The organism is Lactobacillus melliventris, from assembly GCF_013346935.1.
In the GTDB taxonomy this organism is placed as follows: Bacteria; Bacillota; Bacilli; order Lactobacillales; family Lactobacillaceae; genus Lactobacillus.
On the sequence record NZ_JAAEEB010000003.1, the window covers coordinates 230,686 to 288,356 of the forward strand.

Here is a 57,671-nt window from a genome sequence, read left to right on the forward strand (position 1 = left end):
TATATCGCTGCATTAGCTTCTGGCTATGTTGAAAATAGACAAAGCATCTTTTTAGACAGTAGCAGTACAGCCAACGTATTAGCCAAAAGTCTTGATGCTTTTAACGACTTAAACATTGCAACTACTAATTTAGAAACGGCAATCTATTTAAATTTGCATACGCAAAATAAGATTAATGTAATTGGGGGAAGTATGATTGATACATATTCTAGTAGTATGGTTACTGCCAGAAATTTACGTAATTATGTTTTTGACATTTCTTTTATGTCATGTAGAGGATTTAGTCTGGAGTACGGTGTTACTGATAAGGTTGAATCCGAGTCTAGCCTAAAGCATACTTTAATTGAATGCAGCAAAAAGTTAGTTTTATTGATTGATAGTAATAAAATGGGTCTGATTTTTCCTTATAAAGATTGTGAATTAAGTCAGATTTCTGCAGTTGTAACAGATAAAAAGCCCGCTAAAAAGTACAGTAAGTTATTTGAAAAGAATAATGTTGAAGTAGTTTACTAATCTAAAATATCAATTTGTAATACTTGATTCAGAAGATATTAGCAAAAAGGCCTGCTGGTGATTTTTAATCATTAGCAGGCTGTTTTATTTTTTCAATGGACTGTCAAATTTTTCTTAAATGGATAATAGGATACCCATTTCAATTTTTAATTGATTTACTGTTTATACTTTCCCAACATTTCAATATAAATTGTTGGTTGTTTATCTTTTCTACATCAATATAATTAAAACAACTTAAATTGAAAGAAGAGAAATTCATGAGTGGAAAAAAAGCTAATTTGATTTTTGGAACTCTTTTGACTGGAACAATTGTCACATCGTTTCTTCAAACTTCATTAACAACGGCCTTACCACAAATTATGCATGAGTTATCATTGACCGCACTAACTGCCCAGTGGTTAACCAGTGCTTTTAGTTTAGCTATGGCAGTTATGATTCCAATATCAGCATATTTGATTAAACGCTTTACTACTAGGCAAATATTTTTATCGTCAATGCTATTATTTACATTCGGCACATTGCTTTGTTGTGGGGGAAGCAATTTTCCAATTATACTAATAGGTCGTATATTTCAAGCCTTTGGTAGCGGCATTATTTTACCATTAACTCAAGTAGTAATTATGATTCTTTATCCGGTTAACAAACAGGGAATGGTCATGGGGATATTGGGATTGGCATCAGGAGCAGCACCTGTGATAGCACCAACTTTAACAGGCTTCCTTATTGAAATATGGGGTTGGCGTAGTGTTTTCTTTATTTCAGCAGCTATATCACTTTTTATTATAATTTTAGCAATCTTTAGCGTTGAAAATGTTTCACCAGTTGCAAAAAATCATCTAGATTACTTTTCTCTATTATTAAGTACTGGTGGCTTGAGCAGTATGTTGATAGGACTAAGCAATATTACTACTAGATTATTTACAAGCTTAATCTTGCTGGTTATTGGAACAGTATTAATAATTATTTTTTGTAAAAGACAGTTACAAGATGATGAACCATTACTAAATCTAAGAATTTTTAAGAATTCAAATTTTCGTTTGGCTGTATTAATCAGTATGCTTCTTTATGCAATAATGATGGGTAGTTCAACTATTTACCCTATTTTAATTCAAACTGTAATGAAAAAATCAGCCCTTATTTCGGCATTTATAATGTTGCCCGGATCGTTAGCTATGGCTATAATTAATCCTTTTACAGGGATGTTTTATGACAGATTTGGAATAACTAAATTGGCAATTTCAGGAAGCTTGTTATTAGTAATTAGTTGCTTGGGAGTAACATTTATCAATTCTCCAAAAGAAATAATTTTGTTAGGAGTTTTTTATTTTCTCCGTTTATTAGGGGTTGGCTGCTTGATGATGCCAATCGTAACTTGGGGAATGCAAAGTTTGCCTAAAAATGAAGCAGCAAATGGTACAGCTCTTCTAACTTGTTTAAGAACATTAAGCGGTGCTATAGGAACTTCTTTATTTATGGAAGCCATGACTAGCGCAACCCACTTTATTGATACCAAAGTGACGGCAAATTATATAGGAATTCAATTCACATTCGGTATGATGTCATTTTTGGCTTTAGTTCAATTATTTATTAGCATATATAAATTCAAAAAGCTTTAACAAAAAGATTTTTATATGTCATAATCATTTCTATGAATAAAAAAAGAAATCGCACTGTATCACGTAAAAAAATTCAAAATGCCGTCGTAGAACTTTTAAAGAATAGTAACTTAGAAAATTTAAAAGTCACTGAAATTTGTCAAAAGGCACATATTAACAGGTCAACTTTTTATGATAATTACACAGATATTTATGATATGGCAGACAAATTAAGAAAATATCTTGTTGATGAATACGCACTAACGCAAAATAATTCTAAAAAACCATGTTTTTCAAAATTATTACAACATGTTAAAGACAACCAAGATTTATATCGTTTATTTTTTAAACTAAGTTTACAAGATGGTGTTGCTGAAAAGTTTATAGATAGTCATGAAGAAAAAAATCATTATGATGAAGTATTTTTTCGCAATGGTATAGTGGCTATAATTACAGAGTGGCTAAAAAATAATTGTTCAGAACCAATAGATAACGTTGTTAAAGTAATTGATGCACATCAAAATTGTTTGCAGAATAATAGTAATAAATATTAAGATCTACCTAAGAAAAAAAAAAAAAACAATCTGAATTGCAGATTGTTTTTCTGTTTTTATGCCAACAAAATGGCATCATCTTCAAGACCTGTACCTACATGTTTTTGGAATAATTCCATTAACTTAGGCACAGTTAAATTTTGTTTATCTTCACCAGCCAGATCAATTGCTACACGACCTTGATGCAACATGATCAAACGATTGCCGTAGCGAATAGCATCTTCCATGTTATGAGTGACCATAAATGCTGTCAAATGCTGTTCAGATATCAACTTTTCAGTTAATTGCATGACTGTTATTGAAGTTTGTGGATCAAGAGCCGCAGTATGTTCATCCAGTAAAATCAAATCTGGCCGTTGCAGTGTTGCCATTAAAAGGGTAATGGCTTGTCTTTGACCACCAGAAAGTAAGCCAATTTCAGTTTCCAAGCGGTTTTCTAGATTCAAATTAAGTTGCGCAAGCTGCTTTTTGAAAAATTTTCTGTCTTGACTTTTAACACCAGGACGAAAGCCTCGGCGCTTTCCGCGCTTCATGGCTAAAGCCAAATTTTCTTCGACGGTTAGTCTGACTGCTGTTCCCATTTTAGGATCTTGAAAAACGCGACTAATATTTTTTGCTCTTTTAGTAACAGGCAGTTTTGTAATATCGGTACCTTTTAGAATAATTTGTCCTTCTTGAATAGGTAACGTTCCGGCAATACTATTGAGCAGGGTAGACTTACCAGCACCATTACTACCAATGATAGTCACGAAATCTCCGGCTTCTAAACTAAGGTCAATTCCGCGTAAAACACGGTTTTCATTAACAGTTCCTTGTTCAAAAGTTTGATGTAAATTTTTAATCTTTAGTACTTCTGGCATTTTGCTTTCCTCCTTTAAGATTGCGTGGTAAATGGAAATTCGGCAAAGTTAAGCACACAACTAAGACTAAAGCTGAAGCTAATTTTGCATCAGACGGTTCTACATTCATTTGGAATACCAAAGCTAAAATCAGTCTATAAATGATGGCACCTACGACTAAAGTAAGTAAACGACCACCAATTGACAGATTGCGAATAAGTACTTCTGCAATAATAATTGAAGCTAGTCCGATAACAAGAGTACCTACACCAGAGTTAAGGTCGGCAAAGCCGTTATTTTGTGCTAACAGTCCACCTGACAAAGCAATACAGCCATTAGAAATCATATAACCTAAAATTTTCATTCCTTGAGTTTTAATGCCGTTGGCAGCACTCATTTGCGGGTTATCACCAGTGGCTCTCATAGCCAAGCCTATTTCTGTTTTGAAGAAAACGACTAATAAGAAGATCACTAAAAGTGCAATTATCAGTCCCATTGCAATTACAGCATTGTTATGACTTAAGCCCCAATTTTGTGCAATTGTAAAAACCGTATCTTTGCCTAGCAATGAAACATTGGCAGCGTTTTGCATCACTCTGGAAGTAATGGAGTATAACCCAGTCATAGTGATGATTCCTGCTAATAATGAAGGAATACGCAATTTGGTATTCAAAATACCAGTAACTAGTCCGGCAATTAAACCGCCAATAAATGCGGCAATAGTTGCTAATATCGGATTAATTCCTTTAATAATGCACATCGTCGCAACAGCCCCACCTAAGGGGAAACTGCCTTCAGCCGTCATGTCGGCTAGATCTAATATCCGAAAAGTTAAATAAACACCGATTGCCATTAATGACCAAAGTAGTCCTTGAGAAGTAGACGAAAGTAATAACTCCCAAAATGTATTTAACATAACTATTGATTCACGCTGCCTTTCTTTAATTTACTTAGGTGCTTTAATTGAAGCAGGGTCAATTCCAAGTGCCTTTGCCATTTTCTTGTTAACCACCAATTTCAAATCGGTAGCTTTTTCAACAGGCATGTCTTTAGGTTTAGCTTTACCATCTAAAATCTTAGCAGCCATTTTACCGGTTTGTTTACCAAGTGCCTCATAATCTATTCCAATAGAAGCCAAGCCGCCAGTTTTAACTTGATCCGTTGAACCAGCTACTAGTGGGATTTTCTTTTCCTTAACGACCTTACCAATAATTGAAGAAGCAGAGGCAAAAGTATTGTCTGTTGGTACGTAAATTCCTTGTACTTTTCCTGCTAAAGTTTCAGTGACTTGTTGAACATCATTTGTTGTGTTGGCCGTCTTAATTAAAACTTTGACTCCGGCTTTTTTAAGTGCCTTGACAGCTAGATCAGCTTGAATTTTGGAATTGGCTTCGCCCGCATTGTACATAATGCCAATTGTTTTAGCCTTAGGCACAATTGATAAAAGTAATTTGATTTGTTTATCAATTGAAACCATATCAGTGGTTCCTGTGACATTTCTGCCAGGTTTAGCGTTTGAATTTACTAGTTTGGCAGCTTTTAGATCAGTCACAGCAGTCACTACAATCGGGATATCCTCGGTAGCATTTGCTACGCTTTGTGCTGCTGGGGTGGCAATACCTAAAATTAAATCTGATTTTTCGTTGACTAGTTTTTCACTCATGCTCTTCAAATTGTCTTGACTATTTTGCGCATTTTGGTAATCAATCTTTAAATTTTTGCCTTCAACGTAGCCTTTTTCTTTCAGTCCTTCTTTAAAGCCCTTGTTGGCTTCATCTAAAGAGGGATGTTGTACTACTTGCAGTATACCCACATGTTTGACAGTCGCTGTACTGCCTGATTTTTTGTTATTGCAACCACTTAGTAGTAACAAACCGGTTAAGGCCATTCCCATAACTAATTTCTTAATTCGCATTTTTCTTCCTCCGTAAATCTAATCTTCATAACGTAAAAACACCCACTTATTCTAAGTGGGTGTACAAGCATTATTTTCATTAATAATTATTTGTGATTAACCACTTAGAAAGCTATGTGGCTAACCGCAACTAAAGGACTCTAGCCATCATAGATAAATTCAAAACTTGAATCTGGTTTGAATTCATCTAGATGAACCCAAACCCTATCTAAAATAGCTAAAGTAGTAACGATTATTCAGTTGTGAGATGTGTTTAATATAATATTTCATTTAAGATCAACCTCCAACCTTAATGAGAAGATTATAAAAAATAAAGAAGAAAAAGTCAAGGAATAATAAAATTTGGTTGCAATTGATGTGCAACCTAAGGGAATTTTTCAAATTTATTTTGCCAAAATGTTTAAGCTAGTTTTTTTGTTTTACATAAAAAAACTGCCCTTGTGGCAGTCTGTTTCCCGTTTATTTTGGAGCTTTAATTGATTTAGGATCAATTCCAAGTGCTTTGGCCATACTTTTGTTCACCACTAATTTCATATCGTGTGCTTTTTCGACTGGCATGTTTGCAGGTTTAGCTTTGCCAGATAAAATTTTCGCAGCCATTTTCCCTGTTTGTTCTCCCAATAATTCGTAATCAATTCCGATTGAGGCTAAGCCGCCAGTTTTGACTTGATCAACTGAACTTGCTACCAGAGGAACCTTCTTTTCTTTGACAACTTTACCAACTACTGAAGCTGCTGAATCAAAGGTATTATCTGTAGGAACGAAAATACCGTCAACTTTCGAGGCCAGAGTTTCTGTTACTTGTTGGACATCGTTAGTCGTATTTGCAGTTTTGATCAAAACTTTAACTCCTGCTTTTTTTAGTGCAGCTGTTGCTAAGTCAGCCTGAATTTTGGAGTTTGATTCACCAGCGTTGTACATGATACCGATAGTTTTAGCCTTGGGCACAATTGACAACAGCAACTTGATCTGGCGTTTAATTGAAACCATATCTGTTGTGCCCGTGATATTTCTACCCGGTTTCTCATCTGAATTAACTAATTTAGCGGCTTTTAAATCAGTTACAGCAGTGACAACAGTTGGGATTTTCTGCGTTGCATTCGCCACGCTTTGCGCTGCCGGTGTAGCAATCCCTAAGATCAAATCTGACTTTTCGTTGACCAGTTTTTCACTCATACTTTTCAAATTATCTTGATTATTTTGAGCGTTCTGGTAATCAATCTTAAGATTTTTACCCTCTACAAAGCCACTTTCCTTTAAGCCCTTTTTAAAGCCCTTGTATGCTTTATCTAGAGAAGGGTGCTGCACTACTTGCAAAACGCCCACGTGTTTCACGTCTGGACTTTTACTAGCTTTCTTACTGCTGCAGCCTCCTAAAGCCATTAAACCAACAATTGTAATTCCTGTAATTAATTTTCTAAAACGCATTTTGTGCCTCCATAAAAAATACCCACTTACTTCTAAGCGGGTACACAGAAATTAAATTGCCAACAAATAATTGGATTGTGGTTAGCCACTTAGAAAGCTATGTGGCTAACCGTACTAAAAGAGTCCTAGCCATCATAGATAAATTCAAACTTAGTTTCGTTTGAATTCACCTAGATGAACTCAAACTCTTATCTATAGTAGCTAAGATAATAACGATTATTTAGTTGATTCTCTTTTTGACTAAACTGAATCATTATCCTTACCTCCAACTTTGATAACAAGATTATAAAAAAATAACAACTTAAAGTCAAGGATTAATTTAGCTTTTATTTTTATAATTATTAAGACTAACAGTTAAAAAATTTTGTTAATCAGTAATTCGCTCAATTTTAATGGTTTTAATAATTTCGAGTACTTTGCTGAGCTGTACAAAGCCAGTTTTGGTTTCCATTGCATTAGCAGTTCCAGATGCAATAGCCCATTTGATGGCTTCTTGAAATCCATAGTTTTTACCTAAGGCATATAAAAGACCACCAACAAGTGAATCACCTGAGCCCTCGGTATTAACTACTTTTACTGGTTTTAATTTAATACTATAAAAATCATGTTTATGCTTAAAAAGTGCCCCTTTTTCTCCTAAAGAAACGATTATATTTGGAATTCGTATTAGTTTGCTCTTTAATATTTCTTCTTTTATTACTTTGTAATTCTTAGTAACAGGAAAAGATAATAATTCTGCTACTTCTGTTTCATTAGGCTTTATGAAGTCTGGTAAAAAGTGGCTGTTTAGGACGTCAGCTAAGGCTTCTCCAGAAGTATCCAAAACGATTTTAATATTTGGGTTAAGTTCACGAACTTTGGCAATTATTTGCGGATAAAAATTATGAATCTCACTAGGAGGGAGACTGCCATTTAGAGAAATTGCTGCAACGCTATTTTTAGTAATTAATTGTTCTATAGTCTCTAATAATTGATTGAAATATTGTAGAGAAATATGGTCTCCATACTCGTTTATTTCTGTTTTTTCACCGTTACTTTGAATTATAGTGTAACAATTTCTAGTGTTACCGTTAGTTTCAATAAATTTACATTTATACTGGTCATTTTTAGCTTGTTCTAAAATATATTTGCCATTTGAGCCAGCTAAGAACCCTGTGGCTACAGTTTTGGCTCCAAGATTAGCAGAAACTCTGGCAGCATTGATGCCTTTACCACCGACCATTTTTTTGATCAATTGAACCCTATTTAATTGTCCTACTTTCAGCTGCTTTAACTCGTATAAACGATCTACTGAAGGATTAACTGTAACTGTAATTTCCATTTTTGTTCCTAACCTATAAGTTAATGTATGATTTTAATATATTTTGAATATTTTTTAACATCTTCAGGAGTAACTTTCGGATCCGTAACCAAAAGATCAAATTTATCGAGATCACGAAAGGTGATGATATCAGAATGATTTAGTTTGGTATGATCTGCCACTATGAAAGACATTTTTGCATGGGAAATTGCTATATTTTGAATATTTCCTTCGGGTATTGTACTAGTAGTTACACTATTATCACAGATCCCATTAGTTGAGCACAATGCATAGTCGAAATTTAAACCCTCAAAGATGTTTTCAGCTTTTTCACCCAAAAATTCTTCTGTGTTCCTATGTAGTTCCCCACCTGTCAAAAATAGACGACATTTACTTTTATTAATTTCATTAAATGCCGGCAAACTATTAGTTACAAAAGTTAAATTCTTCGAAAGTAATAAAGGAACAGACATTAACAAAGTTGTACCGGCCCCTAAAAAAATTGTTGAATTATTAGTTACTTGCTTTGCTAATAATTTAGCAATCTCTTTTTTTTCAGAAATATTTTTTTGCAATTTTTCATTTGTAGTTGACTCAGTTCGAGAGTTACTTTGTGCACCGCCATAAATTCTTGTAATTTTTCCTTGTTCTTCTAAACGCTTTAGGTCACGTCTTACGGTCATTGAAGAAACATTCAAACTTTTAGCAATGTCAACTGTTGTCATAAAACCGGTTTTACGTAACAGAATGTTTATCTCTGTTAATCTTTTTTCTTGTAAACTCAAATAATCACTTCTTTTTACCGATTTTATCATTACTTTAGTAGTATATCAAACATTTTATAACATATAAAGTTCAACTTTGTTATACTTTGTTAAATTAAGGTTGACATTGTTCAAACTTAGTATTATATTGAAAACGTATTCAAAGTGAAAGGAGGTCTTGCAGTGTTTTATCAAAAATTAATTGATTTAAATATTTCAGTTGAAACAGAAGAACAACTTTTTGATTTAGTTGGTTCTCGTGCAATTAAACTTGATTTTGCCAGGATTGGATACATATCAAATTTGGAAAAGAGGGAGCTTTCATATCCAATTGGACTTAAATTTCCACAGGTTTCACTAGCCTTACCACATGTTGATCCACAATATGTTGAAAAGCCATTTATTTATATTGGTCGTACCATTAAGCCATTAAAGCTTAAACAAATGGGAGATAATGCAGACATGGATGCTAATGATTTCTTATTTTTAGGCCTTAAAAACGGGTCAAAACAACCTGAACTATTAGCACAAATAATATCTGCATTTCAAGATAAGGATTTTGTCAAACTTTATATGGAAACAAGAAACACTAAAGATATGCTTCAAATTGTCAAAAATAAATTTAAAGAGGTAATAAAATGAAGACTATTTTGGTTTGTTGTGGAACTGGTGTTGCTACCAGTCCCCAAGTAGCAAATAAAATTAATGATTATTTGACAGAAAATGGTTTAGATCAATTGGCGAAGGCTACACCTGAGCCAATTGGTGAGGCCAAGACAACAATTGAAAATGATAGCAGTGTCATTATTTATGTTGGTATAGCACAAGCTGATGCTGAACTGCAGGAAGTCCTTGACGCCAACAACGTTGTAGGAATGGTGGGTTTGCCCTGGTTGACCGGAATGGGGCAGGAAGAAGCCAATCAAAAAGTGGCGGATATTGTTAAACAGGCAAAATAATCTGTAAATAGAGGTGAGTTAAATGGATTGGAACGGTATAGTTCAAGGAATTTTGGGAGTTGGTGCTCAGGTTTTGATTCCAATTTTAATTATAATTTTGGGATTAATCTTTGGGATGAAACCATCTAAAGCGATACTTTCAGGTCTTTATTTAGGTACAGGATTTATTGGGATGTCAATGGCCATTAATCAATTGACTGAAACTGTTAGTCCAGCGGCTAAAGCGTTAGCTAAATATACTGGTATTAATCTGCCAGCAGTTGATTTTGGCTGGACTGGTGCTGCTGCTATTACATGGAGCTGGACATTAGCTTTTCTGTTTTTTGCAGTAGAAATTGTAGTCAATCTGGTCATGCTATTGGCTAAAATGACGGATACAATGAATGCCGATATGTGGAATGTATGGGGTATCGCCTTAACTGGTTATATGGTTTATCAAATTTCTGGCAGTTTAATCTGGGGTTTCATCTGTGGAGCTATCCAAGTTGTAATTTGTTTGAAATTAGGTGATATGTGGAGTAAAGAAATTGCCAATATGCTTGGTTATGAAGGAGTTACTGTAACTCACATTGAAGCGTTTACGGCAATTATAATGTCTCCTATTAATAAATTGATGGATTATATCCCAATTTTTAATCGTGAATGGGATGCTTCTTCATTAAAACGTAAAATTGGTGTATTCAGTGAACCAGTGACAATGGGAGCAATTATTGGATTAGTTCTTGCGCTAGCAGGTCGTTACAGCATAGGTGACGCACTTAATCTTTCCGTAACTGTTGGTGCTGTCATGGCTATTTTTCCAGTTATGGCAAAATTTTTCATGGATGCTTTAACTCCATTTGGTTCTACTATGAGTGACTTTATGAAAAAACACGTTAAAGGTAGAACGTTCTCAATCGGACTAGATTGGCCTATTTTGGGACAAAGTACCGAGTTATGGGTAACTATGGTGTTAATGATCCCAGTATCAATTGTTTATGCAGCGATTTTGCCTGGTAATACTATTCTCCCAATTGCAGGTGTCATCAATTACTGTATTGGTGTAGGTGGATTGCTTCTTACTGGTGGTAATCTTTTGAGAATGCTTGTTTTAGGTGTTATCTATGAACCTGTTTTTCTTTACGGTGCATCATATTTTGCTAATATCTTTACAAAATTAGCAAAATCCAGCACTTCTATTAAAGTACCTGCAGGATCACAAGTATCATGGAGTTCAATTGAAGCTCCCGAATTGAGATTTGTGATGGCATGGGCAGGAAGAGGTAATATTTGGGCAATTATTGGCTTAATTGCATTACTTGCTCTTTTCTGGTTACTTTATCGTTCATTTAAGAAAAATCCAATTCCATCCCTTAAATACAGTAAATTAAAGTAGGACTAAATAATGGATAAATTAATGAACAAAAAAGTCTTTTGGACTTGTTTAAGTTTTTTAACATTTGGTTTATTCAGTTATGCAATTATTTCTAAAATTTATTGGATAAATGTCTTCGTTATTATTTTAGGATTACTAATTAACAAGAAGGGAAGTGATACCCTTTTTACCAAAAAAAGTATGTCAACTAAAAATAAAATGAGGAGGAAAAATAATTTATGAAATATCCTGCAGGAAGAATTCCTTTTGAATACGAGCGAAATGATTTAGCAAAAGTTGTCCGTGAAGTAATGGAACGCAGAGACACTAACATTGTTGGTGGCAATATCAGTATTAAGGTTCAAGATGAAACTGGAAAATTCTTTTATGTGATGACACCAACAATGATGTCAGAAGCTTATATGGGTTACTTGAATGCAGATCAAATTCTTGTCATTGAACCTCATACACGTAAAGTGATTTCTGGCACCGGTAAGGTTACCAGAGAAATTAATATGCATGAAGCAATATATGATGCTAATCCTGAAATTAAGTGTGTTTTTCACTCACATGCTGATCAATGTATGTTTTGGGGTACGAGTGGCTTAAATATGCCAAATGTAACCGAAGCAACTCAGAAGTTAAAAGAAATTCGCACTTTAAATTGGCATCCAATGTGCACTGAAGAACTGGCAGAATATGTCTCCGCTGAAATAAAGAAATTAGGTGCTAAGGCTTTAAGAAATGGGTTCATTTTAAATTCTCACGGTACTTTATTTACCTCCGGTGGTAAGGACATGGATCCATTGACTGCTCTGCATAAGTCTTTAGCGGATGTTGATATTACCGAATATAATGCTAAAGTTGCTTATAAGCAGACTGTTTTCCAACAAATAGGTGTGCTAGACGGTTATTACTCAGAAGGAACCAAAATTGGGACATGGGAAGATGTTAAAGCTGGTAAAGCCCTCTATAATAAAAAAACTGCGCAAAATAAAAAGGGCGACTAAATAAATAGTACCCTTCTTACAAAGTTTGACCACTTTGACAATATAATACTTTTGCGTTGAATGCAACTATTATTCAAGATTTTTGTGTAAGCCTGATCATTTTGATCAGGTTTTTTCGTTAATAAGATGTAATTTCAGGAAGGCAAAAATGGAAATTGCAAAAAATCGAGTTTATAACAGATTGGTTAGAGAATGTGTTAATAATAAGGCTATAACAACTCAACAATTAGCCAAAAGTTTAAGTTTATCAAGATCGGTAGTCAGTCATTATTTAAACATACTATTAAATGAACATAAGGTAATCAAATTGAGCAAAAAGCCAGCACTATGGAAAGCTACCGGAGCGATAACTAATTCAAAAATATTTGCTGACTTCATTGGCGAAAACGGCTCTATGAAAAGTATTATCAATAGAGCAAGATCTGCAGTCATTTACCCACCTAATGGCTTAAATATTCTAATCACCGGACATTCAGGAGTGGGGAAAAGTTTTTTGGCTAAAAAGATCTATCAGTTTGCTAAAAGTAAAAATGTAATTAGTGTAACAGCACCTTTTGTCGTTTTTAACTGTGCCAATTATGCTGATAACCCTGAATTAATTTCTAGTACTTTATTCGGCTACGTAAAAGGCGCGTTTACCGGAGCTGATGAGAAAAAGGAAGGTTTGCTAGAAAAGGCTGATGGTGGAATTTTGTTTTTAGATGAGGTTCATCGTTTAAGTAGTAAGAGTCAAGAAAAACTTTTTAATTTTATTGATAGTGGTACTTTTTACAGGGTGGGAGATAATGTTCATACTATTAAAGCATCAGTTCGAATAATAATGGCTACTACGGAAGATCCACAAGATGTTTTGCTAACAACGTTTCTTCGCAGAATTCCTGTAAAAATTAATTTGCCAAATTATATTGAACGGCCAATTGATGAACGATTACAATTGTTAAATCTTCTGTTTTATCAAGAGGCAAAGAAAATTAATAAAAAAATTAGGGTTGATGAAAAAGTTGTTTCTGCTCTTTTACAGATCAATCATTCAGGAAATATTGGTTATATAAAAAATGCTATTCAACTTGCATGTGCATCAGCTTATGATGAAAGCAATAATACTAATGAAATAAAAGTTACAATTGCTAATCTCTTGTTAACTAAATTACCTGCATTTAAGGGCTTTGGCGATATTGAAGTTGATCCGGAAAAGAAGATTAATTATAAAAAAGCCGAAAGATTACAACAGCAAAATTATTATTTGCAAAAATCAATAAATCATTTATCTCATAATTTTACAGATAAAAATCTACATATTTGTCAGTCAGATATATTAAAAGTAAGTATCACTGCTGATATTAAACGAGCTAATTCCGGATTGCACCTACAGCATAAAATGATCTTTTTAAAGACTATTCAAAAGCAGTTTGGCTTAAATAATGCCCAGGATTTAGAACCGATCATGTTCAAGCTTTATCAAGCGCATTTTAAAATCCCCGCTAGCACTATTAATAACTTAAAAAATATATTCTCACGAAAATTACCTCGTTCATTGCATGTAGCAACGACTTTTTATTACAAATTACCAATACTTGATAAAGATAGTCAAATAAGTTTAATTATTGTATTTACAATTCTGTTAAGCCAGTTTGTAAATGAAGATATTAAATTGAGAACTTTAATTGTGGCTCATGGCGAGAGCACTGCTACAAGTATTCAAGCAGTTGTTAATTCTCTTTGTGAAGACTATATTTTTGATGCAATTGATATGCCAATCGAAGCTGATGTTGGCTCAATTATAGAGGAAGCAAATAAGTTAATTGATCAATTTAACACGGTTGAAGGCTTTATTTTAATGATAGATATGGGGTCTCTTGAACAACTTTATACCAAAATCAGTTCACATTTACAAGGTGATCTGCTAGTAATAAATAATTTAACTACGTTGACTGCCCTTGATGTAGCAATTAAAGTTAAACAAAATACTCCTTTTAAAGAAATTGCTGAAAAAGCTGATAAGGACTATACAATAGAAGCGAAATATTATGAAGGATTTTCTCAATTACCAAATATTTTAATATCCTGTGTATCTGGTTTAGGTATTGCTGAAAAAATCACTGAAATAATACAGCCCTATATGCCGACAAATATTAAATTAATACCAATTGCTTATAATTCTTTAAAAGAAAAAATTATTGAGAAAGATTGGGCCTATTTTGACCGAACAATTTTAGTACTAACAACAATTGATATCACTTATCCAGTGAAATTTAAGTATATGAATTTATATGATCTTTTAGATGCTAGTGGGGAAAAGAAAATGACACAATGGTTGCTCCCTTATTTTACCCATGAACAGATCAAAAATTTTACTAATCAAATAATTCGTTTCTTCTCTAAAGAAGGAATATCTGAAAGATTAAGTTTCTTAAATCCTGATGTGATTTTAGGTGAAGTTGAAACAATAATTAATAAATATGAATTATTTTATAAAGTTTCCTTTGATGGTAAGTTTAAGCTGAATTTATATATGCATATCGCTTTAATGATTGAGCGCTTGATGCTGCAACACCCATCATTTTCAAAAAATAGAGTTACATCAGAAAAAGAAGAAAAATTTATCCAGGTTACGAATAGTATTTTTCAACCTCTCGAGATTAAGTACAACATAAAGATTACACTGTCAGAAATGACAACCTTATATGAATTATTCAATCAATTCATTTAACAAATACCAAACTGTAAAAGCTGATTACTTTTAAGTTTGGTATTTTGTCTTGAAAAAATCTAATAGTGTTTAACGGGCTTTTATGTTTTAAACAGTTTTTAAACACTTGGAGGGCTATAAAGGCAGTAATTTAAAGGTTTGCTTGGCATGTTATTTGCTGATCATTAGATAGAGGAGGAATAAAATGAAAAGAATTTTATTAGCATCACACGGTAAATTAGCAAGTGGCATAAAAAGTTCTATCAAGATTCTAACTGGTAAGGAGGACCAAATTGAGACAATAGATGCATATTTAGATGACGCTGATTTTACAGTTGAGGTTGAAAAATTTTTAAAAGGTGTAAAAGAAAATCAACAATATTATATTTTTACGGATATCTATGGGGGAAGTGTTAATCAAAAAGTTGTTTCTAAAGTGGTAGAAAAGTCCTTTAAAAATGTTCAGATTATTACCGGAATGAATCTTCCTATTGTTTTGTCAGTCTTATTGGAGACAGAAAAAATCTCTAAAGAGCGCTTAAAAAAACTTATTACGGCAAGCCAAGTTAAGCTTGTTACTGTTATCCCAAATGATAATTCTGAAGAAAATTTCTTTGAGTAGCTAAAATCATGATTAATACAATTTTATTTGATTGGGACGGTACGTTACTTGACAGTAACGAATTGATTAATGAGTCAAACATTTATGCACTAAATAAATTTGGCAACCGGATTTTCACTGAAAATGATGTCAAACCTTTTAATGGACAGAATTTGCGAGATGTTTATCAAAAATTATACCCGGGATTAGAAGATAAAATACTAAAAGCTTATAACACATATAGTGATGAGCGTCATGATCAAAATGTACGTCTTTTTCCGGAAGTTAGGCAAGTTTTATTTAGTCTAAAACGGCAAGGTTGTCATTTAGGGGTAGTATCAATGAAAAGAAAATCTATGGTTAAACACGGTATTGAGTTATTTGATTTGGATTCTACGTTTGATGTCGTTATAGGTGGGGATGAATGTAAAAGAAAAAAGCCAGATGGAGAACCAATTTTGCTGGCAATGAAAAAGGTAAAAGCAAATTTTAAGTTGACTTTAATGGTCGGTGATAATTGGCAAGACATAGCTTCAGCAAATAATGCAAAAGTCAAAAGTGCCTTTGTAAATTGGTCACAAAAAAGTTATAAGCAAGTTCAACAGTATCACCCTACTTATTGTATTGATAAAATGACAGATTTGGTTGAGATAGTTACGGAGGAAAATAAAATATGATAGTACAAGTAAGAGTTGATGACCGCCTAATTCATGGTCAAGTAGCTTTGGTCTGGACTAAAGAATTAAATGCATCTGCAATTTTAGTGGCAAATGATGGCGCGGCAAAAAATGAAGTAGCACAAATGACAATGAAAATGGCTATTCCTAGTGGTAAAAAGCTATTGATTCGCAGTATCAAGGATTCAATTAATATTTTGACCGATCCTAGGGGCAAAAATATGAGAATATTTGTTATTACAAACTGTGTTAAAGATGCTTATGAAATTGCTAAAAATGTTTCCCAGGTTGAACAAGTTAATGTGGCAAATGCGGGTAGATTTGATCAAACTGATAAATCGAAGATTGTTCGGTTTAATTCTGCCATAGCATTGAATCCTGAAGAGATTACTAAATTAAAGGAATTAGATAAGTTGCCTGACGTCGACGTTTTTTCACAAGGATTACCTACCTCGGAAAAAGTTTCAATACCTCAATTAATTAAGGGTAAAGCATAAAATTTTTGTTGAAAGGGGAAAATAATATGAAAGTAGCATTAATTGCTATGCTGGTCATGTTTATTTGCTATGCAGGAAGTTATTTAACCGGCAATAGTTACATTGATAGACCAATTGTTATCGGTGCCGTCACTGGATTATTTTTAGGAGATCTAAAGGCGGGCTTAACAATCGGAGCTACACTCGAAGCAGTTTTTATGGGTGCACTAAATGTTGGTGGGGTAATCTCTTCAGAACCAGCAATTGCAACCGTCTTAGCCGTAACTTTTGCGGTATCAACTAATATTAGTCAAAAAGCAGCGGTGACTCTAACCATTCCAATAGGTGTATTGGCAGCCTTTGTTTTATTAGCATTAAAAAATGGTGTCATGATTGTCTTTGCACCTATTCTTGATAAGTTTGCAGCTAAAAATAATCAAAAAGGAATAATTACAATCCACTTTTTGTCTTGGTTTATCTATTATGGTATTTATGCAGTTATTGCCTTTTTAGGTGTAATAGCTGGGTCTTCTGCTATTAGTGCCCTAGTAAAGTTTATCCCACAAAATCTGATGGCTGGTCTTAATGCAGCAGGTGGTTTGCTGCCAGCTGTTGGGTTTGCAACTTTAATGAAAATCCTTTGGGATAGTAAGTTGGCAGTATTTTACTTATTGGGCTTTGTTTTAACTATTTATTTGAACTTACCAGCTGTTGCAATTGCTTGCATTGGTATTGCGATTGTAGTGGTAATGGCGTTTCGCGACAAGGATATCATGAACTTAAAAATGAGAAAGGGTACAACAGAAGCTAATGTAACTAGTAATTTGAGCAAAAAACAACAAGAAGAGGAGGACTTTTTCGCATGAAAATAACCAAAAACCTGTCTAAAGAAGAGAAAAGGATGTTAAATTCGATGACACTTCGTTCATTTGCGATGCACGCTGATCGTATGGGGCCATCAAAATTTCACGCTAGTGGTTTTACTTTTTGTATGATGCCTGCCATAAATCGCTTTTATCATAATGTTAAAGATAAAGAGGCAGCATTAACCAGACATGTTCAATGGTTTAATTGTACTCCACATGCTGAAAATTTGATTTTAGGAATAGTCGCATCAATGGAAAAGGAAAAGAGCAAACGTGGTGAAGATTTTGACGACCAATCAATTACGGCTGTCAAAACTTCTCTTATGGGCCCATTGTCTGGAATTGGTGACACATTCTTTCAGGGAATTCTGAGAGTTATTGCTGCTAGTATTGGCATTGGCTTATCAATGCAGGGATCAATTATGGGGCCGATTTTGTTCCTACTGATTTATAATATTCCAGCCGTTTTCTTATCCTTTTACTTTACATATGTAGGCTATAATTTAGGATCAACCTTTATTCAGCGTGTATATGAAAGCGGAGGAATGAGAATATTAACTAAGGCCGCTAGTACTTTAGGTTTATTAATGATGGGCTGTATGACAGCTATGAATGTCAAGTTTAAGACAACTTTGGCTTTAAGTATTGGTAAAGGAAAACCGATCTTGCTTCAAGGATATCTTGACCAGTTATTTAAAGGTCTAATACCTCTTTTAGTAACCGTAGGTTGTTTTTACCTTTTACGTAAGAGGGTAAACATTAATTGGGTTATGTTAGGAATATTTGTATTGTCGATTTTTTTAGGACTGATAGGTGTAGTATAATTAAATAGTAATTACTTCTTAATAAAAAGGGAGAGAAAAGCCGATGACACGATTGCAAAAAATGGTATTAAAGCCGAAAGAGCAGTTAGTAACACGGCTTTTCTTGTCGCCTAAATTAAAGCAAAATCTAACTGTCCTCTCATACAGTACCTATGACTTAATTAATGCCATGAAGGAGTTGAGCCTAAGCAACCCGTTTGTGTCTTTGCGTGAACCCAAAGGTGAAATGCAAAATTTGGAATGGTTGCGGGCGCCCGAAGGTGAGAATCTAATCGATCATTTATTAATGCAGGTTAATTTAAGCGGCTGGCACAATTGGGAAAAAAGTGCGGTTAAAGTTTTAATTTATCTGCTTGATAAAGATGGCTATTTAAGGGTAGACTTAGCTAAAATTGCCGAACAAACAGAGTTTTCACTGGAGAAGTTGACAAGGGCAAAGGATTTACTGCAAAGTCTTGATCCCTGTGGTATCGGTGCCGCGGATCTAACTGAATGCCTGTTGCAACAAGTAAAGCAAAAAGCAGATTTTAATCCTGTAGCTCTTGAAATTTTACTTGATAATCAGCTGGAAATGCTGGCTGATCCCAAACAATGGCCTAACTCTAAGTTTTCAATATCCGAATTAAATGATGCCCTTGCCAGCATCCAAACACTGGATCCTACTCCAGCTAGTGATTATGTTGTTGAAAATAATACACAGTATTTATTTCCGGATTTAATTTATCGGGTGACGGACGGACGCCTAACAGTTGAAAGTTATCAAACGCAAATACCAGAGATGGTTTTTGACGAAAAAGCTTATCATGAGTTAAAAGAGCAGTCAGATGAAAATAAATATTTTTCTGAGCAAAAGCAACACTATCTCGAACTGAAAAATGCGATTGCAGAACGGCAGAAAACCATCATGCGGCTGGGTAAGTACGTTGGTAAATTTCAACGTAACTTTTTAACCACAATGCAAAGACGTGAATTAAAGCCACTTGGTTTAAAAGAAACTGCTCAAGCTTTGGGTCTAGCACCAAGTACTATCAGCAGGGCGATTAAAGACAAATATATTCAGTGTCAGAACAAGATTTTTAGTTTGAAAATGCTTTTTCCACGGGAAGTGACGACCGATTTGTCTCAAGCGCGTATAGAATATGACCTGCAACAGATTATAAAAAAAGAAGATGCCCGTGCTCCTTTAAGTGATCAGCAACTGGTAGAAATATTTGCCAAACATGATGTGACTTTAAGTCGGCGCGTAATTGCCAAATATCGTAAAAAGCTCAATATACCGAATAGCTACAGCAGAAAAGCCAAGCCAACAGATTAAATTTTGCAAGCAATTTTAATTTTCAAAGCGGTCGAATATTTAGTGATGAAAAAGTGCTCCTAATAGCCAGATTAATGTCTAACTATTATGGAGCACTTTATTTACGTCAGGATTTTTAAAATTTATAAATTACTTTTACGGTAAATCATTCCCTGCAGCCAGGTAAATGTCATACCACTCTTGAGCAGTAAGGGAGATATCTGCTCCTTTAGCACTGTCAATAATATGGGCTGGCGTCATAGTCCCAATAATAACCTGTGTATTTGCCGGGTGTCTTAAAATCCAGGCAGCCGCAACTGCATTTTTAGAAACGCCTTTTTGGTCAGCTACTTTTTGTAAAGCCTTGTTGACTTCTGGAAACTTAGGATTGCCAATAAAGTTGCCCTCAATTTGACCATACTGGAAAGGTGACCATGCCTGAACAGTCATGTTGTGTAAACGTGAGTAGTCTAAAACGCCCCGGTCGTGGTCAATGCTACGTGCATCCGTCATGTTGGTGTGAATATTAAAATCAATTGGTCCTGTGTGCATCACACTTAATTGCAATTGATTAATCAACAATCTTTGACTGACTCCACTTTGCAGTAAGTCAACTTGCATCGGATTAAAGTTTGAAACTCCAAAATGGCGCACTTTGCCGTCTCTTTGTAATTCATCAAAGGCAGCGCCAACTTCAGCCGGATCCATTAAAGCATCTGGTCTGTGGAGTAGCAAGCTGTCTAAATAGTCAATTTTCATCCGGGAAAGAATACCATCTACGGCGTTAATCAAATACTTTTTAGAAAAATCATACCTGGTTGTCTTGTAGTCCAATTTAGGATTTTCATAAATACCCGTTTTAGATTGAATATAAAAATCATCTCGAGTTAACGCTGACTTTTGAAAAGCAGCTCCGAATACTTCTTCGGATTTACCATGACCGTAAATATCAGCTGAATCAATATAATTAATTTCTGCTTCGTGAGCAGTTTCCAACGTTTTAACAGCTTCATCAACGCTCAGTTTGTTCATGCGCATAATTCCCAGTGCAATGGCCGAACCGGTGAAATTAGTATTACCAATTTTAATTTGTCTCATAATGTACCTCCTTTCTTTAGTATACGCTTTCTTTACCTATAATTTTAAAAAAGTGTGGGTTTTAATTTACATTTAGCAATGATAACTAAAAACTAATATTTTTTTAAAAAATATTTTATTTTTATCATAATTTTGTATATAATAGATCTTACATAATTTTTTAATATTTTTAAAAACAATAGGAGGGAAAAATTATGAGTAATAAGATTGGAATTATCGGAGACGGTCACGTTGGCAGTACGGTAGCGCAACAGCTGATATTAACGGGATTGGTTGATGATCTTGTTATGATTGATGTTAATGAAGCAAAGGTTAGAGCAGATCAGCTTGATTTTCAAGATGCCATGGCAAATTTGAAGCACCACACTACTATTACTATCAATGATTATTCGGCCCTCAAAGATGCAGATATTGTAATTAGTGCTTTTGGAAATATTGAGTTGGAAGCAGGCGGTGAACGGTTTGCCGAATTGAACTATAACCGTGAGCGGATTGGAGCTATTGCGGAGGCAATTAAGAAGAGTGGCTTCAACGGTATTTTGCTTGCTATTACCAATCCAGTAGATGCAATTACTAATATGTATCAGGAATTAACTGGTTTACCGCGTAAACACGTCATTGGCACAGGTACTCTGTTAGACACAGCCCGCATGAAGCGTGCTGTTGGTGAGCGCATGAATGTCGATCCTCGTTCAGTGGAAGGCTTTAACTTGGGTGAACATGGTAATTCACAATTTACTGCTTGGTCTACAGTCAAGGTTTTGGAAAAACCAATTACTGAAGTAGCTAAAGCAAAGCACTTAAAGCTTGAAGACTTAAATGACGAGATTAAGTTTGGTGGTCAAACTGTATACAAGGGTAAGCAATATACTAACTATGGAATTTCAGCAGCTGTGACTCGTTTGGTAGAAACTATTCAAAGCGATGCTCATACTGAAATGCCAGTTTCAAATTATCAGGAAAAATATGGTACTTACTTATCTTATCCTGCAATTGTTGGTCGCGACGGTATTATTCAAACTGTTGAATTGACACTGACTGATGAAGAGGAAAAGAAATTACAGGCTTCTGCTGCAACAATTAAAGAAAAAGCCAATAAATAATGAAATAAGTCCCAGGAGTTATATATCTTCTGGGACTATTTTTGATTTATTTATTAAAAATTATGGTCAAAATAGTCAACATTTTTATATTATTTTAAAAATTGTAGTGAATTCTATGGTTATAAGGGGTATTCTTATAGTAATAAATGATGTAAGGAGAAAGAATATGAAGAAAAGAATAGATGACTATATTCTGGGTCTCGATATCGGGACCAATTCTTGCGGCTGGGCCGTGACTGATAAGAAAAATAATTTATTAAAGCTCAGAGGAAAAACAGCAATTGGCTCACATTTATTTGAAGAAGGACATTCTGCTGCTGATCGTCGCGGTTTTAGAACCACCAGAAGACGCCTTAAGCGCAGAAAGTGGCGCTTAAGACTTTTGGAAGAGATTTTTGCGGAGCCGATGGCTGAAGTGGATCCGGGATTTTTTGTGCGCCTGCATCAATCTTGGGTGTCACCACTAGATAAGAATAGGAAAAAATACCACGCTATTGTCTTTCCGACAGCTAAGGAAGATCATGAATTTTATCAAAAATATCCGACGATCTATCATTTGCGCGACGCACTAATGAGGGAAGATCGTCAATTTGATTTGCGTGAAATATTTTTAGCCATCCACCACATCGTTAAGTATCGCGGTAATTTTTTGCAAGACACTCCTGTTAAAGACTTTGAAGCTTCTAAAATTGAAGTAGGTCCTATTTTATCGAAAATCAACAATGCTTTTGCGGAAAAAATAGTTGAAGATCAAAGTCCTATTGAATTAAATGTGGCAAACTCTGCGGATATTGAAGCTGTTATTCGCGGCAAAGATAAAGACAAAACCGTTTATAAGATGGACAAGGTCAAAAAAATTGCCAAGTTATTAACAGATTCAACTGCTAGGGAAGAGAAAAATGTGGCCAAGCAGATTGCTAACGCCATCATGGGTTACAAAACTCAATTTGAAACTATCTTAGGCAAAGAAATCGATAAAAGCGACAAGGCGCAATGGGAATTTAAACTTTCGGATGCGGATGCCGATGATAAGCTGGATGCCTTACTGCCGGATCTTGATGAAAATGATCAGACTATTGTCGCTGAAATTCAAAAATTGTTTAGCGCGATTACATTAAGTACCATTGTTGATGAAAACAAGAGCTTATCACAATCTATGGTAGAAAAATATAATAAACATCATCAAGATTACAAATTGTTAAAAGCGTATATCGACACTTTGCAGGATCGCAGTATAGCTAAAAAGTTACTTTTAGCCTATGATCTATACGTTAATAATCGTCATGGTCATTTGTTGGAAGCTAAGACTGAATTTAAGCAGGATGGCACTTTAACCAAAGAAGATTTTTATAAAACTGTTAAAGATAACCTAGATGACTCAGAGCTAGCTCACAAGATTGCGCAAGAAATAGCTGCAGATAACTTCATGCCTAAACAGAGGACGAATAGTAATGGTGTAATTCCGTTTCAGCTGCATCAAATCGAACTGGACAAGATTATTGCTAATCAAAGTAAATATTATCCATTCTTAGCTGCAGAAAATCCAGTAGAAGATCACCGTAAACAAGCACCATACAAGTTAGATGAACTGGTTAGATTCAGAGTGCCTTATTATGTAGGCCCAATGATTACAGCAGATGAACAGGAAAAAACTTCCGGTAAGAGTTTTGCATGGATGGTCAGAAAAGAGCAAGGCCAGATCACACCCTGGAATTTTGAGCAAAAAGTGGACCGGCAAAAATCCGCCAACAGGTTTATTAAGCGCATGACAATTAAGGATACTTATCTTTTAGGTGAAGATGTTTTGCCTGCTAATAGTTTGCTTTATCAAAGGTACGAAGTATTAGATGAACTTAATAATATTAAAGTAAATAAAAGACACTTAGATCCAGAAATAAAAAAGGATATTTATAACAAACTATTTAAAACAAAAAAATCAGTTTCTAGAAGAGATTTAATTAACTATCTAAAGGAAGAGCAAAATATAGAACATGTTCTAATTGAGGGTTTGAAAGACAAGGAATTAAATACCAAATTTAATTCAAGTCTGTCAAGCTATTATTATCTAAAAAAACTACATGTGTTTGATAAAGAATTAGTAGACCCACAATATCAAAAAGATTTTGAAAAAATAATTGAATATTCGTCTATATTCGAAGACACGAAAATTTTTCAAGAAAAATTAAGGGACGAATTTAAGTGGCTAACCCCTAAGCAATTTAAAGCAATATCAACGTGGCGCTTGCAAGGCTGGGGCAGATTATCGCGTAAGTTGCTGGTGGAATTGCATGATACTAATGGCCAAAACATTATGGAGCAACTATGGGATAGCCAAAAGAACTTTATGCAAATTGTGACTGAGCCTGATTTTAAAGAAGCAATTGCTAAGGAAAACCAGGACGTTACACAGGAAAATGGTGTTGAAGCAATTTTGGCAGATGCCTATACTTCTCCTGCTAATAAAAAGGCGATTAGACAGGTAATTAAGGTTGTTGATGATATCGTTAAAGCTGCTGGTAAAGCTCCAGCGCAATTTGCAATTGAATTTACAAGAAAACCACAAAAAAAATCAGAGATACTACATATTCGCGGTACTAAGCTGCTTAAAACATATGAAGAAACTGCTAGTGAATTGGTAGACCAGAATCTAATTGATAGCTTAAAAGATGCGATGACTAGCCGTAAATTGCTAAAGGACAAATACTTTTTATATTTTATGCAGGCTGGAAGGGATGCTTATACAGGACAAAAAATTAATTTTGATGAAATTATAAAGGTTTATGATATTGATCATATTTTGCCAAGACCATTTATTAAGGACGATTCTTTTGATAATCGGGTTTTAACGGCTAAAGTTTTAAATGCGAAAAAAGCAGATGATGTGCCGTATAAGCGCTTTGCTAACAACTATGTTTCAGACTTGAAAATGACAGTTAGCGAAATGTGGAAGAAGTGGCAAAGAGTAGGTATTATAAGTAAATTCAAATTAAATAATTTATTGCTTAATCCGAATAAACTAGATAAATATCAGAAGTCAGGTTTTATTAATAGGCAGCTGGTAGAAACAAGTCAAATTATTAAGTTAGTATCAGTTATTTTACAAAATAAATATCCAGATGCAGAAATTATTACAGTTAAGGCTGGTGACAACTCTGCTTTGCGTCAGCGTTTAGATTTATATAAGAGTCGTGAAGTTAATGATTATCATCATGCTATTGATGCCTACTTAACTATAGTTTGTGGGAATTTTTTGTATCAGGTGTATCCTAAACTTCGGCCATATTTTGTATATGGTCAGTTTAAAAAATTTAGTCAAGACAAAAATTTGGAAAAAGATATTCTTAAAAATCTAAAGTTACAAAATTTCTTGTGGCCTTTACTGCAAAAAGATAATTCTAAGCGTAAAGCCCTAGAAGAAATTAGGGAAAATGTTAGCCATCGGATAGTCTTTTACAAGCATCCAGACATTTTTGACAAATTACGTAAAGCATATAATTATAAATACATGCTAGTCTCGAGAGAAACTACGACTGAAGATAGTAGTATGTTTAACATGACTGTTTATCCTCGCGGGGAGCGTGATCGTAAGAAAACTAGAAAGCTAATTCCTAAAGGTAATCGGCTCGATACCAAAATTTATGGTGGCTATAGCGGCAACACTGATGCATATATGGTAATTGTCAAGATTGAGAAAGCAAAAGAATCTATCTATAAGGTTATTGGGATTCCAATGCGCGCTCTTGCAGGTTTAAAACAGGCTAAAAAGCAAGGCAACTATAAGGAAGAACTCCACAAAGTGCTAGAACCCCAGATTATGTTTGATAAAAATGGTAAACCTAAGCGGGGAGTTAAAGGGTTCAGAATAGTAAAAGACCATGTTCACTTTAAGCAAGTCGTCTTGGACGGCGATAAAAAATTTATGTTGTACTCTGCGCGTTATTTTGCCAATGCTAAGCAATTAACACTTTCTCATAAAACTATGAAAGTAGTGACTGATAATCTAAAAAAAGAGGATTATAAAGATGAAAAACAACTTCTTATAAATGCTTATGATGAGATATTACAAAAAGTCGATCAATATTTGCCATTGTTTGATGCCAATAAGTTTAGAGCAAGCCTTCATAATGGTAGAACTAAATTTATTGATTTGACTGTTAAGGATAAAAAAATTGTTTTAAGTAAAGTATTAGATGGGTTACATGATAATATGGTTAATCCAGATTTGAAGAACTTGGGAATTAAAACTCCATTTGGTAAAATGCAATCGTCTTCTGGTATAACTTTGTCACCCAATGCAGTATTAATTTTCCAGTCGCCAACAGGACTTTTTGAAAAACGGGTTAGGATAGCCGATTTATAAACTAAAATAGGGAAGCGCAATAATCCGATTCCCTATTTTTGTGCATAAAAAAACCTCCGCTATAGAGCTGAGGCAGGACGGTAATAACCGCGTTGAAACTTAGTATCTTAAAGATACATTGTTTGATTTTAAATCTGGTTGTTAGATCAATAATGATTAGATCGTTGGTAGCTAACCAACAATTATAGTATAACATTTATTTATAAAAATACAAGGAGGAAATATGGGATGGAGATCAGTAATCATCACGCAGCATGCGAAATTAACGTATTCAATGCAAATGATGATTGTCCAAACTCGTGATGGCATTAACCAAATTCCAATTGAGGATATTAATCTGTTGCTTGTTTCAACTACACAGGCAGTGATTACCAGCGCACTCATTAGTAAATTGGCGCAAAATCAAACCAAAGTTATATTTGTTGATGAAAAGGACAATCCGGTAGTTGAAACGGCTGTTTATTATCCGGGAGCCAGAAATATGGCTAAGTTAAAAAAGCAGTTTAATTGGGATGAACATTTAAAAGAAGTGTTGTGGACAAAGATAGTCAGTTAAAAGATCAAAAATCAGATTGCAGTTTTAGCTAATTATCATTTGAATAAAGATGAAGTTCAAAGTGAACTGGACCAACTGGAAATTAATGATGAAAGCAATCGCGAAGCAATTGCGGCTCGTAAATATTTTATGCTTTTATTCGATAAAAACTTTGTTAGACGTGATACCAATGCCATTAATGCAACACTTGATTATGGTTATGCTATTTTGCTATCAAGCTTTAATAGAGAAATTGCACTGAATGGCTATTTGACTTATTTTGGTATTCATCACTGCTCACAAGAAAACCAATTTAATTTGGCTTCAGATTTAATGGAACCATTTCGACCGTTTGTTGACTATTGGGTTAAGGCTCATGAAAAAATTAAAGAGCTGACACCAGATATTAAGTATGGCTTAGTTGAACTTTTAAGCTTGGAAATAAAGTTTAACGGTAAAAAGACACTTTTAACCAATGCCATTACAGTCTATGTACGAGAATGTTTAAAGTTTCTTAGTGGTGAAAGTAAAAAATTACCAGAAATGGAGATGAGTTTGACAAATGAGGTACCGAATAATGCGCTTAATGATAATGTTTGATTTGCCGACGGAAACAGCCCAAGAACGAAAAGAATATCGCCAATTTCATAAAAAGTTGATTAATGAAGGCTTTTTAATGGTGCAATTTTCAGTATATGTGCGAGTCTGTGTTACAAGACAAACGGCTAAGTTTTTAGAAAATCGTATCAAAAAGTTCTTGCCTCGTGGAGGCCTAGTCCAGTCATTAATGGTTACGGAAAAGCAATATAATGACATGCATTTTTTACTTGGCAAACCAATTGACGATGTGCGTAATACTTCAGATAGGACGATTATCTTATGATTTTAACTTATGTAACTCACAAAAAATGGGTCTTCAAGGATCCAGGTATAAAAATCATTGGCTTACAGAGCCCAATTGCATACTGTGATATAATTCAAGGCTTCCAAGGAAAGAATAAAATGTTGCTTTGTTCAGAGGATGATTACAATCCTTTTGATATTGGTAAAACATTTGATTTCATTGACGATCCATTACTTGGTGGCGATATCACTAAAAAGTATATGCCTCATATTGTGAACAATTATCTGAAAGACTTAGATGAAGAAAATCGCAACAAAATGATTAAATCATTTTATAGTTTAGAGTCAATTTTACAGGATTCACTTTTACTTGAAGACTTACCTTTAGCAATTAATTTTGATGAAGATTTAAAAAAGCTACTTAAATTAACGGAGATACATTTGGATAAATCAATGTTGCTCAGTCCGTATGGTATAATAGAAACAGTTTTAAAAATTCACCAAACATGTGATTTAAAAACTATTCCTGTTGTTTGTAATGTAGCTCATTACTTGGAAAAACAGGAATGGCAAGAGTTAGCTAGTCTTGTCAAAGAAATGAATTTGATTTTGGTTGTAATTGAATTCACGACAAAAGAAAATTTAACAATACCTAAAGACGTACCTTTTTATTTTATTGATAAGGATCTAATCGATTGGTATTAACAACAATATTAAAATCAGATTGTTTTAGATGATTGTTAGATCAATGATGATTAGAACCCAAGTATCATTGGGTGCATGAATATTGGGGTTTTAGATGATTGTTAGATCAATGATGATTAGAACTATTAGGCTAAGAATACAGGTTCCAATCTTGTTTTAGATGATTGTTAGATCAATGATGATTAGAACTAAATTTATACAATTTTGGGAAAATTTTGCGTTTTAGATGATTGTTAGATCAATGATGATTAGAACCAAAACCTCCCACTAAGTAATAACAATAGTGTTTTAGATGATTGTTAGATCAATGATGATTAGAACAACTACGTAGGCAAGCTTGCCCAAAAGAATGTTTTAGATGATTGTTAGATCAATGATGATTAGAACCTGTTAGATCAGCTAAGAAGTAGAGCAGTGGTTTTAGATGATTGTTAGATCAATGATGATTAGAACTAATATTGATCTTTATTTTGCTTTCCCTCTGTTTTAGATGATTGTTAGATCAATGATGATTAGAACAAATTAGCTTGACACCTTACCCAGCATATAGTTTTAGATGATTGTTAGATCAATGATGATTAGAAAAGTAGAGCAGGCACACAGACTATCCACCTAGTTTTAGATGATTGTTAGATCAATGATGATTAGAACTGGCTACTACAGCAGGCTTTGCGATTGGTGGTTTTAGATGATTGTTAGATCAATGATGATTAGAACTGCCAGTGTGCCATATTTGGCTTCTATTTTGTTTTAGATGATTGTTAGATCAATGATGATTAGAACAGATGATAATGACCTTAAAGCAAACATGCTGTTTTAGATGATTGTTAGATCAATGATGATTAGAACGACTATCAGGAGTATCATAGATTTCAACTTGTTTTAGATGATTGTTAGATCAATTATGATTAGAACACACGAAGTTCAAACACTTTGAAGAGGTAAGTTTTAGATGATTGTTAGATCAATGATGATTAGAACGTGCCTTCTCAATGAAGGAAACGACGACGGGTTTTAGATGATTGTTAGATCAATGATGATTAGAACTAAGGTGTTTCTTAATCCAGGCAATAGCTTGTTTTAGATGATTGATAGATCAATGACAGCCCAAGTATTTACTACCACTATGAATGCAACTATATAAAAATGGATAAAGTAACAAGCATTTTCTCATAGACTATTTTATAAAGATGACAGAAACTTATTGTCAGTAAACCTAGTCTTTATTATTTGAACTAGAATGAAATTTATATATTTTTCTACTCTGTGTCAAATCAAGGCAAGATTAACAATCATCTAGTTGACTATTACTACAAATTAAAAGAGCCACCCTATTCCAAAAAGGATTTGGTAGCTCAAATAGCCTACGTTAACCATTTAAATCGTACAATCATGCATTTGGCTCACATAAATCAAATCTATGATTATCAACAAGCTGTACATTAATAAGGGTTATCTGTTAAACAAATATTTAACTTGTAAAAAGGCGCCTTTTTAAAGTATCTTTAGTATATCCATTTTTAAATCTTTTTGATACTTGAAATTCTATAAGAAATCATATTGATAATGCAAAGATAAATAGTAACAGATAATAAATCTGCTAATTAATCACACATGATAATAGCGACAAAATAGACAGGTATATTTTATTTCCTTATATGTGACTTCCACTATGCAGATATAAACTAAACTCCCATTAAAAAGGTAAGCTTATTCATATGAAAAACATACTAAAAAGTAGAAACAACAGACTATATCTTCTATCAGTAATTACTGATAACTTCGGCAGTGCGTTAATGGCCTTTGTGTTACCATTGATGGTACTTGATATCACTAAAAATGGAATTCATTTGTCAATAATTTCTATAATTCAAACACTGCCTTTTTTGGTTCTTGGTCTTCCTGCAGGCGCACTCACAGATAAATTCGATGTCAAAAAAATTCTAATTTTCAGTGATTTAATCCGACTTATCAGTTATCTAGTTTTTGCTACCGCGATTGCATTGCATTTAACAATAGATTGCACGATTTTTATTATCTATGCAGTTTCACTCGTTGTCAGCGTCACCAATACACTTAATACAGTGTCAGAAATTACCTTTGTTTCTTTTTTGGTTGAAAAGAAAGATTTCTCTGAACTAAACAGTCTGGTTTATGGCATACAATATGCAGCTAATTTCGCACTGCCTATCGTAGGCGGCGTCTTATATCAATTTGTTTCGCACAGTATTTTAATTCTTATTTGTGCCGTTTTCTATTTAATTAGTCTTTTACTGGAAAAAATGATAAATCTGCGCTCCCAGAACACTTCCTTTACTGGACTAGCAGACCTGAAGCCAGCACTTAAAACAGTAAAAATGGATATAAAAGAGGGCTTGAATTATACTCTTAGTCTTCACTCTGTTTTATATCCATTAATACTGGCCGCACTGGTTAATATTGCTTCAGCAAATTTTGATAACGATAGTCTCATAATATTACGCACGCAAATAGGCCTTTCCTCTGGAAATATCGGAATTGTTTCCGCAATTGCAGCTATTAGTGCCTTAATCGGTACTTTGATTGTTAATTGGTTAAATAAACGAGTTGGTTTTAATTTGTTGTTTACACTGTTAATTTTTACAGGCGCTCTTTTTCGTGCTGTTTTTGCCTTGTCTAAGAACGTATTGGTATTAGTTTTAGCTATTGCAGTTATTGCAATTATTGAATCCATCATCAATATTAGTATAATCACGAATAGGCAACAGCAAGTTGAGCAAAAATATCTTGGTCGAGTTACAAGTATCTATAAAACAGTATTAATCGGAGTAAATTCTTTAGGCTATCTTTTAGGAGGGCTTATTGCTAAGAAAATAGGCTCAAGATATGGCGTAGGGATTTCTGCAGTCGCACTCTTGACAGTCACAGCGCTTAGCGCTTATCTGCTTGCGCCTAAAAAGAAACGTAATGAGTAAAACTTAATAAGAAACTGTAAAGCAGTTCTTTTGAGCTAATCATATCCATAAAGAGAATTTAACCTTTCACAGTTGGTATAGGTCACTAGGATAAATATTAATCATGAGCAGTTTTTGACCATGATTCATCTCCAGACATAGCCCGTATTATAGCTTTATACGGTACTATTGCCAGAGACCATCTATAGACATCAAACATGATAATGATTCTGACCAAATAAGAGAATCTTAATGGGAAGTCAAGCCTGGCTTGTCGCCATTGTTTTATAATTAACAAAAAATTTGTCAAGACTTCAATGAAAAGCAAACCGCCAATAACTGCTAAACTAGCCCAGACGTTAGTTTTCATATAAATTAGTAATATTATTAGTGAAATTCCTGCGGCTGGCGTAACTAAAAGGGAAATTGCGGGAATAGTCAAAAACGCTATTACAAAGACTTTAAACATTGATGGAATGGCAGATGATTTAATTATCTGCTTGCCATATTTGTTCAAGCATTGAAATCCGCCCTGGCACCAACGTGTGCGCTGGCGAACTAACTTCTTATATCCAGTAACGCCTTCTTGTGCAATACTTACTTTATTTATAAAAGTACCACGATAGCCTTTAAATAGACCTTTTATTGAAAATTCGCAATCTTCGAGTAGTGATGATGACCAACCAACGTCATTAGTCATTTTTAAAGTCATAAATTGGCCATTACCTGAAGCTAAAGATGAGCCCCAGCTAGTTCTTGCCATTTGTAAAAGAGAATTATAAACAGTGAATTCAAAATTTTGCATCACCGCAATATTTTGTTGCAAATTGTAAATATTCACACGTGTTTGCACTAAATCATAGTGGGAATGATTAAAGGCATATACAACTTCCTTTAAGTACTTTTTTCCTGGAATACTGTCAGCATCGATAACACCAATAATTGTTTTGTCTTCGGGGTAGTTCATCTTAGCAATGCGCTTGACTGTATATTCTAGTGCTGGCCCCTTTCCTTGTTGCGCATTAGGTTTAGTGCGATGTACAACCATGACATCAGGATGGTAGGCATACTTTTGCAGTAGAGTAGTGGTCCCATCGCTTGAATCATCATCAATAAATACTAGCTTAAGTTTGATAAAATCGTCACATTGTTTTTGTACATCTAATAATTTTGGTATATTTTTGCTTAGAGTTTGAAATTCATTCATCGCAGGGATTAACAAAAACATAGTATCAAAATCGCGGCAGCGCTCGCCATACCTATCCTGTCGAACACGACTGCTAAATGTCAGACACAGCGTCCAGATTAAATCAAGAATGTATGAACAACCACCTATAATTAGTATGATGGCTATCAATAATTTCATTTTATTATCCTCCAGTTATTTTTTTGATACTATCAATAACTATAAGTTTATAATAACATGAATTGGTCTATACTTAAAATATTATTTTTATATGTTTGTTAAAAATAATATATTTATAAAGCAATACGTATACCTTTATTATAAAAGCCCATGGTTAAAGCTTTTAGCTTAATTAAAATAAAAATTTAGTTATTATTTTTTGGTCTAATTACTTTCCCTAATCCACTTATTAATAATAATATAATAAGTGGATTAGACAATGGTATTGTTATTTAAAAACATATTTTTTCTTTACATTGTTATTTTATTTTAATTATAAGCATAGTGAAATGAATCGCTAAAATTTTCAAAACATGATTTTTAAAAATTAATGTAATTTAAATCTTTATTGTTGCATGTAAAAAACAAGCAACCATTTGCTTGTTTTCTTTGCGTTGGTATTTGACTTGGGAAGATGTTGTTATTCTCCTTTAAAGGTGTTTTCCTCCACTTGACGAATAAAGTCAGCTAAATGTTTGTAATAAACAGCAGGATTATCAACCATGTGGTGGTGACCGCCATCAGGAGTTGTTACTAGGCGAGAATTAGGAATCTCTTTTTGCATAATTTTGGCGGTGGCAATCGGCATTGTTTCATTTTCACCAAAGGTTAGCAGTGTCGGCACCTTAATGTTTTTAAGTTGATCCCTAAAATGCCAGTCTTTTAGTTTTCCGGTAATTACAAATTCATTGTCACCTTGAAATGCCTGGTAAACGGCAGTACCGCCAATATCTTTTAGATGGTATAGCTTAGACGGTTGTTTACGATCAACGAAGTTAATGTTTAGAATATTAACGTCTTCTTGATAGCGTTCATTGTCGTAATCATTATTCTTTTCGCATTCATGCATAAAGTCAATTTCGGTTTGGGGCAAAACCTCTTGGCGCCGGCGATTAACGGCTTTAACGTAGTCATCAATATCATCAACCATTGAAGAAATAATTGCGCCTTTTAAATGTTGACCGTATTTGACGGCGTATTCTTGGACTAGAAGGCCACCCCAGCTTTGACCGATGAGGTAAAAATTGTCTAAACCTAGCTTTTGCCGTACCTCATCAACTTCATCTAGGAAATACTCATAGGTCAAATATTTTTTAGCAATAGCAGGGTCAGAATAATCAGGTTGATCAGAATAAAGGGAACCCAATTGATCATACATAGTTACTTGTACGTCCAACCCCTGTTTTTTCAGTTGTTCAGCAGTGTCCTCCCAGTATTCATGATTGCCTCCGGGGCCACCGTGTAAAGCCAATAAATGGATATTTCCGTGGCCTTGAGTGTTCGTCCACAAATGATATCCATTATCTAATGTAATAATCTTTGTCCCAGTTTGCATAATTCTCTCCTTTAAACTTTATCTATTACTATCTATTTTAGCTCATTATGATAGAAAGAAAAATAAATCTCAGATAAAGGATAATTTAAAAAGATACCTAAAAATAAGCGCTTCCGTGATACAATTGGTTTACTATTGTAAATAATGATAAAGGAGAATGAAAAATGGCTGAACCCAAATGGTTAAAAGATATGAACTCTGATGAATATTTGAAAGAAGACTTTGATGCTACAGGCAAAAGCCGTTATACAGTAGAGGGGCTTAAAAAAGAAGATCCAGATTGGCTTGATAAAGCAGCAGAAAAGACCCAAGCTGCCACAGGAGACGATTATGTTAAGCTTGACAGTGGATTATTAACAGTCAATCAAATTAACTGGATGTTGCGTAACACAATTGGCGAACTAACTTTTGTAGATGATAATAACCAATTCTTATGGTATAACCGTCCGGTTGATCCTAACGCCAAGATGAAGGCTAAGAGAGTTCCCGCACAAGTAGGAAATACCATGGGAGAAGTTCATCCTGATGTTCGCGATGTCATTCCCGAAGCTAAAAAAGTTGTTCATGCTTTGCGAACCAAAGAAGGCGGACACGACGCTGTTTATATGCCTGTACCAACGGGAAACCTTAAGCAACTTGTTTTACATTATTACAAGCGTGTTGAAGATGATGAAGGTAACTATGCCGGTATTTATGAATGGGTACAGGACCTATATCCACTAGTAAAATATTTCTGTGAAACAACCGGACAAAAGTTGGTGGTCGATCCGGATGCTACGACTGGAGCTACGTACAGGCGTAATTCTGATCCTGATGCTCAAACTGGAGCTTCAACTAAAGCCGAAGCGGCCGCTGCAGAAGAAGAGGTCAAGAAGGAAATTGAGCCGGACACGGCCACAGGTGCATCCCAAAACTAAGTTTAAATTAAATATTTATAAGTAGTAGTTAGACAGGTTCTAACTACTTTTTTGTTATACTAATAATATGTAGGCTTATAAACACAGTTAAGGTAAGCTGGTAGGGAGGAAGCGAACAATTTTAGCTATATTTGATAATATTTAATTTAGTTAATATGTGATTTTGCTATTGCTATTAACTTATGAAAACTAGAATAAATTATTTTTGATAGAGGTAATTATGTTATGACTTTTTACACACTTAAATATATTGAGCAAAATCAAAATACTAGTAAAACCATTCTCTACATCCTGATTGCAGTTGCGGCTTTAACAATGATCGCGTTCACAGTTTTGTATCTCAGGCACAGATTCGATACCCGCTACCGTGATTTGGGGATCATTGCACTCTTATTTTTACTTTTATTTATGGGCACACAATACGAAAAATACGTGCAAACGAACGTAGTAAAATCTCAGTCTGAGCAAATTGCACCATTTATAAAATCAGTTGCTAAAGATCACAATGTACCGGTTTCAGATGTGATGGTCAGTTCTACTACATTGCAAAACGGTTTAATCGTCAGAGTTGACTCAAAAGATATTGACTATCAGCTGGAATTAAATGATGACAACAATTCATATTCTTTAAAGCAGGCTCATGTGATTAACCACACGGTCGACATAAAGAATTAGGAGGGAAATAATAATGAATTATACGCAGCTTTTTATTAAATTCGTTTTAGGTGTGTTAACTTTAATTTTTCAAATAAATGTGTTTGGCAAAAGCAACATCGCTCCCACGACCGCTTTGGATCAACTGCAAAACTATGTTTTAGGTGGTATTATCGGTGGCGTTATTTACAATGCCAACATTTCCGTCTTGCAATTTCTGCTCGTTTTGATCGTTTGGACTCTGGTGGTCTTTATCTTGAAATTTGCGCGGGAGCACAGCAACTTTATTCGCGGCCTGATTGATGGCAAACCAATTCAAATAGTTAAAAACGGTCAGGTTTTACCACGTAATTGCTTGTCTGCTGGGCTGTCAGCTAATGAATTAATGTTCAAATTACGCAGTCAGGGTATTTATTCTGTTGATCAGGTGAAAAACTGCATCTTTGAAAAGAACGGTCAACTAACGGTTATTAAAAAAGATGAGAAAAATGTCCGTTTTCCTTTAATTAATGATGGTCAAATCAACCAAGATGTGCTTGAATCTATTAATAAGGATGAAAATTGGTTAAAAGAGCAGCTCAAACAAGCCGGCTATAATGACCCTAGTGATGTTTTCTTAGGAGAATTTGAGAATGGCCAGGTTTCGTTTACTGGCTACAATCAAAAATAGGAAAGAGAATTAAATGGAAAATTTGAATAAGGCAAAGCAGTTAGTCCAAGAGGCGGAGGCTGTGGTTGTAGTTGCTGGTAATGGTTTGGCAAAAGTTGAGGGACTTGATCTTTTAGGTCAAGCAGATTTTGAACGTGATTTTCCCAGCATTGTCCAAAAATATGATGTTCATTCAGTCGGATATGCACTGGATCAACATATTCCTTCATGGTCTGAAAAATGGCAACTGTGGTCAAGCCTTATTCAAAAATACTCCTTTGATTACCGCCCAAGTAGTACATTAAAAAATTTGTTACGACTAATTAGTCATAGACAGTATTTTGTTGCTACCTCAGCATTTGGCCACTTTTTCGAAACTGCCGGTTTTAACGAAAACCGCATTTTTAACGCATTTGGCGATTGGACTAAAGCACAATGTGCGAGTGGGATTAATCATGGTCTTGCAAACATTCAGACTGCCGCTGAAAAAATTATTGCGGCCAAGCCAGGTACTGATTTAGCAAAATTAGTACCAAAATGTGAGGTATGTGGTCAGCCATTGGAAATTCATCTGCCGCTTAATGACCATTTTTATCCCGACACTGTTGCCAATTCCCGTTTTCGCTGGTTTTTAACAAGTAATGAAGAGAAAAAGACTGTCTTTTTGGAATTGGGAGTTGATGAAACCAGTCCGCAACTGCGCGAACCAATTGAACATTTGGTTGCAGAATACCCGCAATGGTCTTATGTCGCTGCAGATTATCCGCAGGAGACGTTGTTACCGGAAATTCAGGAGCGCAGTGCCGGTACAAATGCAGATACAGTTAGTTTAATTAATAATCTTGTAACGGAGTAACTGATTCTCAATGAGTATTTATGTAAAAAATGGCGTGCTCCATGTTTCTGGCGTTCAGAATAAAATCCGGGGCAAAGGGCAGGAATGGCCCGACTTTATTTCCGACTATACTATGCTGGATATCGAAACCACAGGTTTAAATCCCTACCGTGATCATGTAACCGAAATGGGTGCAGTTAAAGTCCGCAATAACAAAGTAGTGGCTGAGTTTAGCCAATTGGTTGTTTATCCGCGATCGAACCGGGTACCCAGTTTTATTACCAAGCTAAATGGCATTACTGAAGAGCTGCTTCTTAAAGAGGGAATACCGGTAAAAGAGGCAATGACAGCTTTTCGCTCATTTATTGGCGCGGATATTATCATTGGCTATAACGTCAATTTTGACTTAAATTTCTTGTATGATTTGGCCAAAAAGTTTCATTTACCAGAATTAAATAACGACTATGTCGATGTGTTGCGTTTGGCTCGTGTTTACTATCCCATGCAACATAATCGCTTGCTTGACTGCATTCAGCGCGCTGGTATTGCCCAAGTTGAGCAGCACCACGGCTTAGCTGACTCCCTTGATACTAAAAAAGTTTATGATGATTTTCGCCAGCATTTTACACCTGAACTTTTGCAAGAAGCACAAGGCAAGCTCAAAAATATGGATTTACTGCATGCGGAACTGGAAGCCTGGGAATTGGGCTTTCGCAATCCGGTTAATAATAAAAAGATTGCCTTTGCTCCTGAAGTAGAAATGGATAGGGCGCAAGCAGCTCAAATGGTAAATAATATGAACGGTCTAGCCCAGACTGGTGTTAAGCCAGATACAGACTATTTAATTATGAGTGATGACGGCTTTTTTAGTAAAACTAATCCGGAAACTCTCAAGGCCAAGGAATATAACCGTGCTGGCAGCAAGATTAAGCGGCTGTCTGAAAGTTATTTTTTAAATATGCTTGATGAATGGGCCAGAAGTTAGAATTTAAGCAAGGAAATTGTTCAGCCTTGCTTTTTTATTATTTCCTGTTGCAAACAACAGTTCGATTAGCTATACTTAATTATTATTAACTAAGGAGCAATGTGAATGGCACGCAGGAGGAGCAGACGAAATACTAAGACAACTAACGCGGATTTTTGGGCAATTGTCATTATTATCTTGTTTTTATTCTGGTTTGTTGCAACTAAAGGTGGGTCAGACCCCAGTGGCCAACAAACGAGGAATAGAATAACTCGCAATGACCAGCAAAAGGATAATAAAATAGAAAAAGCTAAACCCGCTGCAAAAGTTTATGGTGGCTTATCCAGCCAGGACTATCAAAAATTGGCTGATTTAGATTTTAAAAGCGGCAGTTCTTCTTATATTACAGTTAATAATGACCATTCAACTTTAATTAAAAATGCCTGGCGCGTTAACCGGGTAATATATTCTGACTTGGACAGCTTAAACCGAACTTCCCATTCCAATACGGCTTTTTTGCAAAAACGTAATGTGGCTAATGATAGCTTAAGAGAGCGGCAGTTTATCGAACCAACGGGTTGGCATTATAACCGGCGCAATGGTACTCAAATTTATAATCGCGGCCACCTCATAGCTTATTCTGTTTCGGCAGGTATTGATCTTGACGGCAATTTTAATCCGCGTAATCTTTCTGGTGACCAAAATAATCCGAAAAATTTGTTCACCCAGTCTGCTTTTTCAAATCAGAGGATTCAGACAATGTTTGAAAGCCGTATTCGTGTGGCGCTCAGGCAGAATAAAAAAGTAATTTACCAGGCCACACCCATCTTTCGCGGCAATGAATTAATGGCGCGGGGGATTAATTTACAGGCTGTGTCAACTGATGGCACACTGGATTTTAACGTTTATTTATTTAACGTCCAGCCAGGCTATTCTTTTAACTATAATAATGGTCGGGCTAAAGTCAATCATGAAATTTATGTGAAAGAAAACTATTAATTTAGCTTTCAAGGCAAAATTTCCCCACTAAAAATAACCAAATGTTCGGATAAATTAATAATTAATATATAAAGAGATTAACTAAAGCGGCAGCAAGTTTTACTGCCGCTTATTCTGTTTGCAGCAAAGTAATTAAAAAAGAACAATAAAAGTTATTTGTTGATAATAATTAGTAATTTGTGCAATAATTACGAATATTTAGCTCTTATGCGATGGTATGATAAGAAAATTACGAATTTTAATCAAGCAAATTAGGTTGTGTTCTCAAGCTTTTTATCTTAAAATTAGGAGAGTAGAAAAAGAAGAAATAAAGATGATAGTGGTGCGAGTTAATGGATAACAATAAATTTGTTGAAGTGAAAAACCTGCGGAAAGTTTATGACAACGGTCATGAAGCGATTAAAAATGTTAGTTTTTCTGTTAAAAAGGGCGATTTGGTGTGTCTTTTAGGACCTTCTGGGTGTGGCAAAACAACCATTTTGAATATCTTGGCCGGTTTACTAAATCCCACAGAGGGAGATATTTTATTTAACGGTAAGTCGGTCGTCAAAGTAGCACCCAAGGACCGCCATATTGGCTACGTTTTTCAAAACTATGCATTATATCCACATATGACTGTTTTGCAAAACGTCATGTTTCCGCTAATTGTAGGAGCTAATAAGAAGCCAAAGGCGGAAGCCAAAAAGATTGCTACCAAATATATGGAGTTAACCCAAATTACTGAATTGGCTGATCAAAAACCTGGTAATTTATCTGGTGGACAGCAACAACGTGTAGCAATTGCACGTGCATTGGTGCAAGAACCACAAATTTTATTAATGGACGAGCCATTGAGCAATTTGGATGCCAGATTGCGCCTTAAAATTCGCGAAGAAATTCGTTCATTAGTTAAGTCTGTTGGTATTACTACCTTATTTGTTACCCATGATCAAGAAGAAGCATTATCAATCGGAGATAAAATCATTCTCTTTAATGACGGTGTTATTCAACAAGATGATTTAGGGCAAAACTTTTACCTGGAGCCTAATAATTATTTTGTAGCCAATTTTGTTGGCAATCCTGTAATTGATAACTTTAAAATAACTAAAACTGCAAATGAATTAAAGTCAAGCCAATTTACGATTAATCTTGCTGATCTGGAACAGTCCCGTTTTAAACGCGAAATTCCAGATGGTGAGTATATCTTGTCTGTGCGACCCGAAAATATTGTGCCCGACCCTGATGGTCTGTTTGAGACGAAGGTCGACGATATTGAATTAATTGGACGTGAACGTATTTTGAAATTTACATTTGATAATCAGCAAGTCCGTTCACTAATTAATCTGGAGACTCCAATTAAAAGGGGCGATCAAATTAAACTCAAAATGCGATTTAATAGGATATTTCTATTTACGCCTGAAGGAGAGCGAGTTTACTAATGAAGACTAATCAAAAGAAGGCTTGGCTTTTTTTAGCACCAACTATTATCTTTGTCACGTTATTTAGTATTTATCCCATTTTGCGCGCTTTTGGGATGAGCTTTCAGAGTGGTTCGCTAATTGACCTGCGCTGGAATGGCTTTAGCAACTATCAATATATTTTTAAAGACCCGGAGTTCTGGTTAGCGATTAAGAATACTGTACTGTATGCCATTATTTCTGTACCAGTTGGTCTAGCTATTTCGATCATGCTGGCGTGGATTATTTTTGACAAAGTAAAACATAAATCATTCTTTGAAACTACGTTTTTTATGCCTTATGTCACCTCGACAATTGCCATTGGGATAGTTTTTCGCTATATCTTTAACGGTGATTACGGTATGTTAAATTTCGTGCTCAGATGCCTGCATTTACCAGCTCCCGACTGGATTGATGATCCAGCAATGTCGTTAACGACCATCATTATCTTTGGTATTTGGTCATCTTTAGCATTTAACATCGTCATATTAATGGGAGCGTTGCGTAATATTGATCCCAATTTTTACACCATAGCGGATATGTTTGGTGCCAGTGGTCGTGACAAGTTTTGGCGGATTACCATGCCCGAACTTGTTCCTACAATAGCTTTTCTGTTGACAATGAATGTTATTGGAGCATTTAAGATTTATACTTCTGTCTATGCCCTCTTTAACGGTCAGGCCGGAGTAGGTAATTCGGGAACGACTGCAGTGTTCTATATTTACAATAAGTTCCAAATTGTCGGTACTCCCGGTGTTGCTATGGCGGCAACAGTCATCTTATTCCTGATAATTCTGTTTGCGACATTCCTGCAACGCAAGATGATGAAGAAGATAGGAGAATATTAAATGAAACGAATTCGCATTGGGGTTTTATTCAGTTACATTATTTTATTTATCTTTGCCATCATTACCGTTTTTCCTTTTATTTATATGATTTTGGGCGGCTTAATGAGTTTTCAGGAAACCACTTCGATTCCGCCAACTTTGATACCGCACCATTTTGAATGGTCCAACTACGCCAAAGTTTTTGCACGTGCCCCATTTGGGCGCTACTTTTTCAACACGGTTCTAACAGCCAGCGTGACCACGATTGTTAGTTTGTTTAACTCTTTGCTGGGAGCTTTTGCCATGGTCAATTTGCGTTTTAAAGGTAAAGGTTTAATTCAACTGGTGCTATTGTCTTTATTGATGGTACCAGGTGAAGCAATTATTTTTACCAACTACAACACAATTGCTCATATGGGTTTACTCAACACTTATGTAGGATTGGTTTTGCCGTTCTTGACTTCCATTTTCTACATGTATTACTTGCAGAGCTACTTTGGTTCAATTTCGGATACGATTTATAAAGCGGCCATGATTGACGGTGCCAGCGATTGGGACTACATTTGGAAAATTTTAGTCCCGATGTCAAAGGGCGGTTTGTTTACCGTCGGCTTGCTTAGCTTTATTTCTGGCTGGAATTCATTTCTCTGGCCATTGCTGGTTACCAATGAAGATACGATGCGCCTTCTAAATAATGGTTTGTCGGCCTTTGCTTCTGACGCCGGCAGTGAGACGCAATTGCAATTAGCTGCTGCAACTTTAACTGTTTTACCAATTTTAATTTTGTACTTAATCTTTAGAAAGCAGATCATCAAGGGGGTAGTGCGTAATGACCTTAAAGGCTAAAACCACCATCACTTTTTACAACGGCTTAAATACTATTGGCGGGCCAATGATTGAAGTAGCTTATAACAAGTCTCATGTTTTGTTTGACTTGGGTGAGGTCTACAGACCGGAATTGAATCTGCCTGATGAAAAATACCAGACTTTAGTTAATAATCAGTTGATTGGGGATGTACCTAACTTTTATGATCCAGAATTAACTGGTAAGGCGCTTGATCATGAACGGTGGGAACACGCTGCTGCTTACATATCGCACCTTCATCTGGATCACAGCAAGGCCATGAATTTTTTGGCACCCGAAATACCTTTATATGCGGGACCATTAACGGCTAAGATGCTGCCGGCTTTGAATGAAAAAGGGGACTTTCTACTCCCAGCTGCTAAGCATGAACCCAGCTATACTCGCCCAATTATTGCGGCTGAGTACCAAAAGCCAATAGCAGTAGGCGATATTACGATGACTGTTTGGCCTAGCGACCACGATGCCTATGGTGCCACTGGCCTTATAGTTAAGACACCCGATTTAGCAATTGCTTATACCGGTGACATTCGCTTGCACGGTTATCATCCTGATTGGGTCAAAGAATTTTTGACAGCTGCAAAGGACTGCGACGTTTTAATTACTGAGGCAACCGGCTTTTCTTGGCCGGAAGAAAAGCATGACGAAAATAGCGAAGAATTTACCGGCCCTAAAAATGAGGATGAGTTAACCGCAGAATTTGTTCAGTTACAAAAAGATAATCCTAACCGGCAAATCACTTTCAATACTTATCCGACCAATGTAGAGCGACTGTTGCGCATTATCTCTGCTTCACCGCGTAAAGTTGTTTTACATGCCGCAAGAGCTCACTTGCTCAAGGAAAGCATTAATCAGGATTTGCCGTATTACTACTTGCCAGGGGAGCAGAAATTCGCTGATCTGAAACCAGAATTGGCTGTTCAATACAAAGAACTGCTAAACGATGATCACGAATTCCTCTGGCAGGCAGTTGCTGATTTTGAACATTTGCAAAAAGGAGGCTTATATATTCATTCAAATGCTGAGCCGTTAGGAGATTTCGATCCAGCATATCAGCCATTTTTGCAAAAGTTGGAGAAGCAAAATATTGCAGTTCAAATGTTGCGTTGTTCTGGTCACGCTGACGAAAAAGAACTAAGACAAATTATTGATTTGGTTCAACCACCAACACTGATTCCTGTGCACACATTGCATCCGGAGCTGGTAGAGAACCCTTATGGTAACAGGATTTTACCAAAGCGCAATCAAACAGTTACGCTTTGATTAATCATAAAAATGTTGTTTAGTTTTTATATTTGGGAGGTTTTAACCAAATGAAGTTTAGTAAAAAGTTGGCCGCTGCGTTTGCTATTGGCTTAACTCTTGTTGGTACTGCAGCTTGTTCAAATGGCGGAAGCAATTCTAATTCTTCCTCATCTTCAAGTTCAGAAAAAATTGCTAAAGTCAAGAAGACAACCAATATTGTCTTTTGGCATGGTATGACAGGTGTGCAACAAGCTACATTAAAGAAGTTGACACAAGACTTTGAAAGCAAAAATCCTAAGATCAAGGTCAAATTGGAAAATCAAGGTGCTTATAACGACTTACAAGCTAAAATTAATTCAACTTTGCAGTCACCTAACAACTTGCCCACCATTACTCAGGCCTATCCTGACTGGCTCTTTAATGCTGCCAACAAAAACATGCTGGTTGATTTAAAGCCATACATTAATAGTAAAGAAGTTGGTTGGGGCAGTAGTGAAGCTTCTAATATCAAGAGTGCACTTCTTGATGGTGCTAAGATTAATGGTAAACAATATGGTATTCCTTTTAACAAGTCAATCGAAGTTTTGACCTATAATGCTGATTTGCTTAAGAAATATGGTATTAAAAAAGCCCCGGCTACTATGGATGAGCTGAAGAAAGATTCACAAATCATCTACAACAAGAGTAATCATAAAGTCGTTGGTGCTGGTTTTGACTCATTATCAAACTACTACACTTTAGGCATGAAGAATGAAGGCGTTGACTTCTCAAGTAAAATTGACTTTGCTGGCGACACTTCAAAGAAAGTTATTAATTTTTATGCAGATGGCATCAAAGAAGGCTACTTCAGAGTTGCTGGTTCAGAGCACTATTTATCCGGACCATTTGCTAACCAAAAGGTAGCAATGTACATTGGTACTTCTGCTGGTGAAGGCTTTGTTAAACAAGGAGTAGGCAATAAGTTTACTTATGATGTTGCTCCTCGTCCTGGTAAATACACCATGTCACAAGGTACTGACATTTACATGTTTAAGCATGCTTCAGCTGACCAAAAATCTGCTGCATTTACCTACATCAAGTTCCTAACTTCAAAAGCTAGTCAGCTTACATGGGCTAATGCAACCGGCTATGTTCCAGTTAATCAAGCTGCTGCTGATTCTGCCGAGTACAAGGACTCAAAGAAGCTTAAGCTGCCAGCTAAACTTGAAGATGCAATGGCTAACCTGTATAGCGTGCCAATTATCAAGAATGCCGGTGCAGCTTACGGTAGCTTAAATCCAATTATGCAAAACATTTTAGCTGCTGCACAAAAGAAGCAAAATGTTAATGATGCAATTAAAACAGGTAAAACAAAATTTGATGCTGCTTGGAAACAATAAAAACTAAATAGCAATTTTTATCATAGAGCTTGTCTTTTCACGGCAGGCTCTTTTTTTGTGGCAATAAAGGCCAAGAGAATAATTTTCTAATAAATGTTCGTAATGTAGTGAACTATATAATTAAATAAAGTAAAATATACAAATAAAGCCGAATTTTTTTGGTTAATTTATTGTAATTAATCTATATCTGCTATACAATAAGTGAGAATTAATGCTCACAGTATCACTAGTGAGCGCGTAAAAATATTCTGGAGGAAAAAATAATATTATGAATTTCGGTAAAAAGCTGGCGGCTCTGGCAGTCGCGGGCTTGGCTTTAGTTGGAACTGCTGCTTGTTCAAATAACAGCAATTCGTCGTCATCAAGTTCAAACAAAATTCCTAAAGTAACTAAGAAAACTACAGTTGTTTTTTGGCACGGGATGCAGGGTGCTCAGGAAAAAACTTTGAAAAGTTTAGCTCAGGACTTCGAGAATAAAAATCCTAAGATTAAAATTAAACTTGAGCAACAAGGTGATTATGATAATCTGCAATCAAAAATTACTTCAACTTTGCAATCACCTAAGAATTTGCCAACCATTACCCAGGCTTATCCGGGTTGGCTTGAAAGTGCAGCCAAGAATAAGATGTTGGTAGACCTCAAGCCATACATTAATAATAAAGATGTCGGTTGGGGCAGCGTTGCTGCATCAGGCATTAAACAGGATATGCTGAATGGTGCCCAAATCAAAGGCACCCAATATGGTATTCCGTTTAATAAGTCAATTGAAGTTTTAATTTATAACCCCAAGATGTTTAAGGAGTATGGTATCACCAAAGTACCTACAACTATGACTGAGGTTAAAAAGGCAGCGCAAACTATTTACCAAAAGAGTAATCACAAGGTAGTTGGTGCCGGCTTTGATGACTTAGACAACTACTACGTTTTAGGAATGAAAAATCAAGGCGAGAATTTCTCCAGCAAAATTGATTTTACCGGTACTAAATCAAGAAAGTTGCTTAACTACTTTATAAATGGAGAAAAAGCGGGCTACTTCAGAATGCCTGGTTCAGATAAATATCTTTATATCCCATTTACCAATCAAAAATTGGCTATGTTTGTGACCTCTTCTTCAACTGAGACTTGGATTAAACAGGCGGCTAAGAAGGGCTTCACTTATGAAGTTGCAGCTCGTCCAAGTAAGTACACGATGTCGCAAGGGACCGATATTTATATGTTTAGCCACGCCAGTGCTATGCAAAAGGCAGCTGCTTTTAAATTTATGAAATACTTGTCTTCTAAAGACGGTCAGATTAAATGGGCAAAGGAAACTGGTTATATTCCAGTTAATGAAACAGCTACTAAGTCTGACGAATATAAGGCAAACAAGGACTTTAAGCTGCCGGCAAAATTAGAGGATATTCTCAATTCCAATTCACTCTACAGCGTTCCTGTAATCAAGGATTCAAGTGCTACATATAGTCAATTGACTCCTATTATGCAATCAATTTTGTCAGCTGCGCAAAAGAACCGTAATGTAGAAAAGGCTATTACAACAGGTAAAAACAAATTTGATGCTGCGTGGAAACAATAGTTAAGTGATAAAATATTAAAAAAACGGGCCGAGGCCTGTTTTTTTATTTGTCGTTTTTCACTTGAATGGTAAGATAATAATGGCATAAGAGAGCTGGTAATAATATCAACTAAATATAGCGGCCAGGGGTGAGAAAGTGATTAGAGAGCAAAAGTTTCCGGTGGAGACCAATTACAAATGGTATGACATCAGTAATTTGAGTGAAGAGGACAGCAACAAGCTGCAAGTAGATTTTAATTTCACTCCTGATATGATTACATATATTTCAGACAGACATGAGCGGCCGCACTATGACTATGATACGCACACGCACATTAATTTGCTTGTTTACGATGTACCTATTTGGCCTACTAAAGCGATTAAGCATTTTACAGCGCATCCTGTAACTTTTTTAATATCAGGTCAGAACATCTTTACTTTTCATACGCAATCAACCAGCTATGTCTTTGATGAATTCAATGATACTGCAACAAGACGGGAATTATCTCTTGCACAAGATGTCACGGAATTATTAATGAAGTTTTTGTTGTATTTATCACAGTATTTTCAACGGGCGGTTACGCAGCTTGACACTGAACGCAACAGTTTGGACCAAAAGCTTTCCGGTGATATTAACAATAAAGATTTAGTAGAGTTGTCCAATATTGAAAAAAGTCTGGTGTATTTATCTAGTTCAATTCAGACTAATTTGATGATGTTGCATAGTTTAAAAATGTCTAAACTAGATTTTACTAAGCCTGGTCGTGAACGTCTTGATGATGTCTTGATTGAATCGAATCAGTCAGCAGAAATGGTGAAAATTTCGCAGCAGGTTACGCAAACCTTATCAGCAACTTCCAATAATATGATGAACAATAACCTGAATGATACTATGAAGTTCTTAACTGTTTGGTCTTTGGTTTTAACTGTTCCCACTATCTTAACTGGGTTTTACGGTATGAATGTCAGTCTTCCAGTTGGCCATAGTTCATCTGACTGGATTGCAATCACCCTGATCACAATTTTTTTGATGGTCTGGCTAATTGTATTAATGAAACGACATCATTTCTTTTAAATTGAGGCATTTATATGAAAAACAAAGTTTTGTTAGGCTCATTAATTTCGGCTTTAATTGCTTTTATGCTATATTCTGCCAACCTCAAAAGAGTGGAGAATAGCAGTTTAAAAATTGTTGGCGAAAAGCAAGAACAGGTTGTGAGAAATAAAAAAGGACAAAAGTCAGTTCATGAACCACAAGTTGCTAACGTTGAATATCCTAATCATATTAAAATTGCCTCTGGTAGTGAGAAAAAATGGGCAGAAAGCATTGCCCAAGTAATGGGAAAAGAACAGAGTTATCAGGTTTGTGTGCAGGATCTTACTAATAATAAATTTGCCCGCGTTTCTAATACTACTCAACATCACGGGGTAAATTCTATTAGCCGTTTATTTTTGCTGATTGCAATGACTTATCAAGAGCAACACGGCAAGTCCATTGCCAATAAAGCCATCAAAATAAAAAAAGCTGATCGCGTTAAAGGAGAAAAGCTTTTGCAAAAGGGAATTGCTTACAATGCATCTTATTTAAAGCAATTAATGATGCAAGGTGACCCAACGGCGGCTAATGCCCTTCTTCGTACTGTTAAATCTAAAAAGGTAAACGCAGTTATTAAAAAAACAGGTGCTAAGGATACAGTAATAAAAAACAAATTTTCTAAGTCACCTGCAGCTTTAACTACTGCCAATGATTTAAATAAAATCATGGTGAGTCTTTACCATGATCAAATTTTAAGCAGACAATACTCCAATCAGGTTTTGGGTACGTTAAGTACGGCTAAAAATAAGCCCAAGATTGTCCGTGATCATAAAGGTCTGATATATGCCATCGGTGACAGTAAAGCAAACGTAGCGCTGGTCCAATCTAATGGCAATGCATACTGCGTCAGTGTGTGGAGTAGTAATGACCATAATTTTGTTAAATTAGGTAAAGTAGTTAATAACTTTTTTAAATAACAATATTGTTGCGAGCTTTACCAAATCTTTAACTTTTAAGCCCCGCTAAATAAAGGCTTTGGGGCTTTTTTTATTAATTAAAATAATTTACAGTTTGTAGATTGTATTCTTCACATTGTAGTGCTATATTATTCACTATGCTGTCAAAAGGAGGGGTGAAAATGATTAAAAAAAGAAGCCTTGATTTAGATAAGGTAATTGCGAAGGCGACGGAGCTGATTGGACGAAAGGGACTTTCCGCGACCACTCTGCCGAACCTAGCTAAGGAGTTAGGCGTTCGTTCGCAGTCACTCTATCACTATGTTTCAGGCCGAAAGCAATTGTTGTCGCTTGTAGGTGCAAGCAGAATTAAAATTTTAGGTAAAAAATTAGTTGATAATTTGATTGGAATTTCAGGTGAAGAGGCTTTACTTAAATTTGCTGATATCGTCCGCGACTTTATTTTGGACGATCCCGCATTAATTAGTATTCTTTATCATTTGAACGAATACAAAAAAGACGATGCTATTACTCAAGAAATTTTAAAAATAATAGCTTTGGCTGACAAACTAAATTTAAGAAGTGACAGCACGGTTTCGCTCCATTCCTTAATTGGGGCAGTATTAGGATACGTTTTCTTAGATGTATCAGATTCTTTTACAGAAGAAACTAGTGAAGAGGCTGACCAGGGTTATCATGAACTAATTATTCAATTGGTTCAGCCTAAGAAATTATTGCAAAAAAATAGAAAGGAAAATCAGAGTGCATAAACTAGTAAAAAATCATATTTTCTCGTTAATTGCATGGATTTTAATTTTAATCATTTCTGTTGTGGCTTTGCCGGACGTTACAGGGTTAACCCGTGAGCACTCAAATATTTCCTTACCGTCAGATGTTCAAAGTGAAGTTGCAAAGTCAATTCAAAATGACTGGGGTCCTAAACAAAAAGACACCTACCAAATTGCTGTAGTCTTTAATAAGCAAAAAGGTAAATTGACTGCTGATGATAAAGATGCCATTAACGAAACAGTTAGCAGATTAAAAGATGATCAGGACCAATACGGTATCAAAATGGTATTAGGTCCAGACGATAATATTGCTACGAAGAAAAAGCTGCAATCAAAGGATAATACTACCTGGATAATGCAGTTAAACGTGGCCAAAAAGCACGGACCGATTAATGATGTTGAGTCGCAGTTAACTAAAGCAGTTAAAACAGCTGGCATTAGAACTTATGTCACTGGTGCAGATGTTTTACAGAATGCTTTTTCAAATGCAATTCAAGAGGGGATCAAGAAAACAGAGGTAATAACTGTTATCTTTATTTTCATCGTGTTAGTAATTGTCTTCAGGTCACCAATTGTGCCTTTGATCTCATTACTAACGGTTGGCGTTTCCTTTATCACATCATTTGCGATTGTTACCAACCTAGTTAAATACCAGAACTTCCCGTTTTCTAACTTCACGCAAGTCTTTATGATTATTGTGCTGTTCGGAATTGGTACAGACTATAACATTCTTTTGTATGATAAATTTAAAGAAGATCTGGGTAAAGGGATGAATCGCTACGAAGCGATGAACAGTGCCTTAAAGGTTGCTGGCAAAACAATTCTTTATTCCGGTTCTTCCATTTTAATTGGCTTCTCAGCTCTTAGCTTAGCCAACTTTTCCATTTACCAATCAGCCGTTGGTGTTGCAGTCGGTGTTGCTGTTTTATTAATAGTGCTTTTGACACTCAACCCGTTCTTCATGGCTGTTTTGGGAGAAAAAATGTTCTGGCCGGTGAAGAAATTTACTGGTGAACATGAAGATAAATTGTGGCATGGTATTTCAAAAGGTACACTTGCCCACCCAATTATTTATTTAATTGTGTTAGCTGTAGTCGTACTTCCTTTTGGTCTGATGTATACCGGTCACTTGAACTATGATGACACGGATGAGATTGATAACAGCGTGCCGGCTAAAGCAGGGATGCTCGTTGTTGAAGACCACTTTTCAAAGGGAATGGCCGAACCATCAACTCTTTATATTAAGAGTGACCACAAACTTGATAATGAAGCCGACTTACGTCTAATTGATCAATTAACTAGACAGCTCCAGGCATCAGACGATGTAGCTTTTGTGACTTCTGTTACCCAACCTTATGGTGAAAGCATTGATCAACTCTACGTTAAGAATCAATTAGATACTGTCAATCAAGGAGTTGATCAGGCACGTGCTGGTTTAGGCAAATTAAGCAGTGCAAGTAAGAAGCTTACTGCGGGTGCAAGTAAATTAGCTGATGGTACTAGTCAACTGCAAAGCGGAACTGGCAAGTTAGCTGACGGTGCAAGTCAATTGCAAAGCGGAACTGGCAGATTGCAAAATGGTGCCAGCCAATTACAAAATGGTACTGGTCAATTGCAAGGTGGTGCAAGTCGCTTGCAAAACGGTACACAGCAAATGACTAGTGGCTTAAACCAATTAAATTCTCAGCTCAAAGGTGGTAGTGCCGGTATTGCAAGTGCGCAGAAAAATACCAAAGCTGCTTTAGAAAAGAGCTATAAAGCCAACTTGGCTAAGAGTATTGGCAGTATTCCTGGCTTAACCCAACAGCAGAAGATGGCGGCAATGCAGGCCGCAGGAGCTGCTCTAGAAAAATCATGGGCAGAAGCTTCTGCTTCAATGCCAGATGTATCTGGTCAAATGGGTCAGCTGCAATCTGGTGTCGGCAGATTAGCTACTGCTTCTGGCCAATTAAACAGTGGGGCTGCTACTTTGAACGGTGGCATTGGTCAACTTAATTCCAGCGCAGGTCAGTTAACTTCAGGTATTGGCCAACTTAATTCCAGTACAGGTCAACTGAGCTCCGGTATTGGCCAGTTGAATTCCAGCGTTGGCCAACTGAACTCTGGTGCTGGCAAGTTGGCTTCAAGCACACCTAAGATTACAAATGGTGTGGATCAAGTAAATAACGGACTTGGTCAAGGAGCGGCTTATCTTACTGGTTTAGCAAGTTCTTCAGCTGCAGATACTTTCTATATCCCACAAGAATTTATTAAAAACGATACTTTCCAAACTTCGATTAAGAATTATTTGAGTCCTGACAAGAAGTCAACTATGTTGATGATTGTCTTCAAGTCAAATCCAAGTAGTCTTAAAGCAACTAAGAAGGCGCAAGATCTGAGCTTAATGGCTAAAAAGTCTTTTGCAGGTACTCGTCTTAAGAAAGCCACAGTAGCAATGGGTGGCGAGAGTTCTAACATCGCTGACATTAAGGATATTGCCAACAGAGACTTTATTAGAACTGCTGCCATAATGTTGATTGGAATTGGTATTGCCCTGATTTTTGTAACTCGTTCACTTTTGCAACCTGTTTACATCTTGGGTACGCTCTTAATTGCTTACTTCTGTTCATTATCAATTACAGAGTGGGTAGTTAAAGCTACTTTAGGCAAAACTATGCTAACCTGGAACACGCCATTCTTCGGCTTTATCATGTTAATTGCCTTGGGTGTTGATTACAGTATCTTCTTAATGACACGTTATCGTGAACTTGAAGGCGGCAGTCCGAGTCAAAGGATGCTTAAAGCGTGTGGAATAATTGGAACAGTTGTAGTTTCAGCTGCCATTATTTTAGGTGGTACGTTTGCCGCGCTAATTCCATCAGGAATTCCGACTCTGATTGAAGTTGCACTGGCAGTGATTATTGGACTGCTAATTTTAGTATTTATTATGCCAATCACTTTGTCAGCTGCAGTCAAGTTGACCTATGAAGGTGTTCATTGGCACAAAAATAAGCGTGCTAAAAACTAATTGAAATTAATTAAAGGGTTGAAATTCTAGTTTAGAGGATTTCAACCCTTTTTTGATGCACTTTTTAGCGGGTTTACAAAAGCTGATTAGTTATAGTATAATGTTTTTTAATAAAATTTTAAGTAGAAAGCAAGGAATACTGGAATGTCAAGACAAGTAAATAATCAATAAGCTCTAGTTGCAGTTTTAAAGCAATAACCACTTCTTTAACTCAACGTAGGGCAATTCACTTTAACAGGAGAAATAATTTAGCAACTTAATATTGCAACTTATTTATGAATTACGCGTACACATTGAGGTCTTATAGTGGAATTAATTAAAATAGATTATTTACAAATTGGCGTGGCAGCTTCTACACTGCTGACGGTCTCAAATTTGAGCATCAATTCTGGGCAAAAAATTGGTTTGATTGGTAACAATGGTGCTGGTAAAACCACATTAATGCGAATCCTTGCTCAAGAAAAATTAACAGATATGTTTACAATTAAAGGTGAAATTACTAGAAACTGTAATTTTGCTTATGTCCCGCAACTACTTGATGCCGGTGATAAGAGTGGCGGTCAAAGAGAAAAATTGGCTCTCAGAGAAGCAATTGCTAAGTTAAAAAATATGCCTAACGGCTTACTACTTTTGGATGAACCTACTTCTAATTTGGATATTGAAGAGCAACAATGGCTAATAAAGTTATTAAGTAAAAGCAGAATTGCCTGCCTAATTATCAGCCATGACCAGAACTTTTTAAATAGCGTCTGTGATTCAGTTTGGTATATTCAAAATAAAGAAATCAAAAATTTTTCAGGGACTTATGAGGAGTTTTGCTGTTTTCGCCGAGATGAGCAAAAACGAGCTGAAACCAGATATGAGCAAAAGAAAAAGCATATTGAACAGTTAAAGAAAAGTTATAATCAGCATGTCAATAAGGCTAGGACTTTTTCTCATAATAAAAAAGGACTTTCTTCATCTGATTGGCGCTCAAAGTCGCTGGGCAAGCAAAAAGCTGCAAACAATGTTATCAGAGCTAGTAAAAGTCTCGCTAACCGCATCAATAAGGAAAAAGGAGAACTAAAAAAGCCGCAAATTCATCATGCAATTACCTTGAAAAATGGCAATAGCGCAATAACTGACCTGTCTATTTCTTCTAAAAGCAAAGCATTACGGCTAGAGAAACAACCGGTTAATGCTTATGGGCAAAAGCTCTTTACCATTGAGCAACAAGTTAACCTCGATTATATGGCGAAAGTAGTTTTAACTGGACAAAATGGGGTTGGTAAATCTGTTTTTCTGGAAAAAATCAAGAACAAACAGTTGGCTGGTTTTTATAATCCTAAAATTAAAATAGGGTATTTTAACCAAAACATTATGACAAGCCAAACTGATGAAAGTTTATTTGATTCTCTTTTTGCTACCAGTATGTTTGATCATAGTTCAACTATGCAAGTTTTAGGCGATTTGCATTTACGTCAGTATGGCGAGCATAAAATAAGTGATCTTAGTGGCGGTCAGCTCGTCTGTTTCAACCTAGCTAAAATAATTACTGGTCAATATAATTTATTGCTGCTCGATGAACCGACTAATTTTTTAGATATTGCATCGATTAATGCACTGGCTGAATTTGTTATTGCCTATCCATTTGCTATGATACTGGTATCACATGATCAGGCGTTTATTAAACAACTCAAAGTTAAAAATTGGCAAATCAAAAACGGACGTTTAATAACTTCCGCAGCACAGAAAAAGAAGCCTGCAAGTAGCAATAATAATGAATTAGAATTGCTCAAATTTAAATTGGATCGCTTAATGCTTGATTCGCAGGCTTCAATTGCTCAGATAAAGCAAGTTAAAGAACAAATTCAAAAATTACAGTAAAAAAATATTGTATTAAAATAACGATAAAGACGTTTTCCTTATCGCTATTTTTGTTTTATGATTAACTTATTATAATTATTGATTAAAGGAAGTTTCTTATGACTACTTGTCCAAACTGTGGTCGTCCCATTACTGATGCGGATGTTACCTGTCCTAATTGTCACTTTGATTTACAAAAATATCGTGAAACTTTTTTCACAGACCAGCACGAAAAAGCTCATTTTGAAGATGAAAAAACCGCTAAAAAAATTGCCAGTCGTAAAGTCTACCGGCAAGAATTTTATCCAGAAAAACAAAATTCAGTTATTGAGCGCATGCTGCAATGGATTCATGTTAACAGCATGATTGTTTTTCTGTTGGGAATTGCACTATTAATTATCATGAGTTTTTCCCGTAGTTTTGGCTGGATTTGCTTTTTTGCATTACTCGTTTGGCTCTACTTTGTTTGTAGTCGTGCAGAAAAGATAGAGCGCTATACTGTGGATCTACGGCTAACAGAAAAAGTAAATCAACTCGGGTCTAATATGTTTAATAATGTGGCTGAGTCGAAAGAAAAAGTTAAAGCGAAAAGCAGATTGGCCCAGAAGGGTAGCAGACATATGGAGAGTATTCAGGTAAACAAGCATTTTACCTTTGTCCAGCTTTTAGTCGTTTTACTAGCAGTTATAAACTTAATAGTTTTATTTACCGGGTCTGGTGCATCTGTCTTAGATATGACTTACGGTCAAAAAATGTCAATTACACGAGTCACTTTCGGACTTGCTGGCAGACTTTTTTCTTCCAATGCCACATTACTTTCTGGAGTTGTGCTTTGTGTAATTTGGCTAGTCATGGTTCTGATTCCGCTATTTATTATTTATAATACTATGAGGGATACTAAAAAGAATAGGACAATTGCATTTGTCCTTTCTCTAATTGAAACTGTTTTTCTAATTTACCTTATTTATAGAATGTCTAACAGCACACTGTCAAACCGAGGAATTTTACATAGCATCACTAGTCAACTACTCTTATATGCGGTATCAATCGGTGCGTCAACATATTTCTTGATTTTAGCCAGCGTAATGACGACGGGGCTAACAGGATACAATCTTTTACGCCACCGTTAAAGATTGACAACAAAAAAGCTGATGAATTAACGTTTAATATAAACGCTACTCATCAGCTTTTTTAATTTATGCTCTTATACTGATTATTTTGTTGGCATAGAAATTACTAAATGCTGGTTGACAAAAGCCATCAAACCTAAGTCACTAAGTTCACGACCATAGCCTGATTTTTTGACACCACCGAATGGTAACTCACCAGAACTGATCCATGTGCCGTTGATTACTGTCATACCAGTTTCAATTTGTGCAGCTACATTTTGTGCACGTTTAATATCGGAACTGATAACGGAGGAACCTAAACCATAACTGGAATCGTTAGCTAAAGCAATAGCAGCATCTTCATCTTCTACTTCGTAAATGATAGCAACTGGACCAAAGAATTCTTGGTCAAATGCAGGATTGTCACGATCAACATTGGTTAGAATAGTTGGACGGAAGAAAGCACCATCTGAATCAATTTCAGGATATTGGTAGAACACTTTTGCTCCTGCTGCAATAGCACTATCTACTTGTTTAGTCAGTTTTTCCTTAGCAGCTTGTGAATTCATCGGTGGCAAGGTAGTAGCTGGATCAAGCGGATCTCCTGCTTTTAAGCTAGAAAAGACCTTCTTTAATTCTTGCAATGTTTCTTCATAACGCGACTTAACGACAATAATCCGTTTGGAAGAAGTACATACCTGTCCGTCGTTATAGGTTCTGGCTGAACTAAGAGCCTGCTTCAAAACTGCAGGATCAGCATCGTCAAGAATGATGAAGGCATCGTTACCTCCAAGTTCCATAGTCGATTTCTTTAGATTTTTGCCAGCATTTTCTGCAACAGAAGAGCCACCACGTTCTGAACCGGTTAGAGCTACTCCTTGAATTCTTGGATCAGCAATCATTTGGTCAAGTTGATCATAACTTGGATACATATTAATCAGACTGCCTTCGGGTGCTCCAGCCTGTTTAATGATTTTAGCAATCAAAGCTGCAGAGCCAGGAACATTATGGGCATGTTTCAGAATGATAGGATTACCAACAATAAAGTTAGGTGCAAATACTCTGATAACTTGATAAAGTGGGAAATTCCAAGGCTCACATGCCATTACAACGCCAGTAGCTTGCTTTAGGTAATATGCATCACCTAATTGAGAATCAATTGGTTCAGGTTTTAGCAATTCGGGACCCTTATCAGCAAAGTAATCACAAATAGAGGCGCAAAGATCAACTTCACCTTCAGATTCGCCAATCATTTTACCCATTTCACGGGTCATGATTTCAGCCATTTCTTTTTTATGTTCACGCAAGCCATCTGCAACTTTGTGCAATGTTGCTGTTCGAGTTTCAGGCCCTTCATGACGCCATTTTTGGTAAAGTGCGTTAGTTAAATTCAGTGCATCTTCTATTTGTTCAGCTGTCGGGTTGTCGTAGCTGGCAAAATTTTCATTAGTGTAAGGATTAATAGATTGATATTTAGCCATAATGTTATCTCCTTAAAAATATTTGTAAGATAAGCTTATCAAAAATATAAAACGTTTTCATCAATTATTATATCACATACAGAATATTTTACTAATAATTAGTAAGTAAATAATAAAATTTATTTTATTGCTTGCAGAAGATAATTTAACGAACATTCTAAATATTGATTAGCGTAAGACATTGCATGCTTGGTGCCGGATATTATTTTTAAGTCAACTGCGTGATTATTTTGCGCTAAATAGTTAATAAAATCGAGTAAGTATGAAGTAGGTGATAGCTCATCTGCAGAATTAATCATTAATAACTGGTGTAAATTAGTGTAATCATAAGATTTAGCATCCATCTTTTTTAATATTGCTTCATCTTTTGAGCCTGCATAAGCCAAAGTAAAATATTTATAAAAAGCATTATTGATATCATGTAAATCAGATAAGCCCAGTTCTTTACGTCCATCAACTGCTGGTGTAACGTCTTGATGATTTTTCATCCAAGCTGAATAGCTGACAGGAGCAGACCAAGTAACAGTAGGGAAGCCATATTTACCTGCAATTTTAAGTGCCATTGTGCCGCCACTGCTAGCACCAATTTGGGTAATGCTGAGCTTTTTATGATTCACAAAGTCAGTTTTTAACAACCATTCAACAAAGTTAATGCTGTCTTGGTGCGCGGCCGGAAAAAGATGTTGTGGTGCAAGGGAATAATTAGGTGCAAAAACTGTAAAGCCTTGGTCAGCAATTTTACCGCATAAGTCTTTGAAGCTGCTTTTGTCTCCCCGAAACCAGCCTCCTCCATGCCAAAACAACAATATATCATTCGAATTACTGTTATCTGGTTGGTAAATATCTGTTTGCAATTTTCTCTGTTTATCATAAGTAACGTCAGTGATAATTTGGGTCATTAAGTTTTCCTCCAAAAATTATATTGTTAGTATCTATTATACTTTAACTGAAAGCTGTACTTGCTTTAAAACTAGCTTCCTTTTATTTTTATAAGCGAAATATTTAAATTATTTAAATATTAGTATTTAATGAATTAAAAACTAATCACGCTGCATATTTTTTGGTAAAATGAGGCTTAACATTGGAGGTAAGTTATGCATCTGTCTGCTAAAGCTAGTCGAAGATTAATAAATATTCTGACCGTTGTTAGTGGG

Annotated in this window: 49 protein-coding genes, 1 pseudogene and 1 CRISPR repeat array (2 of these 51 only partly in view); of the genes and pseudogenes, 39 read left to right on the forward strand and 11 right to left on the reverse strand. The window is 35.5% G+C overall.

Annotated elements, in window-relative coordinates:
• The 3 genes from GYV61_RS04105 to GYV61_RS04115 all read left to right on the forward strand — a co-directional run.
• Positions 1 to 513: the 3' portion of a DeoR/GlpR family DNA-binding transcription regulator gene (locus tag GYV61_RS04105; protein WP_174794894.1), read on the forward strand. Its footprint begins 234 nt before the window's first position; only the last 513 of its 747 coding nucleotides appear in the window; its start codon lies off the left edge, out of view; the stop codon is at positions 511 to 513.
• 257 nt (positions 514 to 770) lie between these two features.
• A complete protein-coding gene (locus GYV61_RS04110) occupies positions 771 to 2,129 on the forward strand; it encodes a DHA2 family efflux MFS transporter permease subunit (RefSeq protein ID WP_174794895.1) in 1,359 nt (452 codons plus the stop codon).
• A 32-nt stretch (positions 2,130 to 2,161) separates the two neighbouring features.
• Complete coding sequence (locus tag GYV61_RS04115) at positions 2,162 to 2,662, forward strand: TetR/AcrR family transcriptional regulator (RefSeq protein WP_174794896.1); 501 nt, start codon at positions 2,162 to 2,164, stop codon at positions 2,660 to 2,662.
• Between the two features lie 56 nt (positions 2,663 to 2,718).
• On the opposite strand, the gene GYV61_RS04120 is transcribed toward GYV61_RS04115, so the two are convergent.
• From GYV61_RS04120 to GYV61_RS04145, 6 genes are all read right to left on the reverse strand, one after another.
• A complete protein-coding gene (locus tag GYV61_RS04120; protein WP_174794897.1) occupies positions 2,719 to 3,522 on the reverse strand; it encodes an ABC transporter ATP-binding protein in 804 nt (267 codons plus the stop codon).
• Positions 3,500 to 4,417, reverse strand: a complete 918-nt coding sequence (locus GYV61_RS04125; RefSeq protein ID WP_174794898.1) for an ABC transporter permease — start codon at positions 4,415 to 4,417, stop codon at positions 3,500 to 3,502. The genes GYV61_RS04120 and GYV61_RS04125 overlap by 23 nt, the downstream gene beginning before the upstream one ends.
• A gap of 30 nt (positions 4,418 to 4,447) precedes the next feature.
• Positions 4,448 to 5,416: an ABC transporter substrate-binding protein gene (locus GYV61_RS04130; RefSeq protein WP_174794899.1), complete on the reverse strand. Its 969-nt coding sequence runs from the start codon at positions 5,414 to 5,416 to the stop codon at positions 4,448 to 4,450.
• A 459-nt stretch (positions 5,417 to 5,875) separates the two neighbouring features.
• Positions 5,876 to 6,799 (reverse strand): ABC transporter substrate binding protein, encoded by a 924-nt coding sequence (locus tag GYV61_RS04135; protein ID WP_370448578.1) that lies wholly within the window; start codon positions 6,797 to 6,799, stop codon positions 5,876 to 5,878.
• A gap of 412 nt (positions 6,800 to 7,211) precedes the next feature.
• The gene (locus GYV61_RS04140) at positions 7,212 to 8,165 is read right to left on the reverse strand and encodes a 1-phosphofructokinase family hexose kinase (RefSeq protein WP_174794900.1); all 954 of its coding nucleotides are present in this window, start codon (positions 8,163 to 8,165) and stop codon (positions 7,212 to 7,214) included.
• 20 nt (positions 8,166 to 8,185) lie between these two features.
• The gene (locus tag GYV61_RS04145) at positions 8,186 to 8,929 is read right to left on the reverse strand and encodes a DeoR/GlpR family DNA-binding transcription regulator (RefSeq protein ID WP_238786746.1); all 744 of its coding nucleotides are present in this window, start codon (positions 8,927 to 8,929) and stop codon (positions 8,186 to 8,188) included.
• Positions 8,930 to 9,091: 162 nt separating this feature from the next.
• Here GYV61_RS04145 and GYV61_RS04150 point away from each other — a divergent pair, with 162 nt between their 5' ends.
• The 11 genes from GYV61_RS04150 (at position 9,092) to rpoN (ending at position 19,679) form a co-directional block, all read left to right on the forward strand.
• Entirely contained in the window at positions 9,092 to 9,550 is a 459-nt protein-coding gene (locus GYV61_RS04150) for a PTS sugar transporter subunit IIA (protein ID WP_174794902.1), read from the forward strand.
• Positions 9,547 to 9,867, forward strand: coding sequence for a PTS sugar transporter subunit IIB (locus GYV61_RS04155; RefSeq protein WP_174794903.1), 321 nt, complete (start codon positions 9,547 to 9,549; stop codon positions 9,865 to 9,867). The genes GYV61_RS04150 and GYV61_RS04155 overlap by 4 nt, the downstream gene beginning before the upstream one ends.
• 22 nt (positions 9,868 to 9,889) lie before the next feature.
• Positions 9,890 to 11,242: a PTS galactitol transporter subunit IIC gene (locus GYV61_RS04160; protein ID WP_174794904.1), complete on the forward strand. Its 1,353-nt coding sequence runs from the start codon at positions 9,890 to 9,892 to the stop codon at positions 11,240 to 11,242.
• A gap of 218 nt (positions 11,243 to 11,460) precedes the next feature.
• Positions 11,461 to 12,231: a class II aldolase/adducin family protein gene (locus GYV61_RS04165; protein ID WP_174794905.1), complete on the forward strand. Its 771-nt coding sequence runs from the start codon at positions 11,461 to 11,463 to the stop codon at positions 12,229 to 12,231.
• Positions 12,232 to 12,379: 148 nt separating this feature from the next.
• Positions 12,380 to 14,941, forward strand: a complete 2,562-nt coding sequence (locus GYV61_RS04170; protein WP_174794906.1) for a sigma 54-interacting transcriptional regulator — start codon at positions 12,380 to 12,382, stop codon at positions 14,939 to 14,941.
• A gap of 184 nt (positions 14,942 to 15,125) precedes the next feature.
• Complete coding sequence (locus tag GYV61_RS04175) at positions 15,126 to 15,542, forward strand: PTS sugar transporter subunit IIA (RefSeq protein WP_174794907.1); 417 nt, start codon at positions 15,126 to 15,128, stop codon at positions 15,540 to 15,542.
• 8 nt (positions 15,543 to 15,550) lie between these two features.
• The gene (locus GYV61_RS04180) at positions 15,551 to 16,198 is read left to right on the forward strand and encodes an HAD-IA family hydrolase (RefSeq protein ID WP_174794908.1); all 648 of its coding nucleotides are present in this window, start codon (positions 15,551 to 15,553) and stop codon (positions 16,196 to 16,198) included.
• The gene (locus tag GYV61_RS04185) at positions 16,195 to 16,695 is read left to right on the forward strand and encodes a PTS sugar transporter subunit IIB (protein ID WP_174794909.1); all 501 of its coding nucleotides are present in this window, start codon (positions 16,195 to 16,197) and stop codon (positions 16,693 to 16,695) included. The genes GYV61_RS04180 and GYV61_RS04185 overlap by 4 nt, the downstream gene beginning before the upstream one ends.
• 26 nt (positions 16,696 to 16,721) lie before the next feature.
• Entirely contained in the window at positions 16,722 to 17,540 is an 819-nt protein-coding gene (locus tag GYV61_RS04190; RefSeq protein ID WP_174794910.1) for a PTS mannose/fructose/sorbose/N-acetylgalactosamine transporter subunit IIC, read from the forward strand.
• The gene (locus GYV61_RS04195; protein WP_174794911.1) at positions 17,537 to 18,364 is read left to right on the forward strand and encodes a PTS system mannose/fructose/sorbose family transporter subunit IID; all 828 of its coding nucleotides are present in this window, start codon (positions 17,537 to 17,539) and stop codon (positions 18,362 to 18,364) included. Before GYV61_RS04190 ends, GYV61_RS04195 begins: the two co-directional genes overlap by 4 nt.
• Before the next feature lie 43 nt (positions 18,365 to 18,407).
• The gene (gene rpoN, locus GYV61_RS04200) at positions 18,408 to 19,679 is read left to right on the forward strand and encodes an RNA polymerase factor sigma-54 (protein ID WP_110445599.1); all 1,272 of its coding nucleotides are present in this window, start codon (positions 18,408 to 18,410) and stop codon (positions 19,677 to 19,679) included.
• Positions 19,680 to 19,814: 135 nt separating this feature from the next.
• Here the strand turns inward: rpoN and GYV61_RS04205 are convergent, their stop codons facing one another.
• Positions 19,815 to 20,756: an aldo/keto reductase gene (locus tag GYV61_RS04205; RefSeq protein WP_110445600.1), complete on the reverse strand. Its 942-nt coding sequence runs from the start codon at positions 20,754 to 20,756 to the stop codon at positions 19,815 to 19,817.
• Positions 20,757 to 20,950: 194 nt separating this feature from the next.
• Here GYV61_RS04205 and GYV61_RS04210 point away from each other — a divergent pair, with 194 nt between their 5' ends.
• The 6 genes and pseudogenes from GYV61_RS04210 to GYV61_RS04235 all read left to right on the forward strand — a co-directional run bounded on the left by GYV61_RS04210 (position 20,951) and on the right by GYV61_RS04235 (position 31,256).
• Positions 20,951 to 21,859 (forward strand): L-lactate dehydrogenase, encoded by a 909-nt coding sequence (locus GYV61_RS04210; RefSeq protein WP_174794912.1) that lies wholly within the window; start codon positions 20,951 to 20,953, stop codon positions 21,857 to 21,859.
• A gap of 166 nt (positions 21,860 to 22,025) precedes the next feature.
• Complete coding sequence (gene cas9, locus GYV61_RS04215) at positions 22,026 to 26,219, forward strand: type II CRISPR RNA-guided endonuclease Cas9 (protein WP_174794913.1); 4,194 nt, start codon at positions 22,026 to 22,028, stop codon at positions 26,217 to 26,219.
• 223 nt (positions 26,220 to 26,442) lie between these two features.
• Positions 26,443 to 27,354, forward strand: a pseudogene (gene cas1, locus GYV61_RS04220) (type II CRISPR-associated endonuclease Cas1).
• Positions 27,332 to 27,637, forward strand: coding sequence for a CRISPR-associated endonuclease Cas2 (cas2, locus tag GYV61_RS04225; protein WP_046324298.1), 306 nt, complete (start codon positions 27,332 to 27,334; stop codon positions 27,635 to 27,637). The pseudogene cas1 and the gene cas2 overlap by 23 nt, the downstream one beginning before the upstream one ends.
• The gene (gene csn2, locus GYV61_RS04230; RefSeq protein ID WP_174794914.1) at positions 27,634 to 28,302 is read left to right on the forward strand and encodes a type II-A CRISPR-associated protein Csn2; all 669 of its coding nucleotides are present in this window, start codon (positions 27,634 to 27,636) and stop codon (positions 28,300 to 28,302) included. The genes cas2 and csn2 overlap by 4 nt, the downstream gene beginning before the upstream one ends.
• Positions 28,303 to 28,323: 21 nt before the next feature.
• Positions 28,324 to 29,349: a CRISPR direct-repeat array (repeat unit 36 nt; unit sequence GTTTTAGATGATTGTTAGATCAATGATGATTAGAAC).
• Between the two features lie 671 nt (positions 29,350 to 30,020).
• Complete coding sequence (locus GYV61_RS04235; protein WP_046324300.1) at positions 30,021 to 31,256, forward strand: MFS transporter; 1,236 nt, start codon at positions 30,021 to 30,023, stop codon at positions 31,254 to 31,256.
• 97 nt (positions 31,257 to 31,353) lie between these two features.
• Here the strand turns inward: GYV61_RS04235 and GYV61_RS04240 are convergent, their stop codons facing one another.
• Positions 31,354 to 32,601: a glycosyltransferase family 2 protein gene (locus GYV61_RS04240; RefSeq protein ID WP_174794915.1), complete on the reverse strand. Its 1,248-nt coding sequence runs from the start codon at positions 32,599 to 32,601 to the stop codon at positions 31,354 to 31,356.
• Positions 32,602 to 33,061: 460 nt separating this feature from the next.
• Positions 33,062 to 33,976, reverse strand: a complete 915-nt coding sequence (locus GYV61_RS04245; protein WP_122025658.1) for a proline-specific peptidase family protein — start codon at positions 33,974 to 33,976, stop codon at positions 33,062 to 33,064.
• Between the two features lie 164 nt (positions 33,977 to 34,140).
• Here GYV61_RS04245 and GYV61_RS04250 point away from each other — a divergent pair, with 164 nt between their 5' ends.
• The 18 genes from GYV61_RS04250 (at position 34,141) to GYV61_RS04335 (ending at position 55,057) form a co-directional block, all read left to right on the forward strand.
• On the forward strand, positions 34,141 to 34,893 hold the full coding sequence (locus tag GYV61_RS04250) for a PAS domain-containing protein (RefSeq protein ID WP_174794916.1): 753 nt from the start codon (positions 34,141 to 34,143) through the stop codon (positions 34,891 to 34,893).
• A gap of 225 nt (positions 34,894 to 35,118) precedes the next feature.
• Positions 35,119 to 35,568, forward strand: coding sequence for a DUF3290 domain-containing protein (locus GYV61_RS04255; protein ID WP_046324303.1), 450 nt, complete (start codon positions 35,119 to 35,121; stop codon positions 35,566 to 35,568).
• Positions 35,569 to 35,581: 13 nt separating this feature from the next.
• A complete protein-coding gene (locus GYV61_RS04260; protein WP_174794917.1) occupies positions 35,582 to 36,217 on the forward strand; it encodes a YetF domain-containing protein in 636 nt (211 codons plus the stop codon).
• A 13-nt stretch (positions 36,218 to 36,230) separates the two neighbouring features.
• A complete protein-coding gene (locus tag GYV61_RS04265; RefSeq protein ID WP_174794918.1) occupies positions 36,231 to 37,052 on the forward strand; it encodes a Sir2 family NAD-dependent protein deacetylase in 822 nt (273 codons plus the stop codon).
• 10 nt (positions 37,053 to 37,062) lie between these two features.
• Positions 37,063 to 38,016, forward strand: coding sequence for an exonuclease domain-containing protein (locus GYV61_RS04270; protein WP_174794919.1), 954 nt, complete (start codon positions 37,063 to 37,065; stop codon positions 38,014 to 38,016).
• 105 nt (positions 38,017 to 38,121) lie between these two features.
• Positions 38,122 to 38,994 (forward strand): DNA/RNA non-specific endonuclease, encoded by an 873-nt coding sequence (locus GYV61_RS04275; RefSeq protein WP_174794920.1) that lies wholly within the window; start codon positions 38,122 to 38,124, stop codon positions 38,992 to 38,994.
• A 332-nt stretch (positions 38,995 to 39,326) separates the two neighbouring features.
• The gene (locus GYV61_RS04280) at positions 39,327 to 40,412 is read left to right on the forward strand and encodes an ABC transporter ATP-binding protein (RefSeq protein ID WP_110445615.1); all 1,086 of its coding nucleotides are present in this window, start codon (positions 39,327 to 39,329) and stop codon (positions 40,410 to 40,412) included.
• A complete protein-coding gene (locus tag GYV61_RS04285; protein ID WP_046324309.1) occupies positions 40,412 to 41,278 on the forward strand; it encodes a carbohydrate ABC transporter permease in 867 nt (288 codons plus the stop codon). Before GYV61_RS04280 ends, GYV61_RS04285 begins: the two co-directional genes overlap by 1 nt.
• Positions 41,279 to 42,103: a carbohydrate ABC transporter permease gene (locus GYV61_RS04290; protein WP_174794921.1), complete on the forward strand. Its 825-nt coding sequence runs from the start codon at positions 41,279 to 41,281 to the stop codon at positions 42,101 to 42,103. It begins immediately after the preceding gene.
• Positions 42,087 to 43,382 (forward strand): MBL fold metallo-hydrolase, encoded by a 1,296-nt coding sequence (locus tag GYV61_RS04295; RefSeq protein WP_174794922.1) that lies wholly within the window; start codon positions 42,087 to 42,089, stop codon positions 43,380 to 43,382. Before GYV61_RS04290 ends, GYV61_RS04295 begins: the two co-directional genes overlap by 17 nt.
• Positions 43,383 to 43,432: 50 nt before the next feature.
• On the forward strand, positions 43,433 to 44,743 hold the full coding sequence (locus GYV61_RS04300; protein WP_174794923.1) for an extracellular solute-binding protein: 1,311 nt from the start codon (positions 43,433 to 43,435) through the stop codon (positions 44,741 to 44,743).
• Positions 44,744 to 45,011: 268 nt separating this feature from the next.
• A complete protein-coding gene (locus tag GYV61_RS04305; protein WP_174794924.1) occupies positions 45,012 to 46,316 on the forward strand; it encodes an extracellular solute-binding protein in 1,305 nt (434 codons plus the stop codon).
• Positions 46,317 to 46,452: 136 nt separating this feature from the next.
• Positions 46,453 to 47,370, forward strand: a complete 918-nt coding sequence (locus GYV61_RS04310; RefSeq protein ID WP_174794925.1) for a magnesium transporter CorA family protein — start codon at positions 46,453 to 46,455, stop codon at positions 47,368 to 47,370.
• A 14-nt stretch (positions 47,371 to 47,384) separates the two neighbouring features.
• A complete protein-coding gene (locus tag GYV61_RS04315) occupies positions 47,385 to 48,308 on the forward strand; it encodes a serine hydrolase (protein WP_174794926.1) in 924 nt (307 codons plus the stop codon).
• Positions 48,309 to 48,469: 161 nt separating this feature from the next.
• Entirely contained in the window at positions 48,470 to 49,057 is a 588-nt protein-coding gene (locus GYV61_RS04320) for a TetR/AcrR family transcriptional regulator (protein ID WP_174794927.1), read from the forward strand.
• On the forward strand, positions 49,050 to 52,082 hold the full coding sequence (locus tag GYV61_RS04325; protein ID WP_174794928.1) for an MMPL family transporter: 3,033 nt from the start codon (positions 49,050 to 49,052) through the stop codon (positions 52,080 to 52,082). Before GYV61_RS04320 ends, GYV61_RS04325 begins: the two co-directional genes overlap by 8 nt.
• 306 nt (positions 52,083 to 52,388) lie before the next feature.
• Positions 52,389 to 53,948: an ATP-binding cassette domain-containing protein gene (locus GYV61_RS04330; RefSeq protein WP_174794929.1), complete on the forward strand. Its 1,560-nt coding sequence runs from the start codon at positions 52,389 to 52,391 to the stop codon at positions 53,946 to 53,948.
• Positions 53,949 to 54,046: 98 nt separating this feature from the next.
• Positions 54,047 to 55,057 carry a zinc ribbon domain-containing protein gene (locus tag GYV61_RS04335; RefSeq protein ID WP_174794930.1) on the forward strand — a complete coding sequence of 337 codons (1,011 nt, stop codon included), beginning with the start codon at positions 54,047 to 54,049 and terminating at the stop codon, positions 55,055 to 55,057.
• Between the two features lie 83 nt (positions 55,058 to 55,140).
• On the opposite strand, the gene GYV61_RS04340 is transcribed toward GYV61_RS04335, so the two are convergent.
• A complete protein-coding gene (locus GYV61_RS04340) occupies positions 55,141 to 56,517 on the reverse strand; it encodes an NAD-dependent succinate-semialdehyde dehydrogenase (protein WP_174794931.1) in 1,377 nt (458 codons plus the stop codon).
• Between the two features lie 119 nt (positions 56,518 to 56,636).
• Complete coding sequence (locus GYV61_RS04345; RefSeq protein ID WP_174794932.1) at positions 56,637 to 57,416, reverse strand: alpha/beta hydrolase fold domain-containing protein; 780 nt, start codon at positions 57,414 to 57,416, stop codon at positions 56,637 to 56,639.
• A gap of 195 nt (positions 57,417 to 57,611) precedes the next feature.
• Here GYV61_RS04345 and GYV61_RS04350 point away from each other — a divergent pair, with 195 nt between their 5' ends.
• Positions 57,612 to 57,671, forward strand: partial view of a TVP38/TMEM64 family protein gene (locus GYV61_RS04350; protein WP_110445626.1) — the start only. It continues 546 nt past the right edge of the window; the window shows 60 of its 606 coding nt (coding positions 1-60); its start codon is at positions 57,612 to 57,614; its stop codon lies beyond the right edge, outside the window.

What these genes read in the sequence shown, in the direction of transcription:
- GYV61_RS04110 (WP_174794895.1), top strand. Translation starts at nt 771, where the DNA reads ATGAGTGGAAAAAAAGCTAATTTGATTTTTGGAACTCTTTTGACTGGA.
- GYV61_RS04115 (WP_174794896.1), top strand. Translation starts at nt 2,162, where the DNA reads ATGAATAAAAAAAGAAATCGCACTGTATCACGTAAAAAAATTCAAAAT.
- GYV61_RS04120 (WP_174794897.1), bottom strand. Translation starts at nt 3,522, where the DNA reads ATGCCAGAAGTACTAAAGATTAAAAATTTACATCAAACTTTTGAACAA.
- GYV61_RS04125 (WP_174794898.1), bottom strand. Translation starts at nt 4,417, where the DNA reads ATGTTAAATACATTTTGGGAGTTATTACTTTCGTCTACTTCTCAAGGA.
- GYV61_RS04130 (WP_174794899.1), bottom strand. Translation starts at nt 5,416, where the DNA reads ATGCGAATTAAGAAATTAGTTATGGGAATGGCCTTAACCGGTTTGTTA.
- GYV61_RS04135 (WP_370448578.1), bottom strand. Translation starts at nt 6,799, where the DNA reads ATGGCTTTAGGAGGCTGCAGCAGTAAGAAAGCTAGTAAAAGTCCAGAC.
- GYV61_RS04140 (WP_174794900.1), bottom strand. Translation starts at nt 8,165, where the DNA reads ATGGAAATTACAGTTACAGTTAATCCTTCAGTAGATCGTTTATACGAG.
- GYV61_RS04155 (WP_174794903.1), top strand. Translation starts at nt 9,547, where the DNA reads ATGAAGACTATTTTGGTTTGTTGTGGAACTGGTGTTGCTACCAGTCCC.
- GYV61_RS04160 (WP_174794904.1), top strand. Translation starts at nt 9,890, where the DNA reads ATGGATTGGAACGGTATAGTTCAAGGAATTTTGGGAGTTGGTGCTCAG.
- GYV61_RS04165 (WP_174794905.1), top strand. Translation starts at nt 11,461, where the DNA reads ATGAAATATCCTGCAGGAAGAATTCCTTTTGAATACGAGCGAAATGAT.
- GYV61_RS04170 (WP_174794906.1), top strand. Translation starts at nt 12,380, where the DNA reads ATGGAAATTGCAAAAAATCGAGTTTATAACAGATTGGTTAGAGAATGT.
- GYV61_RS04175 (WP_174794907.1), top strand. Translation starts at nt 15,126, where the DNA reads ATGAAAAGAATTTTATTAGCATCACACGGTAAATTAGCAAGTGGCATA.
- GYV61_RS04180 (WP_174794908.1), top strand. Translation starts at nt 15,551, where the DNA reads ATGATTAATACAATTTTATTTGATTGGGACGGTACGTTACTTGACAGT.
- GYV61_RS04185 (WP_174794909.1), top strand. Translation starts at nt 16,195, where the DNA reads ATGATAGTACAAGTAAGAGTTGATGACCGCCTAATTCATGGTCAAGTA.
- GYV61_RS04190 (WP_174794910.1), top strand. Translation starts at nt 16,722, where the DNA reads ATGAAAGTAGCATTAATTGCTATGCTGGTCATGTTTATTTGCTATGCA.
- GYV61_RS04195 (WP_174794911.1), top strand. Translation starts at nt 17,537, where the DNA reads ATGAAAATAACCAAAAACCTGTCTAAAGAAGAGAAAAGGATGTTAAAT.
- rpoN (WP_110445599.1), top strand. Translation starts at nt 18,408, where the DNA reads ATGACACGATTGCAAAAAATGGTATTAAAGCCGAAAGAGCAGTTAGTA.
- GYV61_RS04205 (WP_110445600.1), bottom strand. Translation starts at nt 20,756, where the DNA reads ATGAGACAAATTAAAATTGGTAATACTAATTTCACCGGTTCGGCCATT.
- GYV61_RS04210 (WP_174794912.1), top strand. Translation starts at nt 20,951, where the DNA reads ATGAGTAATAAGATTGGAATTATCGGAGACGGTCACGTTGGCAGTACG.
- cas9 (WP_174794913.1), top strand. Translation starts at nt 22,026, where the DNA reads ATGAAGAAAAGAATAGATGACTATATTCTGGGTCTCGATATCGGGACC.
- cas2 (WP_046324298.1), top strand. Translation starts at nt 27,332, where the DNA reads ATGCGCTTAATGATAATGTTTGATTTGCCGACGGAAACAGCCCAAGAA.
- csn2 (WP_174794914.1), top strand. Translation starts at nt 27,634, where the DNA reads ATGATTTTAACTTATGTAACTCACAAAAAATGGGTCTTCAAGGATCCA.
- GYV61_RS04235 (WP_046324300.1), top strand. Translation starts at nt 30,021, where the DNA reads ATGAAAAACATACTAAAAAGTAGAAACAACAGACTATATCTTCTATCA.
- GYV61_RS04240 (WP_174794915.1), bottom strand. Translation starts at nt 32,601, where the DNA reads ATGAAATTATTGATAGCCATCATACTAATTATAGGTGGTTGTTCATAC.
- GYV61_RS04245 (WP_122025658.1), bottom strand. Translation starts at nt 33,976, where the DNA reads ATGCAAACTGGGACAAAGATTATTACATTAGATAATGGATATCATTTG.
- GYV61_RS04250 (WP_174794916.1), top strand. Translation starts at nt 34,141, where the DNA reads ATGGCTGAACCCAAATGGTTAAAAGATATGAACTCTGATGAATATTTG.
- GYV61_RS04255 (WP_046324303.1), top strand. Translation starts at nt 35,119, where the DNA reads ATGACTTTTTACACACTTAAATATATTGAGCAAAATCAAAATACTAGT.
- GYV61_RS04260 (WP_174794917.1), top strand. Translation starts at nt 35,582, where the DNA reads ATGAATTATACGCAGCTTTTTATTAAATTCGTTTTAGGTGTGTTAACT.
- GYV61_RS04265 (WP_174794918.1), top strand. Translation starts at nt 36,231, where the DNA reads ATGGAAAATTTGAATAAGGCAAAGCAGTTAGTCCAAGAGGCGGAGGCT.
- GYV61_RS04270 (WP_174794919.1), top strand. Translation starts at nt 37,063, where the DNA reads ATGAGTATTTATGTAAAAAATGGCGTGCTCCATGTTTCTGGCGTTCAG.
- GYV61_RS04275 (WP_174794920.1), top strand. Translation starts at nt 38,122, where the DNA reads ATGGCACGCAGGAGGAGCAGACGAAATACTAAGACAACTAACGCGGAT.
- GYV61_RS04280 (WP_110445615.1), top strand. Translation starts at nt 39,327, where the DNA reads ATGGATAACAATAAATTTGTTGAAGTGAAAAACCTGCGGAAAGTTTAT.
- GYV61_RS04285 (WP_046324309.1), top strand. Translation starts at nt 40,412, where the DNA reads ATGAAGACTAATCAAAAGAAGGCTTGGCTTTTTTTAGCACCAACTATT.
- GYV61_RS04290 (WP_174794921.1), top strand. Translation starts at nt 41,279, where the DNA reads ATGAAACGAATTCGCATTGGGGTTTTATTCAGTTACATTATTTTATTT.
- GYV61_RS04295 (WP_174794922.1), top strand. Translation starts at nt 42,087, where the DNA reads ATGACCTTAAAGGCTAAAACCACCATCACTTTTTACAACGGCTTAAAT.
- GYV61_RS04300 (WP_174794923.1), top strand. Translation starts at nt 43,433, where the DNA reads ATGAAGTTTAGTAAAAAGTTGGCCGCTGCGTTTGCTATTGGCTTAACT.
- GYV61_RS04305 (WP_174794924.1), top strand. Translation starts at nt 45,012, where the DNA reads ATGAATTTCGGTAAAAAGCTGGCGGCTCTGGCAGTCGCGGGCTTGGCT.
- GYV61_RS04315 (WP_174794926.1), top strand. Translation starts at nt 47,385, where the DNA reads ATGAAAAACAAAGTTTTGTTAGGCTCATTAATTTCGGCTTTAATTGCT.
- GYV61_RS04320 (WP_174794927.1), top strand. Translation starts at nt 48,470, where the DNA reads ATGATTAAAAAAAGAAGCCTTGATTTAGATAAGGTAATTGCGAAGGCG.
- GYV61_RS04335 (WP_174794930.1), top strand. Translation starts at nt 54,047, where the DNA reads ATGACTACTTGTCCAAACTGTGGTCGTCCCATTACTGATGCGGATGTT.
- GYV61_RS04340 (WP_174794931.1), bottom strand. Translation starts at nt 56,517, where the DNA reads ATGGCTAAATATCAATCTATTAATCCTTACACTAATGAAAATTTTGCC.
- GYV61_RS04345 (WP_174794932.1), bottom strand. Translation starts at nt 57,416, where the DNA reads ATGACCCAAATTATCACTGACGTTACTTATGATAAACAGAGAAAATTG.